Below are 57,671 nucleotides of genomic sequence, written 5' to 3'. Positions count from 1 at the left end.
TCTCTTCAACAACAACATAAGGAGCCCCTTCTTCCATTACAACCGGGGCACGGGGAGTTGTCAGAAAATCATAGTTGGTCATCCACAGGAATCTTACAGACTTACCTTTCTCCATTCCGGGCTGCCATTTGGGCATCATTTTGGTTACTCTGATTGCTTCTGCATCTAGAGTCGGAGATACTCCATTCATTACTTTAATATTGGTTACAGAACCATCCTTTTCAACAATGAACCGGACCATCACCATCCCTTCTATCCCAAGGCTTTTTATTTCCGGCGGGAATTTTACATTGTCTTCTTTAAATTTCTTAAGAGCTTCGTTTCCTCCTGTAAATGAGGGCATTGATTTCGTACTTGTATAAATAGTATCTGTTCCAGTCACTTCGAAGCGCGATGGCCGTGTAACAGGATCTCCGCTTAGGGTGAATGTAATTGGTACCATATACCATACCGGTACAGCTTCTCCGTTAAGTTTTCCCGGTGTGAATTTTGGTATTGTGCTCACAACCTTCAAAGCTTCTGCATCGAGGTATGTATTGACACCTTTGAGAATAGAAGCATCAGATACCGTTCCGTCAGCATTAACTTTAAACCTGGTGATAACCCGTCCCTGAATATTCTGATCCTTCGCTTCTTTTGGGTACCTTGTATTTGTAGCTATAAATCTCAGTAATTCAGCATCTCCGCCAGGGAACACTGGCATCTCATCTACGCTTATATAGGCATCTCCTTCCTTTTGTCCGACTGCAGGTTTCTGCACAGGAGGCGGCGGTGGAGGAGGGGGAGGAGGAGGTGCCACCTCAGTAGCGCTTTTTGAGGCCTTCCTTCCTGCCGAGCAGGAAATGACTCCGTACATTATAAATACAAGCAGAGGAATAGATACTAAAATCTTCAGGTTGATAGGTTTTTTTGTTTTCATGTCAGTTGGTTTAAATTCAATACCAAATATACAACGAAATAATTAGTTATACAACTAATTATTTAATTATTTGATAAAATCTGTGAATTATGTAGACCTGATATTGTATATTTTGTAAGGAAGGGTCGCGACCCTTCCTTACATAACATACAATTATTTTAATGTGAACGTAATCGGCACCATATACCAAACCGGAACGGGTTTGCCGCCCTGTTTTCCGGGTTCGAATGTGGGGAGTGTAGATACTACCCTTAATGCTTCCTCATCGAGTTCAGGCGATACTCCTTTGAGGATACTGGCCTGACTAACACCGCCTTTTGCAGTTACACAAAACCTGACTATAACCCGTCCCTGTATATTTGATTCCTTGGCTGCCTGGGGATAATTTGTATTTTCTCCGATGAATTTCAGGAGATTAACATCGCCCCCCGGGAACATAGGCATCTCTTCAACAACAACGAAGGGGACTTCTGCTGCTTCCTCAGCTTCTTTTTTTGGATCCTCGTTTACTTTCTCTTTATCAGCAGGTGGAGGAGGAGGTGGCGGGGGTGGTGCAATATTCTCCTGACTGATTATTTGTTTGATCACTTTTGCAGAAGAAGATGCATTTGTTTCTTTAACAGATGTTTTAGCTGGTTCAGAAAGAGAAGCAGACTGTGATTCTGCCACCGGAAGAGATGAAGTGAGAACGAATGACTCATTATCTGTTTGTTTCAATAATTCATTTTCAGGTATCTCTTTATATGCTGAAATAGCAAGAAAAACAATTGCAATTACAGGCAGTACCAGCAGTAGTTTCATGTTGGCCAGGGCAGATGTGGGTTTCTTTGTCATCATTATCATTCTCCTCTTGATAAGCGAAGGATTTGAGAAACTGTTTGTAAGATTGAATGCCCTTGATTTAAATACCTGGCTTAATAAAAGGCTCTGATAACTGACAACAGGTACCCCTGAACTGATACATTCGTGGTCGGCCTGAAATTCATGAACAGCTCTCAATGCCCTGTTTATCAGATATATTACAGGATTAAACCACTGAAATGCCATAACAGTTTCCATGAAGATAATATCCAGAAAGTGATTCTGTTTCAGGTGGTTTTGTTCATGTCTTATTATTTCCCCTGCTTCTTCCGGACTGAGCCTGGCATTCACAAAGACATAGCCCATTGCAGAAAATCCTGCTGTATTGAAACCATGGAACCTGATTATCCTGCTTCCGGAGCTTCTTTCCCTGAGAATCAGAAAAGCAAGGTTGAGAAGATCGATTATTAGTTTGAACAGGAATGCAACTACACCTATAATATATATGGTATATATAATTTGAATTGTTCCGGGCAGGGTAAAGCCTGATGCCTGATTCCCTAATCCTTCCGGTGAGGCTGTAATGAAGACTTCCGACAGGAATTTACCAAAGAACTGTATATCCATTGGTTTAACTGTCTGGAAAGTTATAAGCGGAAAAACAATTGCTGATACAAGTGAGATCAGGATAAATGCCCTGTTCCGTCCATATGCTGTATCCCTGCTCAGCATTAATGAATATACCAGATAAAATGCAGTCAGATAAACTGCAACCTTTACCATATATATTAATAGTATGTTCATTTATTTGTTTTTTGCTTTTTTTACTTCGCCCTCCATTATTTTCATAATTTCTTCCATCTCCTTTACCGAGATACTCTTTTCCTTGGCAAAGAAACTTACCATTTTCTCAAACGAATTTGAGAAATAGTCGTTTACGAATGTGCTGAGATGTTTTTTCGAATACTCACTTTTTGAAACAACCGGATAGTACTCATGTGTTCGGCCATAGGCCTTATGGGTAACAAAACCTTTATCCTGCAAGATCCTTACTATAGTGCTTACAGTATTATAGGCAGGTTTGGGTTCCTCAAAGTGTTCGAGAATATCTTTTACGAATCCCTTTTTTAGCTTCCACAAGATCTGCATCACTTCTTCTTCTGCTCTCGTTAACTCTCTCATAATTTTCTCGTTTGGTTAAAATTCTTAATTCTTTCCTCTTCTGTTGTTCATTAGCGATTTGCAGCTGTTACAAAATATTCCACAACCAAATATACAACGAAATAATTAGTTATGCAACTAAAATTGTAAAATTTTTATTCTAAAAAGAGCATTCTCCAAAAGGAAAAAAAGTGTACTTTTATTTTTTAAATGAAATGGCGGGTGCAGTTATCTGCAATTGATTAAAGGAATAATGAAGATAAGTATATTCAAGGAAAATTTAAAAATTTCTTTCAGGGCAATCAAGTCCAACAGGGTCAGAGCGATCCTTACTATTTGTATAATTGCTTTTGGTATTATGGCGCTGGTAGGTATTCTTACTGCGATTGATGCAATCAAGTCATCACTCACAAACCAGTTTACCATGATGGGGGCCAATTCGTTTACAATAACCTCGCGGGGGATGAATATTCAGATAGGCAACAGCAGAACACGTGCGAAGAATTTCTCCCGTATCTCCTACAGGGAAGCCGAAGAGTTCAAGAACAGGTTCACCGAAGCTGCATGGGTTTCAATTTCCTTTAATGCTTCAGGACTTGCAACAGTCAAGTATGCTTCTGAGGAGACTAATCCAAACGTAAGCCTTACCGGAGTTGATGAAAATCACCTGACAGTTTCAGGATACGAAATTGAAACCGGAAGGAATTTCAGTGCAGAGGAGGTTCAGATGACCCGTCACTATGTTCTTGTCGGGGCAGATATTGTAAAAGATATTTTTCCTGCAGGAGTTGATCCGCTGGGCAAAGTAATTACTGTGGCCGGACTAAAACTTCAGATTATCGGAATACTTAAAAGTAAGGGGGCAAGTGCTGTGAATGGCGACCGGGTCTGCTTTATGCCTGTAACAACTGCGCGTCAGTATTTTTCCAGGCCAAATATGACTTTCAGTATTACTATAATGCCGATCAATCCTGTAAATCTCGATATGATGACAGGAGAGGCTGAGGCTATCTTCAGGATAATAAGAAATCTGAATCCCAGAGATGAGTCTGATTTCAACATTAATAAGAGCGATAACATTGTTAAGATGCTTCTTGAAAATCTTAAATATGTGACTCTTGCGGCAACCATAATCGGAATAGTGACATTATTTGGTGCCGCAGTCGGTCTTATGAATATTATGCTTGTATCTGTAACCGAACGTACACGTGAGATTGGTATCAGAAAGGCAATAGGCGCCAAGACAGCGACAATTAAATATCAGTTCCTCTTTGAATCAATAATGATTGGTCAGCTTGGTGGCGTTTTTGGCATTATACTAGGTATACTTATCGGAAATGGTGTCTCAGCTGCTCTCGGTTCAAATTTTGTTATCCCATGGGTATGGGTTTTTACCGGAGTGGTGGTATGTTTTATTGTTGGTGTAGTATCAGGCTATGCCCCTGCCGTAAAAGCTGCAAATATTGATCCTATTGAAGCTTTAAGATATGAATAAATTTTAAGAATATGGAAAAACATGTGATACAGGAAGAGTTAAAAAATTGTCCGGGAATAGTTTATTACCCCGATACCAATAAACTTGAACTGGTCGGACGTTCTATCCCGGAAAATCCTGAACTGATTTTCAGGCGCCTTGAAGAATGGATTACTTCCCACTTTGAAAAAAACAAAGGACTGGATGTTTACATTCAGCTGGAGTATATTAACAGCGGTTCATCAAAATATCTGTATGAGGTACTTAAACGGCTTACAGGTTATGGCCGTTCAGGGAAAGCTGTTAAAATCAAATGGCTTTATGAGGAAGACGATGAGGCTATGCTGGAATTGGGTGAACATTATCGCGACACAGCAGGAATTCCTCTCGAAATCGAAATGATTGTATAATTATTATTGGGACGTTGCATTCAACGTCCATCTTAAAATAAAAAGGGACGTTGCATGCAACGTCCCTTTTTTATTTAAATCAGTTGAAATTATTATTTCACAGTGTTCATGTGAGCAATAAGATCGAGGAGTTTGCATGAATAACCCCACTCATTATCATACCATGAAACTACTTTAACAAAATTGTCGTTGAGGGAGATACCTGCTTCTGCATCGAAGATAGAAGTACGTGAATCGCCAATAAAATCGCTTGAAACAACAGCATCTTCTGTATAACCAAGGATCCCTTTTAGCGGACCATCAGCAGCAGCTTTCATAGCTTTCTTAATAGCATCGTAGCTGGCTGGTTTCTCGAGACGGCAGGTAAGGTCAACAACTGATACGTTGAGTGTAGGAACCCTGAAAGCCATACCTGTAAGTTTACCCTTCAGTTCAGGGATAACTTTGGTAACAGCTTTTGCAGCGCCGGTTGATGATGGAATAATGTTTCCTGCAGCTGCGCGTCCGCCTCTCCAGTCCTTTTTGGATGGACCATCGACAGTTTTCTGTGTTGCAGTGGTAGCATGAACAGTTGTCATAAGACCTTCAACAATTCCGAAATTGTCGTGAAGAACCTTTGTTATCGGAGCAAGACAGTTGGTTGTGCATGATGCATTCGATACAACCTGCATGTCAGCTGTATATTTTTTGTTGTTTACACCCATAACAAACATTGGGGTATCATCTTTTGATGGAGCTGACATGACAACACGTTTTGCTCCTGCTGTGATGTGGCCCAGTGCAGTTTCTTTTGTAAGGAAAAGGCCAGTGCACTCAAGTACATATTCTGCACCTACTTCATTCCATTTCAGAGTTGAAGGATCTTTCTCAGATGTTATACGGATACTCTGTCCGTTTACAATAAGCTTACCATCCTTAACTTCAACTTTTCCATCGAATTTACCATGAACTGTGTCGTAGTTAAGCATATATGCAATATAATCCACTTCGAGGAGGTCGTTGATCCCGACTATTTCTATATCGTTCCTCTTCATAGCAGCCCTGAAGGCCAGTCGGCCGATCCTGCCAAAACCGTTGATACCTACTTTAATTTTAGACATTTCTATATCATTAAATTGTTAATAATTGTGATCTACAAAAATAATATTTTCCCTGTAAAAGCCAACTTGTTAAGGATTATCATTTTTCTTTTTTCTTTTCAGGAGATTTGAAAGTTTATTCGAATCGGGATTGAGAGGATCTATAATCATTCCAAATCTGTAACTTACAAATAATGAAAAGAATATGGATTTATTGTCTTTAATCGCCATAATTGGTACCTTCTTTGGAAAAGCATTTATCTGAGCTCCGAATTCAATGGCATGGATTATTTTATCCTCCTTGCTATACTCAAAATTAAAACCTCCTTTTGCAAAAACTCCGGGTATCAGTTTGGTTTCATCAAGTCCCTTTGTGAATGATGCACGACTGTAGATATCACCTGGTATTGCTATTGATACATCAAATTTTTCTTCTTTTATTTCATACTCATTTCTTCCGGCTGCCGGGTATAAAACTCTGTAATATATTGGCTTGTATATTGCAAATACCGGTCCGGCAGAATAGAAATACCTGACTGCAATCCCTCCCAGGTCGGCTTTCTTGAAGATCTCGTGCTGGTGCCCGATACCGCCTCTCAGATAAAATGTGGAATTCATCTTACCAAAAATAAATGATCCTCCCTGTGAATAGGCAGATTGTTTAAACTCTTTAGGATGCTTGAGAACGCCTGCTTCGACTTCAATCAGGCGTTTGTTCAGATAGTCAATTCTTTTTGCAGCTCTGTAGCTAAGACCGTATCCATCTGTATTAAGAAGAATAGCATATGATCTTTCATTCCTGAAAAATACCCTTTGTTGCTCATTTAGTTCACCCTGTGCAAAAAGTGTAAATGTGCCAAATAATAAAACAACCGCTATTATAAGCAGCTTTTTCATCTTTTGCTAACTTATAAAATTGGAGGAACCGGGGTATCTACACCGGAATCAGACATTTTTGCCAGTCTGCTCAGAAGGGACTTTGGAATAAGCAGGGCATTCCTTCTGGTTGCAGGAACTAACTACCAAAGCCGTAACGAATACAACTAAAAGGATAACAGCAAATCTTTTCATAAAAATGTAATATTAATTAGTACAAAAATAAACTTTTCATTCTAAAAACAATCTTTGTGCCAAAAATAAAATGTTAACATTCTATTTGAGAAATATATTTGTGGTTTATTTCACACTATAAATAACAATCAAATATTGAAAAAGGTTCTTAGTCTTCAACATTTTTATTCAGTAATTGTTAATTATATGAAAAAAGACACCATATGGACCATAAACACATACTTCTGATATTTTTAATATACTTTACTGCTATGAGCGATCAATCTTTTTCTCAGGAAAAACTTAAATATTACGATCTTACAAAAACTGAATCGTCAGTTATAAATGAAAAAGGAACTGAAAGACCTTTTACGGGAAAGTTTTACAAACATTCTGAGAAGGGAACCTATATCTGCAAAAAGTGCGGTTCTGCCCTCTATCATTCAACCGACAAATTTGCATCCGACTGCGGGTGGCCAAGTTTTGACGATGAGATTGCGGGTGCAGTTGATAAGTATCCTGATGCTGACGGTATGAGAACTGAGATTGTATGTGCAAGCTGTAAAGCGCATCTCGGACATGTTTTTACCGGAGAACGCCTGACACCAAAAAATGTGCGTCATTGTGTTAATTCTGTTTCTCTCGATTTTATTCCTTCTGTCCTTCCTGCCGGAAGATACGGTATTGCAATTTTCGCAGGAGGATGCTTCTGGGGAGTTGAATACTTTTTACAAAAAGAGCCGGGTGTAATTTCTGTTACTTCAGGATATATTGGCGGAACAGTTAAAAACCCGACCTATAAAGAGGTTTGTACAGGAAACACCGGTCACGCCGAAGCAGTAAAAGTGATTTACAATCCCGACAAAACTACATATGAAAAAGTCCTTAAACTTTTTCTTGAGATCCACGATCCCACTCAGGTTGGAAGGCAGGGACCTGATATAGGCGATCAGTACCGATCTGAAATATTTTATCTTAATGAAGATCAGAAGGTTATTGCTGAGAAAAACCTAAATATCCTGAGAGCAAAAGGATTGAAGATTGCAACCGCAGTAACAAAAGGATCAGAATTCTATGAGGCTGAGAAGTATCATCAGGACTACTACTTCAACAACGGGAAAGTGCCTTATTGTCACGGATATACAAAGAGATTTTAAAAGTTGAAGACAGGTAGACAGAAAGGCCGCTTGGCTATCACATTATGGGCATAATGCACTAAGAAGGTGGTTTTTACTTAGTGTCCTTTGTGTGTACTTAGTGTCCTTTGTGGTTAAAAATATTTAAAATAGATATTTTTCATCTAAAAAGTCCATCCTTTTTTATCGGGAAATGCTGCAATCAATTAACTTTAACGAGTTTTAATTGATTCTTTCCGATTTATGAATTTTAATAATATCCGTTCAAGGACTTCTGTTAAGGGGAAAACAAAGGTCTGGCTGGTTATTTTGGGTTTTATTCTGGCGATAGTCATTCTCTTCTCAGGAAATAAAGTAGTTCATTACACATCCTCAGATGAGTATTGCCAATCGTGCCACATCCACCCCATGGCAGATAAGAGCTGGAGGTTCTCCTCTCATTTCAACAACTCCTCTGGTGTCATTACTCATTGCGCCGATTGTCATCTTCCTCCGGAGGGAGAGGGATATCTTTTTGCAAAAGCCAAACATGGTGCCGTTGATATCTATGGATATCTGTTTAAGGACTCTGCAGAGATAAACTGGGAGAAGAAGAAACTTCTTGAAAACGCCAAGAAGTTCGTGTACGAAAAGTCTTGTCTCAAATGCCATCAGAATCTCTTTCCGGTAACTCTGTCGGTTAATGGGGGCAATGCACACCTTTTCTATACAACAAGCAAAGATCCTTTGAATTGTATCAACTGCCATCTCAATGTTGGTCATTACGATAAGAACGCAATACATGCTCACGATACGAGTTTTGGCGTTACAGTTACTGCCGATCAGACCATCTTCACCGAACCGGCAAAAGTTGAAGGTTTTGAGAGTTTCACGGAAAAAATACCGGGAACAAACGTTTCATTTGACATGGTTGCATTGCCGGGAGGGACATTTAACATGGGATCTCCTGAGACTGAACCCCTTAGAAAACCTGATGAAGGACCGGTCAGAAAGGTTACTCTCTCAAAATTCTGGATTGCCAAAACCGAAGTGACCTGGGATGAATACCTTGCTTTTTTCAGGGCAACAGGTTCGCAGGGAAGAACTGAAGGTCAGGTAGTTGCAAACAAGAAGGTTGATGCCATCAGCGGAGCCACTCCTCCGTGGGGAGCACCCGACCAGGGATGGGGTAAAGGGTCTCGTCCTGCAATTACAATGTCATGGCACGCAGCAAATGTCTATTGTCAGTGGTTGTCAAAAGTTACCGGTAAAAAATACAGGTTGCCCACAGAAGCCGAATGGGAATATGCATGCCGCGGAGGTACAGAAACACCCTACTTCTTTGAGGGTAGTCCTAAAGACTTTACATCATCGGGATTCCTGAAGAAGTTTTTTGGTCCTGATACAGCGAAAATAGCATCAAGTGTAGTTTATACACTTAATAGTGCCTCAAAAACGAAAGAGCCTTCATCGGTAAAAGCCAATCCGTTCGGATTAAAGAATATGTCTGGTAACGTTGCTGAGTTCTGTCTTGATTACTATTCGGCCGATACCTATAAAACTGATACAGTTGCAGCTGTAAATCCACGTGGTCCGCTAAGAGGACCGGAACATGTAATCCGTGGCGGATCTTTCAAAAGCGATGCAAAGGATGTTAGAAGTGCTGCACGCGACTTTACCAAAACGAAGGCATGGCTTGTTACTGATCCTCAGATGCCAAAAAGTATCTGGTGGTACTCAGATTGCATCGATGTGGGTTTCAGGGTAGTGCTGGAGGCTGATACCACAATTGTGAAATAGTGTAAGAAAGTTGAATATTTAAAATCCACCTTCGCTAAAGCTAAAGTGGACAAAGGTTGAATAAGGTTGAAACAGATTGAATAAATAAGGAAATGAAGAATATTGACAGAAGAAAATTCATTGGAAAAACAGCATTGGCCGGAATCGGATTAGCAGGTGCAGGAGCACTGATTGCCTCATGTAAACGTAAACCGGAAGTTGATCTCTCTGGATTGCCTCCGATTCTAAGCGGAGCTCCAAAGGGTAAAAAGTTAAGAGCAGGTCTTGTCGGTGCCGGAGCAAGAGGAACAGGTGCTGCGATTAATTTTATCAGCTCAGGTCCCGATCTTGAGATCATCGCTCTGGCGGATGTTTTTCAGGACAAGATTGATGCCTGCAGGGAGAGATTTGCTTCATTCAACCTTCCTATCCCTGCTGAAAACTGTTTCGCAGGATTTGACGGTTACAAGAAACTGATGGCACTTCCCGATTTGGATGTTGTTATTCTTGCAACTCCTCCACAGTTCAGACCTGAACATTTTCTCGAAGCAGTGACAATGAATAAGCACGCTTTTCTTGAGAAGCCTGTTGCTGTCGATCCTGTTGGAATCAGATCGGTAATAACTTCAGCCAAAAAAGCAGCTGCAATAGGCCTGAATGTTGTTACCGGTACACAGAGGCGGCATCAGGAGGACTATATTGAAACATATAAGCAGGTTATGAATGGCGCAATCGGGACTATTACTTCTGCACGGGCTTACTGGAACCAGGATCATGTCTGGTTCCGCGAAAGGGAGGCCGGTTGGAACGATATGGAATATATGATCCGTAACTGGAACAATTTCTGCTGGTTATGCGGCGATCATATTCTCGATACACATGTTCATAATATAGATGTCATAAACTGGTTCATGGGTAAGTATCCGGAGAAAGCGATTGGTTATGGCGGACGTCACAGAAGGGTTACCGGCGATCAGTATGATTTCTTCAGCATTGATTTCGATTATGGAAATGGTGTGTTTTCACATAGCATGTGCCGTCAGATCGACAGCTGTGCAAATGGAACAGGTGAGTTTATTATGGGTACCGAGGGTTATACAAATTGTGCTAATACAATCTGGGACCTGAAAGGAAATGTGAAATGGCAGTTTGAATACCCGAAAGATGAAAACGGGAATGCAATGAATGCAGTTAAGATTCCTCCGTATGTTCAGGAACATATGCATCTTGTGCATGCTATACGTACCGGTAACTATGTAAATGAAGCTGAAACAACTGCTCTCTCAACACTTACAGCTATTATGGGAAGAACAGCAGCCTATACGGGAAGGTTAGTAACATGGGATGACATATTTAAGTCGGACATGGATCTTGGTCCTGCAAAAATTGAAATGGGTCCGGTGAACATGGTTTTTGAAACACCGGTACCGGGAACTCCAATTAGTATTTAGAAATCAGTATCTTTAAAAGATAAATCAATTTTTTTAGGATTAACAATGGATATCTGAAAGTAATGTTGTCGTTGGTAATACCGATATTTAATGAAGAGAACCTGATCGATGAGCTGGTTAAAAGGACTATTGCTTCCATCGAATCATTTACTGAAGACTATGAGGTGATCTTTGTTGATGACGGAAGCACCGACAGCAGTCTGAACAAAATCTTATCGTACCAGCAAAAGAATAAGACAGTAAAAGTACTGTCTCTCTCTAAAAATTTTGGCCATCAGGCTGCATATACTGCAGGTCTGGAATATGCAAAGGGTGACATTGTTGCCATGATGGATGGTGATCTCCAGGACCCTCCCGAACTGTTAGGGGAAATGTATTCTAAACTGCAGAATGATGAATTTGATATCATCAGCGGAAAGAAATCAGGAAGAAAAGGCAACCGGGGACGCAATCTGTATGCTGTATTATTTCATCTTTTTTTCAGGCACATAGGTGAGATCAAAGACATGGAGAACTCAGGAAATTATTCCATGATGACCAGGAAAGCTCTGGATGCCCTGCTTTCGATGAAAGAAAAAGTGAGGTATCTGCCTGGCCTCAGGACATTTATTGGCTTCCGGCAGGGATACATTGAATTTGTGCGAGAAGACCGCTTTAAGGGTAACCCCAAAATGAGCCTTCGCAAACTATCTATCCTGGCAGCAGATGCAATTTTTTCCTTTTCCAGGTTCCCGATTCGTTTGTGCCTGATCCTTGGTGCTTTAGGTACAACAGTATTTCTCGGAGCAGGAATTTATGTCATAATAGCAAAGATTTATGGCTTTGCTGTTATAGGCTGGTCATCCACTTTACTGAGCATATATTTTCTTGGCTCCATTCAGCTTGTATTCCTTGGAATACTGGGCGAATATGTATACAGAAGCTATAAGGAATCCCAAAACCGTCCGGTCTATTTCGTCAGGAAATATTATGACGATCCTGAAAAATAATGAAAGAGTCAAGGCTAAAACATATCTTCTGGTCATCATCTGCAGTTCTGTTAATAGTGATGCTTCTAACAAGCAGGCATGCCGGTATCAGCTGCGATGAGGTACTGCACTACGATCATTCAGTTGCAGTTTATAAGTATTTTGCATCTCATGGAGAGGATAAATCTGCCCTTAATACACCTGTTACTTATCTTAAATACTACGGGCAGTCGTACGATAATGTTGTAACGATTATTTCCGAATGGTTTGATATTGATGATGTTTACTTATTCCGGCATGTTATGAGTACTCTGGCCGGCTGGATTACAATCATAATTACTTCATTGTTTGCAATATGGCTAACCGGATACCGGGCCGGAATTCTTGTTCTGATCCTGTTTGCAGTTTCTCCGACTTTTTTAGGACATTCACAGAATAATCTTAAGGATGTACCCTTTGCCCTGGGATATATTGCAAGTATTTTTTTTACATTGAAACTGTTGCTTTCAGGAAAGAAAGCACCTTTGAGTATAATTATTCTGCTTACTGCAAGTATTGCTTTTGCCTTGAGTATCCGGGCAGGCGGATTACTGATGATCTGTTACCTTTTTCTTTTCTTCTTTATATATTATTTCTCAGTTTTCATCAGAGAAAGAAAGATTGATTTTGTTGAGATCAGAACAAAATTACTCTGGATAACAGGCATCTCTGTTACCGCCTTTTTTCTGAGTATTTTGTTATGGCCTTATGCACTCCAGAATCCCTTGAAGAATGTATTTGAGTCTTACAAGGTAATGGCTCATTATCCTCTTACTTTCCGCCAGATCTTTGAAGGAAAAGTTGAGTGGTCCGACTTTATGCCATGGTATTATATTCCCAAATCGATGGCAATTACAATACCATTTCTTGTTATGGCTGGACTGGCCCTTTTTGCAGGATTTTGCCGGGCAATTATCAGACAGGGAAAAACCTTACAATTTGGACTGATAGTTTTTACAGTGCTTTTCCCTCTAATATTTGTAATTTACGAAAAGTCAAATCTTTACAGCTCCTGGAGGCAGTTCCTTTTTCTATACCCTCCTATAGTCTTGCTGGCGGCTACAGGATTTCATTATTTTTTTGAAAAAGCAAAGACGAAATTCTATTTCGGGGGAGCTATTGTATTGATTGCTGTACTTTCAGTTCATCCTGTAAAATTCATGATAAAAAATCATCCATACTATTACCTGTACTATAATCAGTTTGCAGGTGGATTGAAGGGCGCATTCTCAGAATATGAAACAGATTATTATTATGTAAGCCAGACAGAGGCTTCTGATTGGCTGATCAATTATCTCAAAGAAAAGGACATTCAGGGTCCGGTAAAAGTGAAAGCCACTTATTCAGTAAAATGGCAATTCAGAAATAGTCCGGAGGTTGAAACCTCTTATTTCAGAAATGAGGAAAGAAGTCTTACCGACTGGGATTATGCCATTGTAGTAAACAGGTATATATCGCCATATCAGCTTGATAAGAAGATCTGGCCGCCCGATAATGCTAAACATATTATTTATAAGGATGAAGTTCCAATTTGTGCAGTGCTCGAAAGAAAGTCGAAAGATGATTTTTTGGGTTACATAGCGTTATCAGAAGGCAGATATAAGGAGGCTGTCAATTTCTACAAAAACGTTATTTCTGTTAATAGTGGTGATGAAATGATTTTTTATAATTTTGCAGCTGCTTTGTATAATGATGGACAGTTTCTGAAAGCAGACTCAGTATTGAAAAAGGGGCTGGAACTCAATCCTGATTTTGAACCTATCCTTATGTATCTGGGAAATATTGCCAGGGTAAACAGCAGGAATGAAGAGGCTATCAGATTCTATGAAAGAGTTATCGAAGTTAACAGGAAGTACTTTGAAGCATATGTAAGTTTGGCAGAATTGATTAGTACAAGTGATATAATGAGAGCAAGGTCACTGCTAAGAACCTGTCTGACTCTGAGTCCGAGGTTTAAACCTGCAATTTCAGCCCTTGCTGATACTTACAGAAAAACCAATCCGGAAATTGCCAGGAAGTATGATGATCAGGCTAACTCAATTAATTAATATAAATAGTTAAAAATGAAAAAATCAGTTTTAGTATTCTCGATGTTATCTCTTCTCGTTATTGGTGGTTTGAATACAGCAAATGCTCAGGAGCAGCCTGCTCCCAAGAAAGATACTGTTAACATGGATACAGAGGCCAAACCGACATTTTATTATGCTACCGAAGACGATAAGGCAAGCGATAAAAAAGGTAGCGGGGCAACAATTGCTATTATTGCAGGTGCAGTTATTGTTGTAGCAGGAGCTGGATTCTTCCTTCTGAAAAAGAAAAAATAGTTAATTGTGCACTACAGCCATTGGAGAGGCTGATACAATGAATAATCTTCAGATTTCGACTGCTCAGTTTGAGAACAGGAGTGGTGATAAGGTATACAACCTGTCAAGAATTGAAAAGCTTTCTGCACAGGCTGCTGATAGTGGCTCTGCTGTGATAGCTTTTCATGAATGCTCGGTGACCGGTTATACGTTTGCCAGAAATCTTTCACGTGAGGAGATGCTGGACCTGGCTGAATTTGTCCCTGACGGACCAAGTATTGCCAGATTAATTCAGATCGCTTCGAAATACAACATAATTGTTCTGGCCGGACTGTTTGAAAAGGACAGTGATGACAAAATCTATAAAACTTATGTTTGCGTCGGGAAGGAAGGCCTGATAGCTAAGTATCATAAGCTTCATCCGTTTATTAATCCATATCTCACACCGGGCGATAGTTATTGTGTATTCGAAATCTCTGGCTGGAAGTGCGGTATCCTTATTTGCTACGACAATAATATAATTGAAAATGTGAGGGCTACATCACTATTAGGTGCACAGATAATTTTCATGCCACATGTTACAATGTGTACTCCATCAACAAGGCCTGGTGCAGGATTCGTAGATCCTGAATTATGGAAAAACAGAGATAAAGATCGTGAAGCATTAAGGTCAGAGTTTGATGGACCGAAAGGGCGGGAGTGGCTTATGAAGTGGCTGCCTTCAAGGGCTTATGATAACGGTATTTATGTGGTTTTCTCCAATCCCATAGGTATGGATGATGATCAGCTTAAGAATGGATGTTCTATGATAATCGATCCTTTTGGTGATATAGTTGCCGAATGCCGGGATCTTGGCGATGAATATGTATCAGCAGTGCTTACTCCTGAAAAACTTATGCTATCAGGTGGTTACAGATACACAAAAGCCAGACGTCCTGATCTCTACAAGGATATTATTGGACAGCCGCATAATCCGGAACAGAAGGTAATCTGGCTTAATCCTGATAAAAAATAATTTCCTCGCTAAGTCGCAGAGACGCTAAGAAAAAATCTAATTATTATTTAATTCGATCGAATTTTAGTAAATTTGATTTTCGCTGCTTCTATTATTTGTGATATAGACTTTATCTCTCACTAAGTTGCAGAGCCGCAAAATCGTCTCTTTGCGTCTTGGCGCCTTTGCGAGCAATTATATTACCGATGACTGAAAATGAATTATCAAAAATTTTAGTTGATCTTGCCTACCAAATCCATATTAAGCTCGGACCTGGTTTGTTGGAATCAGTCTATGAGGAAATTTTGTTTTTGAGCTCAGAAAAAAAGGTTTTTTTGTTGAACGGCAGAAAGGAATACCGGTTTTTTGGGAAGATAATATGATGGAATTAGGTTTTAGGGCTGATTTGATTGTTGAAAACAAGGTAATTATTGAGATTAAATCAGTTGAGTCAATAGCTCCGGTTCATCCCAAACAATTACTTACCTATTTAAAAATTACGGGCATTAAGCTTGGATTATTAATCAATTTCAATGTTGTTTTTATAAAGGTGGCAGGATTGTTGACAATGTATAAAGTTCTTTATCTCCCAGAGGGGCAAAGTCGCAAAGGGTTTCCCTTTCGTCTTTGCGCCCTTTCGAGGAAAAATATAAATCTTATACCTTCAACCAGATATTTCCATCCTTATTTGACTTGACAACTGAATGAATAAACTTCATTCCTCTCACTCCGTCGTGAACAGTCGGGAATTCACCGGGATTGAATTTCTCGCCTCTGATAGATTTGGCTGCACCCTTGTATATGTTTGCCAGTGCTTCGTAAATACCTTCCGGATGACCCGAAGGCATTGTGTGGCTTGCCTCAGCCAGCTGCTCGTTGTATCCATGTGCAGGTTTAAAAACCTTTGTTGGTTCAGAGTCACTCAGCATATAGAGGTAGTTCGGGTTTTCCTGTGCCCATTTAAGGCTGGCTTTTGATCCGTATACCGCAATAGTTATACAATTCTCTTCCCCGCCGCAAACCTGGCTGGCTCTTATCACACCTTTCAATTTATCACCGAAACGTAAAAGAACAGTCCCATCAAGGTCAAGAGCTATTCCTTCTTTAACCGGACTAAGATCGGAGAGGACTTCCTTAATTTCAAGTCCGGTAGTATATTCAATAAGGTTGAAGGCATGCACACCAATATCTCCCATACAGCTGCTTGCGCCTGCATGTTTAGGATCAAGTCTCCAGACACCGGTAATCCTGCTTCCTGTTCCATGTATTATTGAGTTGATCCAGCCCTGATAATACTGAGCATCAATTCGCTGGATTGTTCCAAGAACCCCTTTTGCTATAAGATCCCTCATCTGTCTTACCATAGGATAACCTGTGTAAGTGTGAGTAAGGGCAAAAGTGAGTTTAGTTTTCTTTACAAGTTCTTCCAGTTCCACTGCCTCTTCAACAGTCATAGTCATCGGTTTTTCGCAAACCAGATGAAATCCGGCATTAAGAAGGCTTTTAGCAAAAGGAAAATGAAGCGCATTCGGAGTAACAATTGAAACAACTTCCATGCGCTTATCTGCAGGCAAAGCTTTTTCAGCCTTTATGAGTGCGTCAACGCTTTCGTAGCATCTCTCAGGCGCTATCCCCTCGGCTTTGGCAAACTGTTTGCTCTTTTCATAATCGACATCAAATACTCCGCCAACGAGTTCATAATCATTACATATCCTGGATGCCCGGCGGTGTGCATCACCAATAAATGCACCGATTCCACCGCCTATCATTCCCATTTTTATCTTCTTCATGATTTTAATTTTTATTTTTTAAATCCGTCAGTTAAAACTGACGGCAATTGAGACAAATATTAATAGTACGCCCTTTATTTTTTGCCCCCAACCCCCTAAAGGGGGCTTAAATTCGTATTTTTAATTAGCCCCCCTTCAGGGGGGATGGGGGGCTAATAGGTTTTATACATGCTTCCTCTTCCAGATATGCAGGAAAGTAAATGAAACAATCAGAACTGCAGGAACAAATGCCACAAGCCTGAGTGTATGAGATCCGCCTGTGAGCTGTGCTGCAGCCCAGGTTGCAGCTTCCTGTGTTCCTGCAGCTGCAGCTTTCAATGTTTCAACAGCCTCACCTGCTGGTATAGCTGCTAATGTCTGAGCGTCAAATATTGCTCCAAGAACGGGTTGTGCAATTGCTCCTCCGAGAAATCCGATACCACCCATAATTGCAAGTCCTAATGCACCGCTCTGAGGTATGTTCTCTGAAACAAAACCGAGCATGGAGGGCCAGAAAAATGCCACTCCAAGTGCAAAAATACCTGCTGAAGCAAATACCATTGCTCCGCTGGTATATCCCATTAATATACAGCCAATGAATGCCAATACTGATGATGTCAATAACACAACAGTCGATTTCATATTATGAATTAATGTCCCTCCAAACTGACGGGCCAGTGCCATGATACCTGAGATCCATACAAGAAGCAGGATAGGGTTGCTCGATACATTTGCAAGAAGGGCAGCAATCCATTGATTTGTTCCAAGTTCGGTACCTGCTGTTAGGATCATGCTTAATGCCATGAATATAAACAGCGGACTAACACATGCCTTCAGCATATCCTTATATGAAAATCCTGATACAACACGCTCTGTCTGCGGAAACTTCTTATTCAGGAACATATAACCGTATGCAAAAGTTGGAAGAAGCATAATTCCCATAGCATATCTCCAGTCTGCAAGTCCCGCTTTATTAAAGATATATACAGCAAGTCCTCCTATTACAATACCTGTGGGGAACCATGCATGAAAACGGTTTAACCGGCGGGTTTTTTCCTCAGTGTACATGCTTGTTATCAGCGGGTTACATGCAGCTTCAACACTTCCGTTGGCAATGCCGATTAATAGGGTCGAAATAAACAGCGACCAGAATCCGGTTGCTATAATTGTAAGCACAATGCCTGCAACATGACAGAAAAATGCTATTGCGATAATCCTTCCGATGCCTATAATATCAACGAGCGGTCCGCCAAAAACCATCGCAAGTGTAAAGCCCCAGAAGGCAGTACCAACAATCCATCCCACCTCAACATGTGTAAGGTTAAATTCGGTTGCCCATGCTTCCACGAATGATCCTCTTGTGGCAAAGGCCAGTGCTGTAACAACCAATGCAACACAACTTGCATTGAATAGCTGGGTTTTCTTGACAGTCTCCATTTTGCTTTTTAAGGTTATGGTTAGTAAAGGGAATTGGTCTTCAGATTTATTTTCACCTATTTTTTCTCAAAAGCTGCATCAAATGCAATATTTGAAGATGGGAAATCTACTTTGCGAACAAATTCGCATGCCTCCTTAGCTCCAAACTCCCTGTCCATTCCGCTGTCTTCCCACTCAACAGATAAAGGACCTTTATAGCCTATCCTGTTAAGTTCCCTTATGATCTCCTCAAAATTTACATTGCCGTGTCCAAGGCTTCTGAAATCCCAGTAGCGGCCCCTTGTTCCGAATTCTGTATGTCCGCCGAAAACACCCGCTTCAACAGGTACCTTTGACCAGCCTGCATCCTTCATATGAACATGGAAAATCTTATCTGCAAACGTTCTGATAAACGCTACATAGTCAACTCCCTGATAACCAAGGTGTGAGGGGTCGAAATTAAATCCGAAATTGGGATGATTGTTTACTGCCTTCAGCGTCCTGTGTGCTGATGCGATATCGAATGCAATCTCAGTTGGATGAACTTCAAGTCCAAAATGAATGCCCAGTTCATGGTATTTGTCAAGAATAGGAATCCAGCGTGAAGCAAAGTCAGCATATCCTTTATCTAGCATTGCCTGGGTAACAGGTGGAAAAGAATATATCAGGTGCCAGATCGGACTACCTGTGAAACCATTAACAGTATCAACTCCAAGCCTTTTGGCAGCTTCAGCAGTGCTGATCATTTCCTTTGCTGCTCTCTGACGAACACCTTCAGGATTGCCATCACCCCAGATATAAGCAGGAAGAATGCTCTTGTGACGCTCATCTATCAGGTCACATACAGCTTGCCCAACAAGGTGGTTGGAAATTGCGAATACTTTCAGGCCATATTTCGCAAGTGTCTCTTTTTTCTTGCGGCAATAAGCTTCATCAGCTTTGTTAACTTCGAAATGATCGCCCCAGCAGGCGATCTCCAAACCGTCATAACCAAATGATTTGGCTTTCTGACAAACAGTTTCAAATGGCAGATCTGCCCATTGTCCTGTAAAAAGTGTTACTGGTCTACTCATAGTTCAATATTTTAACGTTTCTAATATGAATGTATTTTAATCGGTTAGAAGACCGAAGACCGGAGACCGGAGACAGAAGAAACTGGTTTTTTACTTCCGTCTTCTGTCTTCCGTCTTCCGACTTTTATTTCCTTAACAAGTATAAAAAAGTTTATTCAAAAAAGCAAGATTACTTATTCCTGCTTTTCAACTAAAGAGCAGGTACTCTGCCTGGTGTCCATGGTGCTTTAACAGCGTCAAGCTCTTTGTCAAGTTTCAGCAGGTCATCACCGGCCTTTTTCACCCTGGCCAGAATTGGCGGAAATTCAGCCTTTAGTATGTCGAGCTGTTCTTTTGCAATGATACTGATATCACCACTTGTTCCATAGCTGGCATTTGCCATTTCACTCAGCCTGTCAGAAAGCGCCATATCAACAGGTGGAATCTCTTCCTGGCTTGCCTTAGCCTGAGGACCACTGAAGATGAACTGAATATCGTTTAACTCCTTATTTATTCTCTCTGCCTCTTTCATCAAACCTGCAGGTGCAGAAGGTGTCTGATGAATTGCCTGCATCATTGCATTTACTTTGTTTGTAAGTTCCCCGGTATAGCTGATTGTGCCGTACATGGTTCTCGAAAATTCAGATGCTTCCTTAATCCATGCATACTTTCCTTTCAGGTCCGTTGCAGTGAATGTAGCAAGGTTTAGGGGTTTGCATACAAAGGGAACTGGTCCTGAGAGTTCTTTTGTTTCCCCCTTGGCCACCAGTGACATAGAAACTTTATATGTTCCCGGCATTGCCTGAATGCCTCCGCCGCCCCTTCTTCCTCCACCTGTTGGAACAGGCTCGAATTTAGTTGTTGTAACGGGTGAATTACTCTCATACGTAAAGTTCCATGTTGTTCTGCTGACTCCTTTTGAAGCTGATTTGTAGATGCGTTTTACAATGTTATTGCTCTCATCCGTTATGGTAAATATGAGATAGGGTTTTGTCTCTTTTGATTCAGCATCAAGTTCTGCGATTGAAGGTTGCGGAATAGGCTCCCCTTTTTCAAACAGAGCTTTCTCTTTTTCCTGTCTGATGGCTTTGGCAGTTTTTGGAACTTCCTTTACGAAATATGTAAAAGTTGCACCGAATTCAGGATTTGGAGACTTGAAATAGGTAGATCCCTGATTGTCAAAACCACTTGATTGTATATACATTTTGGCATCACTTACAGGGAAGATATATCCGTCTTTATCAAGGATCTCTTTTTTGTAATTGCGAATCGGTGTATAATCATCCAGTACATAAAATCCTCTGCCAAAAGTGCCGAGAACCAGGTCACTTTCACGTTCCTGAAGTGCTATATCTCTAACGGCTATTGTTGGCAATCCTGATTTGAATTCAATCCATTCATTTCCGCCATCTACAGAGAAATAGAATCCAAATTCAGATCCTGCAAAGAGCAGGTTAGGATTAACATTGTCCTGTTCTATTGCATGAATTGTTCCATTTGCAGGAAGCTTATTTGTAATGGCTGTCCATGTTTTTCCTTTGTCGGAACTCTTGAGTATATAAGGTTTAAAATCGTCACTCATCATGTTATTGAATGAAGCATAGACAATATTTTCGTTGAATTTATCGGGCAGGATATCGCTCACAAAAGTATATTCCGGAATTCCGGGGAACGTAGTCACTCTTGTCCAGTTCTTTCCTCCATCTTCAGTAACAGCAATTACACCATCATCAGTTCCTGCATAGAGTAGATCTTTTTTAACCTTTGATTCCGCCAGGGCTACCACTAATCCCCATAATGACGTTGAAACATCTTTAGCTACTGCATCAACGCTCCAGTATTTACCCATTACCTTAAACTGGTTTCTGTCTTCATTCCTTGTTATATCTTCTGAAATTACTTCCCAGCTTCTTCCGCGGTTGTCGCTTCTGAATACCTTGTTGGCAGCCATGTAGATTCTTTCTCTCTGGTGAGGACTTATTACGATAGGGGTATCCCAGAACCAGCGGTAAGTTTTTTCTCCTTTACGCGGAACAGGTCTGATGCTGACCGATTCTTCACTTTTCTTATCCCATAGAGCAGCGTTTCCGTACTGAGATTCAGTGTATACAATGTTTTCATCAACAGGATCGATTGCTACCCAGAATCCATCACCTCCTACAGTCACTTTCCAGTCAGCATTCACAACTCCGTCTCTGTTTATATTTCTTGATGGACCGCCCATTGAGTTATTATCCTGGGTGCCGCCATAAACATTATAGAAAGGGAAGGCGTTGTCAACTGCAACCCTGTAGAATTGTGTTACAGGAAGGTTCGATTTGAATATGAAATTCTTGCCTTCATCAAAGGTCTCGTAAACACCACCATCGCCGCCTATATATAGATGTTTTGTGTCGGAAGGATCTATCCATAATGCGTGATCATCAACATGCCGTCCGTTGTTGCCAACATTATTCCATGTCTTTCCTCCATCAAGTGTAACCTTCGAAGTTGTCTCCATGCTATAAACTTTGTCGACATCCTTTGGATCACAATAGATCTCATTATAATATTGTCCGCTCGATGCGTATGAACTCATCTTTTCCCACGAAGCTCCACGGTTTGTTGTTCTGTAAAATCCGCTTGATTCGCCGGCTGCTTCCATGATCAGGTAAATCACGTCAGGATTGACAGGTGAAATTGCAATTCCCATTCCGCCTATATGACCCGATGGCAAACCACTCATAATTTTGTCCCATGTTTTTCCCGCATCCTTTGATTTATAGACAGCAGATTCCGGCCCGCCGCCTATTTTGGTATATATATGGCGTCTTCTCTGTTCGGAAGTTGCATAGAGTATATCCGGATTTCTTGGATCCATTACAACATTGTTTATACCTGTATTTTCACTTACATCAAGTACTTTGGTCCAGGTTTTTCCGCCATCAGTTGTTTTATAAAGACCACGTTCACCACCAGGTGCCCAGATGGAACCTTCAGCTGCAACATATACAATATCGGTGTTTCGCGGATCAATCTCAATCATGCCGATCTGTCTTGATTCCTTGAGACCCATATTTTTCCAGCTGGCACCTCCGTCTTCAGATTTGTAAATACCGTCACCATAACCTAGCTGGCGCTGATGTGTGTTTTCACCAGTGCCGGCCCAGATCACAGACGGATTTTCCGGATCCATCTTGAGGCATCCTATTGCATATGCGCCGTATTTGTCAAAAATTGGCGACCATGTTGTGCCGTTGTTTGTGGTCTTCCATATATTACCGGCTGAAACTCCAACATATATTTCTGAATGATTTAAAGGATTCACGGCAAAGTCAGAGATTCTTCCCGAGCACCAGGCCGGCCCTATACTTCTGAAAGATAAGCCTCCAAAAGTAGAAGAAGTTAATCCAGCTTCTTTTTTCTCAGGCTCTTTGGTTGTCTCCTTTTTTTTCTGAGCCATTCCCGGACATGTAATCAGCAGGAATCCTAGAATAAACGTAACGAAAAGGTTTTTTTTCATAGTTATATTTGTTTATAGTTTTGATTTTTAAGAGTCAGGCTAAGGTAAGAAAAACCTTCTCATATAATCTTCAGATTCCTTCTGAATTTGCTTACTTTGTGACATATTATACAACATATCAAAATGAAAGAAATTTCAGACTTATTACTCAACCGCCGTACAATAAGAAAATATTCATCAGAAATTGTAAGTGATGCGCTTCTGAATGAAATACTTGCCATGGGTTGCAGGTCCTCTACCACCGGAAATATGCAGCTATACAGCATAATCGTAACAAGAGATATTGAACGGAAGAAGGATCTCTCTCCGCTCCATTTTAATCAGAAGATGATTATTGAGGCACCGGTTGTACTTACATTCTGTGCAGATTTTAACAGGTTTAATAAATGGTGTAAACTGAGGAAAGCTGAGCCGGGCTATGATAATTTCCTGTCATTTATTACAGCTGCTATAGATGCCCTTCTCGTTGCACAGACTGTCTCAATTGCAGCTGAATCGAAAGGATTGGGTATTTGTTACCTTGGTACAACAACTTATATGGCGCATAAGCTGATTGAAGTGCTTAAGCTGCCAAAAGGAGTTGTTCCGGTCACAACACTTACACTTGGCTGGCCTTCGGAGATCCCTGAACAAGTTGACAGATTGCCTCTGGAAGCTGTAATCCATAACGAGGTTTACAGCGATTATTCAGAAAGTGATATTGTGAGGTTCTACAAGGAGAAGGAGAACAGACCGGATTCGCAACAGTTTGTAAATGAGAACAATAAAGAGACTCTGGCTCAGGTATTTGCCGATGTCAGGTATAAAAAAGCCGATAATATCCATTTCTCAAAGGTCCTGTTGCAGGTATTGAAGGATCAGGGGTTTATGGAGCAAGAAATTTAGTTAGTAGAAACATAGGAGGGGTAGAGCGTAGAGCGTAAAGCGTAAAGCGTATAGCGTAGAGCGTATAGCGTATAGCGCAAAGAATACTACATACACCACTTGTAATGATTATTGATCATGGATACAAGAATTTTCTTTACTTCAAGATATTCCTTAATAAGTTCTTCATGGATATCTTTCTGGAGATATCCACAGTCTTTACAATAATCAATCCAAACCTCTGTTTCAAATTCCTCACCAAGTGAATCAGTAAGCTTGCTGATAAAAGATTTCTCATAACGACGCTTTGCCCATGCTTCTGCAATATTCGATGTAACGGATCTGGAAGATCTTCTTATCTGATCCGTCAATGAAAACTTTTCCTCTTTTGGAAATCCCTTTGAAAATTCAAATATTTCCATAGCCAGCTTATATGCTTTCTGATAGACTATTAAATCCTTGTAACTTTCAATCTTACTCATCTCTATGTTCTTTACGCTCTACGCTCTACGCTTTACGCTCTACGCTTTACGCTCTATAGTTCTTCGCTCTACGCTTTACGCTCTACGCTCTTCGCTTTACGCTCAACGCTTTTAGTTATCGTCTGTTATTATGCATAACACTTGCCTGCTGCGTTGGAGTAATGACAAGTTCATTAATACAAACATGAGCAGGCAGAGTTGCACAATAATATATTACATCAGCTATATCATCAGCTGTAAGGGCGTCAATACCTGTATAGACTGCGTCTGCTTTTTCTTTGTCGCCTTTGAAGCGAACAATAGAAAACTCAGTGTCAGCCATTCCCGGAGCAATATTTGTTACCTTAATATTATGTTTTAACAGGTCAATCCTCATTGATCTCGACAGTGCAGTTACTGCAGCTTTTGTAGCACAGTAAACATTACCGTTTTCATAGGCCTCAAGTCCGGCAATAGAACCGATATTGAAAATATGTCCGGTGTTCCGTTCAACCATTAGCGGAGAAACAGCCCTGGTTACATAAAGAAGCCCTTTTATATTTGTATCGATCATCCTCTCCCAGTCGTCGATAGTACCTTTATCTATATGTGACATTCCAACTGCCAGGCCGGCATTGTTTACAAGAATGTCAATGTTCTTCCACTCAGCAGGTAAAGTGTCAATAACTGTTGAAACATCAGTCTGCTTCCTTACATCAAAGTTCAGAGAGAGTACTTTGATATTGCCTGCTGAGAGAAGTTCTTTTTCAAGCTCATCGAGTCGCTCTTTCCGTCGCCCTGTAATTATAATGTTATATCCGTGTCTGGCAAATCTGAGTGCAATGGCTTTACCAAAGCCGGCGGTTGCACCTGTGACCATAATTATGCTGTTCATCTTATTAAGCTTGAAAAATGTGAGTATAAAAGTAGAAATTAATTTTAATCCTATCTTTGCGCTTTATTTTATTTATGGAAGATAAGAAAGCTGCGGTTGAAACCATGTTTAATTCCATTGCATGGAGATATGATTTTCTGAATCACTTTCTGTCTTTCAACATTGACCGGTTATGGAGAAAAAGAGCCATCAGGGTAATCTCAAAACATCAGAAAAATCCTGTGATTCTCGATGTTGCTACAGGAACAGCAGATCTTGCAATTGCTTCAGTCAGACTTAATCCGGTTAAAATTACAGGTATTGATATATCTGCCAATATGCTTGAGATTGGCCGGCAGAAGGTCGCACGGAAAGGACTATCAGAAAGAATAGAACTTATTCATGCTGATTCAGAAAAGATACCGTTCGAAGACAATAAATTTGATGTTGCCATGGTTGCTTTTGGTGTAAGGAACTTCTCGCATCCGATTATTGGGCTTTCAGAAATGAAGAGAGTACTCAGGAATAACGGATTAATAATGGTTTTGGAGTTTTCGAAACCTTCAGGATTTCCATTCAGATCTGTTTATAGTTTTTACTTCAGGAATATCCTGCCATTTTTTGGCAGGATATTTTCAAAAGATAAAGCTGCATATAACTACCTTCCGGATTCAGTTATGAAATTTCCCGATAATGAGGCCTTCCTAAGTTTGCTGTCTCAGGCAGGTTTTTCTGAGACGAAGCAGATTAAGCTTACAGGAGGTATTGCAAGTATTTATACCGGAATCAAAAAATCGATACAATAATTGTAATTTGAAGCAGTTTACTATCTTGTATTCATTGAAAAAGTGGTTGAAAAGTTGAAGAAGTTGAAGCGTTGAAAAAAATATACTTATATAGCGTATTAGTCAGTGGTCTTATGCTGTTATGTCTTAATTCTTACGGACAGAAGCAGAAACCTAAGAACGAATCGTGGTATGATGAAAAAGTCCTTCATTTTGGATTCTGCCTTGGATTTAATGCAATGGATCTTAACATAACTCCTTCAAAAGCTTTTATAGATGCCACCAACATTTATCCTGAGGTAAGTATTTTAAATCCTGGTATAAATATCCAGATAGTAACAGATCTCAGGCCTGCAAAATATCTGGATTTAAGGTTTCTTCCCGGTGTCTCATTCGGACAAAGGGTAATCAGGTATTACAAAGATGGAGAACTGATTCTCACTCCGCAGAAACTTGAATCATCATTCCTTGAATTTCCTCTTCTGCTAAAATTTAAAGGCGACCGGATGAATAATGTCAGGCCATATGTTATCACCGGACTGAATTATCGTTATGATCTTGCCGGCAAGAAGGAATTTGAGGATGATCCGAAAAAGGAGGTCTATCTCAGATTAAAACGGCCTGATCTATACTATGAACTGGGCGCCGGAATGGATTTCTATCTTACCTACTTCAAACTTTCAATTGAATTAAAAATGTCAAACGGATTCGGCGATGTCCTGGTAAAAGAAGCTGCTCCCGGACATGAGGAATACTATTATGCTATTGAAAAGATGAAGTCACAGATTTGGGTTCTTTCATTTCATTTTGAATAATAATAATGATAAAACAGGTTCAGATAAATCTGGTTCCATCTGCTGCTGCGGATGAAGCAGCAGTAAAGAAAATTGCAGCATCCCTTGCAGGATTAGATCAGAAAGAGATTTCAGCTCTGAGAATTATCAAGAGATCTGTTGATGCCAGAAAAAAAAATATTCGAGTTAACCTTACAGTTGAACTGATTTCAGGCAATGATACTGTCAGCCCGTTTTTAGTCCCTTTTCTTCCAAAGAATGTAACTTCTGCAAAAGAAGTAATAATTGTCGGAGCTGGTCCCGCAGGACTATTTGCTGCTCTCCGCCTGATTGAACTGGGACTTCGTCCGGTAATACTTGAAAGAGGCCGCGATGTCTCCTCACGTAAGATAGATATAGCCAAAATCAGCCGTGAACAGCTGGTGAATCCTGATAGTAATTATTGTTTCGGTGAGGGTGGTGCAGGAACATATTCCGACGGCAAGCTCTATACACGCTCCAAAAAAAGAGGTGATAATACAAGAGTCCAGGAACTGCTGTGTTTTCATGGCGCAAACGAAAACATAATGTATGAGGCTCATCCTCATCTTGGTACAGATAAACTTCCCGGTATTATTTCTAATATACGAAAGTCAATAGTTGAAGCCGGCGGACAGTTCATTCTTGAAAAAAAGGTAACTGATTTCATTCTGGAAGGTGATAAGATCAAGGGTGTTATAACATCTGATAACGCGAAATATACATCCGATTTTGTTATACTCGCCACCGGTCACTCGGCCAGGGACATTTATGAGATTTGCCGCAACAGGGGAATAGACCTGGAGATGAAACCCTTTGCAATGGGGGTAAGGGTTGAGCATCCTCAGGAGCTAATCGACAAAATTCAGTACCATGGTAACAGCAGAGGGGAGTTTCTTCCGGCTGCTTCGTATAATCTTGCCAAACAGGTAGACGGAAGGGGAGTCTATTCATTCTGTATGTGTCCTGGTGGTTTTATTGTCCCATCCGCTACCTCGCAGGAAGAGGTTGTTGTTAACGGAATGTCTCCATCCGGAAGAAATTCCCCATATGCCAATTCAGGAATAGTTGTCGAAATAAAAACTGAGGATTTTGCCAAATACAGCAGTTCAGGAGTTCTGGCCGGCATTGAGTTTCAGAAAGAACTTGAACGCGATGCATGGCAGAATGGAGGGCATACACAGCATGCTCCGGCTCAGCGGCTCGCAGATTTTGTTGCAGGTGAGTCTTCCGGTACTTTGCCAAAGGTTTCCTATTTCCCAGGCATCACATCTTCACCACTGCACAGCTGGCTGCCCAAGTCTATAGGCCGCAGGCTGCGTGACGGATTCCGGTTGTTCGGACATATGATGAACGGTTACCTTACCAATGAAGCTGTTGTTCTGGGTGTGGAATCGAGGACCTCTTCTCCTGTCAGAATTCCCAGAGATCCGGAGAAAATGAATCATATAAGAATTTCAGGATTATACCCCTGCGGAGAAGGATCAGGCTACGCCGGTGGAATTGTATCTTCTGCTATAGATGGTATGAGAGCTGCTGAGGCTATTGCTGTCTTAGCTCAAACCACCTGACCTGCGGGCAAATTCAGAGAATACTACCGAAGCAGCCATACCTACATTCAGTGAATCAATCCCGTGTTTTCCCATACTGAATTTGGGAATCATTATTTTTTCTGTAATGTATGGCAAAAGATCTGCAGAAATACCTTTTGATTCGTTTCCAAGAAGGATAATGCCTTTATTTGCAAGCCTATGACTGTAAATAGATTCTCCCTCAAGTAGTGTCCCGAATACAGAAATATTCTCTTTTTCAAAAGCCGCCAGAAATATTTTCAGATCAGAATAGAAAACATTTACATGTAACAGGGCACCCATGCTTGCCTGTATAACCTTTGGGTTATAAACATCCACACAATCTGGCGAACAAATAATATTTTTTATCCCAAACCACGCTGCCGCTCTGATAATTGTACCAAGATTTCCCGGATCCTGCACAAAATCGAGAGCAACACAAATATCATTAAAGACCTCATTTACATTCAGGACCTTGTCAGGCATTGGTATAATTGCCAGAGCATTGTGAGGTGTCTTGAGAGTACTGACTGACTTAAGTTCCTCATAACTCACATCATCAACCTCTGCAACATTACTCAGATGTTCACCAGAAATGGAGCTTATAAATTCAGGTTTGGCTATCAGCGAATGCATACGAATTCCTGAGGCCATAAACTCCCTTACTAGCTTATCGCCTTCAATAATAAACAACCTCTCATCATCTCTTACTTTCTTTTTCTGAAGAGAAACAATGAATTTTGCTCTGTTTTTACTTATCATACCCGACAAAAATAACTTTTTTTTTGCAACAGGGTGATAAAGGATCAGGGATGAGCTTATTATTATTGATATATTTGCGTAACATACCGCTATACAGATTTTGGGAAAATATCAAAAATATAATCTTTATTCACTGTTAAGATCATTTCTTCCGTATATACTTATTTTATTGGCTGTAACATCATGTAATCCAACAAAATATGTTCCGGAAGGAGATACTCTTCTTGATAAAAACACAATTGTTGTAAATAATGACGGAGTAAAGAAGGCAAATCTGGAACCATACATCAGGCAGAAACCAAATAAGAGGATTTTTGGTTCAAGGTTTTACCTGGGATTATATAACCTTTCAAACATAAATAAGGAAAAGTGGCCTCATTCCTGGTTAAGGGAAATAGGGGAGGAACCTGCAATTTTTGATATCAGTGCAACAGAAAGGACAAAAAATCAGATTCAGTCATATGTCGCCTCCAAAGGCTTTTTCGATGGAAAGGTAACGGACACCATAGAAACCAGTGACCGAAGATCAGAAGTCACTTACAATGTTGAGCTTACAACACCCTATACTATTCGTAACCTCATCTACGAGATAGCTGATAGCAATATTCAGAAATTCTGTTACTTCGATTCAGTAAACTGTCTGATAGAACGGGGTAAACCCTATGATGTTGATGTTCTCCAGGCTGAGCAGAAGCGCTTTGAACGGTTTATAAGAGAGAGGGGGTTTTACGGTTTTTCAGGAGATCACATAGTCTTCAGAGTCGATAGTACTATCGGAAACAGACAGGTTGATATTCATTATGTAGTAAGGAATGCAACAAGGGTTGATAATTTGAACAGAATCACAACAACTCCTCATGCAATTTACGCGGTTAAGAATATTTATATATATCCCGATTATGTTCCGAAAGAAGCACTTGAGAGGGGTGATGAATATCTGAGCACTGTTGATACAACTGAATACAAAGGTTATTACTTTGTTACATCAGGTTTGAAGCAGGAAATAAAGTACGATCTGATCCTTCAGGCATTGTACCTGAAACCCGGAGAACTTTACAATCTGACAAATGCTGAACAAAGCCAGTCGCACCTTTTGTCGCTAAATGTCTACAGGCTCGTAAATATAAATTATAATGAGATAGAAGGAGGTGCGGATCAACAGGCAAGCCCTGTAATGCTTAACTGTTCTATTCTGCTGACTCTGCTTACCCAGCAATCATATAAGATTGAACTTGAAGGTACAAACTCGCAGGGATATTTCGGAGGTGCCGTAAACTTAATTTATCAGCATAAGAATCTGTTTCATGGTGCTGAGTTGTTCAGTATGAAGCTCAAAGGAGCATATGAAGCACTCAGACCTGATAGCGGAAAACTTCAGAGTATTCAGGAATATGGTGTTGAGACAAGTCTCCAGTTCCCCAAATTTCTTCTGCCATTCATCAAAACTGATGGATTTATAAAGAAAAATAATCCATCAACAAAATTACTTGCTGCATATAATTACCAGTCGATGCCCTGGTACACACGTACAATTGCTACTGCTACATTTGGTTATAACTGGAAGGCAGGCAGATATCAACAACATATTGTAAACCCACTGCAATTTAATCTTGTAAATGCCCTTGACTCGATTGATCCAGTTTTTGAGGCAGGATTATCCGCAATTCAGCTAAAAAGTTATGAAGATGTAATGATTATTGGAGGAAGTTATTCATTTATCTTTAACAATCAACAGATTCAGAAAAAGCGTGATTACTGGTTCCTCAGAATAAATGCCGAGACAGCCGGAAATATGACGTCTATTCTAGGAAAAATTTCGGGCGGAACTAAGACAAATGGAGCCTATAATATTTTAGGATTACCCTTTGCCCAGTATGTAAGAACTGATATAGATCTAAGATATAATTATAAACTGAACGATGCCAGTTCGGTAGCTTACCGTGGATTTGTTGGTGTCGGAATGCCTTATGGTAATTCTTCAGCCATGCCATTTGAAAAACAGTATTTTGGTGGAGGGGCAAACGGAATAAGGGCATGGCAGGCCAGAACACTTGGTCCGGGATCATATATCTCAAATACTTCCCTCCGCAACCAGACCTCTGACATAAAAATTGAGGCTAATGCCGAATACCGTTTTAAACTCTTCTGGATCCTTGAAGGAGCAGTGTTTATTGATGCAGGTAATATCTGGTCGATCAATGAGGACAAGGAACAAATGGGGACACAATTTCTATTGAAAAGTTTTTATAAGGATATTGCTGTCGGCACTGGTACCGGATTCAGGTTTGATCTGAAATTTGTTATTGCCAGAATAGATGTAGGTATGAAGCTGAGAGATCCGACTATTACAGATGGTTCAAAATGGATACTTTTTAACAGGCCTTATACTCTGAAACCTAATGATATAACTAATCTCAGGGACTTCACGGTTGTATTTGGAATTGGTTATCCGTTCTGATAATTGCCACATTCCAGTTTTTTATTCCACACTAATATATATTATCACAGAATTTCATACCTTGCAATAGTCTCATTGCATTTTTGTAAAAAATGAAGTTAAACATTGAACCAATCAGGAACTGGTTTGGCTATACCCGGAGGGAAAGAAGGTCAACCTTTATTTTGATGATAATTGCGTTTCTGATACTGGGACTCAGATATACTGTCCCTGAAAAGAATCTTGAGATTAAGGATCTTTCAGATAGTATATTATATAATGAAGAAAGAAAAGCTGCCGCCAGTTTAAAGGAAGAGAAGTCAAAAACATCAGGCAGACCTGAATATGTTGCTCCAAATAATGCATATAGAAAACCTGTTTACCAGAAGAGACCTGTTGTTAATCTGAACTCCTGCGATACCTCACAACTTATATCTCTCCCGGGCATTGGTCCGGTTTTATCCGTCAGAATAATCAAATACAGAAATCTTTTAGGCGGATTTGCTTCTGTGGATCAGCTAAAAGAAGTATACGGATTGTCAGCAGAGACGTTTGAGCTTATTCAGGGAAGGGTATATGCTGATTCATCGGATGTTAACAAAATAAATATTAATGAAGCAACATACAAAGATCTTTCAAGATTGCCATATTTTGAGAAATACGAAGTAACTGCCATATTGAAGTACAGGGAACTAAATGGCAGGATAAATGGTATTAACAACCTTACTGATAATAAATTAATCCCAGTTGAGAAAGTGTCTAAAGTCAGGCCATATCTGATCTTCTAGCATGTCCTCCCCCTTCCCAAGGGGGGCAGGGGGGATGTTGAGTATGATGATGAATAGTGATTTATGTTAGTATGGGGGATGTCAGACATGCTGATGATCAGCAATTGTTAAAGGACAGGCTAGTGTTTCATTTGACGGAATAACTGTATTAAATAAAACATCAGGATATGCGAAACAAACTCATCAGATACAATCCGGAATTAAGAAGGAGAGCCAGAAAATTGAGAAATAACGCTACTTATTCTGAAGTTTTATTATGGAGCAAGATTCGGCGCAAATCTCTTGGATATGAATTTCATCGCCAGGTACCTATTGATGGCTATATAGTTGATTTTTATTGCCATGAACTAAATTTAGCAATCGAAGTTGATGGAAGTAGTCATGAAAATAAAATTGAATATGACATTAGCAGGCAGAGGGTACTCGAACGTTTAGGTGTAAGATTCATTAGGTTTAAGAATATTGATATAAATAGGAATATGAATGATGTGTTAAGGGCTCTGGAAGGAGTAATTATTGAAATTGAGGAGAGTAAACTGAGGAATAATAATATGGATTAAGTTTTGTATTATTCCGGGACATCCCCCCAGCCCCCTTGTAAGGGGGAGCAGTTTCTGCAATTGATTGGCATTTCACTCGTAACAACTCCGATTTTACAAGTTTTATTTGGTTTCAGTCATAAAATTTCGTATTTTTAAGTTATTCTTAAATGATTAAACTGATCACAAAGTAGTTTCCAAATATTAAAAACTAACCATCATGATTAATTTTAATCCATAATTGTTTTGAAAAGAGTTTTTCTATTTCTAACTTTGCGCCTCGTTTAAAAACTGAATTTTCAATTATGATCATTGTACCATTAAAAGAAGGCGAAAACATCGAAAGAGCTTTAAAGAAGTTCAAAAGAAAATTTGAAAAGACGGGAGTGATCCGCGAATTACGTTCACGTCAGGCTTTTGTTAAGCCCTCAGTACGCCGGAGAGAAGAAATCAAGAAGGCAATGTACGTTCAGAAGATGCAGGAAAGCGAAGAATAGTTCGTTTCCCGGTATCTCTTTATTTAACATAATATGTATGGAGGTTCCTTCATGAGCCTTAAGGAATCGTTCTTACAATATTTACAGACTGAAAAGCGGTACTCGCCGCATACTGTCAGGTCATATATGAATGATCTGGATCAGTTTCATTCCTTCCTGTCGGAGAATGGGCTTCCTGAAGATCCGGTAACAGTTACCTCACACGACATAAGGGCATGGATAGTCAGCATGCTCGATAATAACTACACCACTGTAAGCGTTCACAGAAAAATATCCTGTTTAAGGGTATTTTATCGTTATCTGAGAAAAGAAGGTGTCCTGAAAACTGATCCCCTCGAAAAAGTAGTTCTTCCGAAACGGAAAAAAACTCTTCCCGTATTTGTTGAGGAGGCTGCCATGGGTGATCTGCTTGATGTCAAGGCATTCGGTGATGGTTTTGCCGGTGTAAGAAACCGGACAATAATTGAGATGCTGTATATGACCGGAATGAGAAGGGCAGAACTGATTGGACTGAGGAATAGCGATATTGATCTTTCAGAAGGAACTGTTAAGGTAACGGGGAAAAGGAATAAGCAAAGGATCATACCTCTTGTCAAATCATTTAATGTGCGGCTGCAAGAATATATTAAATTAAGGGATGAAAAAACAGTTGATCCTGAGGGAGATTGGTTTTTTGTCACGGATAAGGGAAACAAGTTGTATGATAAATATGTTTATACTATAGTAAATACATATCTTGCAATGGTGACTACGATTGAAAAGAAGAGTCCTCATATTTTGCGTCATACCTTTGCGACCCACATGCTAAACCGCGGAGCTGATCTGAATTCTATAAAAGAACTGCTTGGACATGCCAATTTATCGGCGACGCAGATATATACCCACAATACATTTGAAAAATTAAAAAAAATATACAAACAGGCTCACCCCCGAGCCTAAATATTAACCAATCAATAAGGAGGTACTACTATGAACATTCAGATTCATTCAGTTCGGTTTGATGCCGACAAAAAGCTAACCGACTTTGTTCATCAGAAACTGGATAAACTCACCCAGTTTAGTGACGATATTGTTAATGCCGAGGTTTTTCTCAGGCTTGATAAAGATCAGGAGAGGGAGAACAAAATTAGCGAAATAAAGCTGGAGTTACCGGGTGGGCCCTTATTTGCAAAGAAGCAAACCAAGACTTTTGAAGAATCAACAGATGAAGCTATAGAGGCTCTCAAAAAGCAGATTACCAAGCATAAGCAGAAGAAGAGAGGTGTCTGAAAATTCTATTTATAAAAATATACATATTTATTTTGATAAATAAAATTTAAATTCATACATTTGCAAACCGTTTTTTAAGGGTGGATTATGCACTCGCGGGGCGTTCTTTAAATTGCCGATGTAGCTCAGTTGGTCAGAGCAGCTGATTTGTAATCTGCAGGTCGGGGGTTCGAATCCCTTCATCGGCTCTTGAAAGATTTGTAAATGTGTGTCTTAGGAGTAAGACTCTGTTTATATAGGGGGGAGATACCAAAGCGGCCAACTGGGGCAGACTGTAAATCTGCTGGCGAATGCCTTCGTAGGTTCGAATCCTGCTCTCCCCACTTAAAACAGATTTTTACCGTATACTTTAATATAATGGAAGAAGTTACGGGGCTCTTTGGACGATATAAGCGGGAGTAGCTCAGTTGGTAGAGCATTAGCCTTCCAAGCTAAGGGTCGCGGTTTCGAGTACCGTCTCCCGCTCATTTTTTGAGGCCAGAGTAGCTCAGGGGTAGAGCACTTCCTTGGTAAGGAAGGGGTCGGGGGTTCAATTCCCCCCTCCGGCTCAACAGAAGAAAATGATTTTGAAACAGATATAATTGACTATAGAATAAACTTAATTTAATACGCTTGGAGTTATGGCAAAAGAAAAATTTGACAGGTCGAAACCGCACGTAAATATTGGTACAATTGGTCACGTAGACCATGGTAAGACCACTTTGACGGCAGCGATCACTATGGTCCTTGCCAAAAAGGGTCTCTCTGCTATCAGAGATTTTGACTCAATTGATAATGCCCCTGAAGAAAAAGAAAGAGGTATAACTATTAACACCGCTCACGTTGAGTATCAGACAGCCAACCGTCACTATGCACACGTTGACTGCCCTGGCCACGCTGACTATATCAAGAACATGGTTACAGGTGCTGCCCAGATGGACGGTGCTATTCTTGTTGTTGCTGCTGATGATGGTCCGATGCCTCAGACACGTGAACACATCCTGCTTGCACACCAGGTTAACGTACCTACTGTGTTGGTATTTATGAATAAAGTAGATATGGTTGACGACCTCGAACTTCTTGATCTCGTTGAGATGGAAGTACGTGAACTCCTCAGCTTCTACAAATTTGATGGCGACAATGCACCGGTTATCCGTGGTTCAGCTCTTGGCGCTATGAACGGTGAAGCAAAATGGGAAGAAAAAGTAATGGAACTGATGGATGCAGTAGATTCATTTATTCCAATTCCTCCACGTGAAAACGAAAAACCATTCCTTATGCCGGTTGAAGACGTGTTCTCAATCACAGGACGTGGTACCGTTGCAACTGGTCGTATCGAGACTGGTGTCGTTCTTACAGGTGATGAGCTTGAACTGATCGGCCTTGGCGCAACAAAACGTAAATCAGTATGTACCGGAGTTGAAATGTTCCGTAAGATCCTCGACAGGGGTGAAGCTGGTGATAACGTTGGTCTTCTGCTTCGTGGTGTTGATAAGAAAGAGATCAAAAGAGGTATGGTTCTTGCTAAACCAGGTTCAATCACTCCTCATACAAAAATCAAGGCAGAGGTTTATGTTCTTAAGAAAGAAGAAGGTGGACGTCACACTCCATTCCACAATAAATATCGTCCTCAGTTCTATGTAAGAACTCTTGACATTACCGGTGAGATTACTCTTCCTGAAGGAACTGAAATGGTTATGCCTGGTGATAATGTTACAATCACTGTTGACCTTATCTATCCTGTTGCTATTAACGTAGGATTACGTTTCGCTATCCGTGAAGGTGGCAGAACCGTAGGTGCAGGACAGGTGACACAGATTTTGGAATAATCGGTTTTGGATATAAGGTTTTTGCTGTAGGGAAGGGTCGCGACCCTTCCTTACACAACAAAAACCAAATACGGGTGTAGCTCAGTTGGTAGAGCACTGGTCTCCAAAACCAGGTGTCGGGAGTTCGAGTCTCTCCTCCCGTGCAATTTATTATTAGTACTATGAATATAAAAGGATATTTTCAGGAATCATACACGGAACTCATGCACAAGGTGACCTGGCCTACATGGAGTGAACTACAGAACAGCGCAGTTTTAGTCATGGTGGCTTCTCTAATATTTGCACTTATTGTTGCAGGTATGGATTTTGCCTTTAGCAGGTCAATGGAATTCATTTACAGTTTGTTATACTAAACAGGAGACGGTTCCAATGAGTGAGAATGTAAAAAAGTGGTATGTGCTCCGGGCTATCGGGGGAAAAGAAAAAAAGGTTAAAGAGTATATCGATAGCGAAGTTGCACGACTTAAACTTGAGGATTATGTCTCACAGGTTCTTATCCCAACTGAAAAGGTATACCAGATAAGATCAGGGAAAAAAATCAGCAAAGAAAGAACATTCTTTCCGGGATACGTTCTCGTCGAAGCTGTACTCGTTGGTGAAATACCTCACCTTCTGCGTAATATCCCTAACGTAATAGGATTCCTTGGATCTCAGGACGGAGAACCGGTTCCGCTCAGAAAAGCTGAAATAAACAGAATACTGGGTAAAGTAGATGAACTAAATGCCAGCGATGAAGAGCTGAATGTGCCATTCTTCGTAGGAGAATCAGTAAAAGTAATAGACGGACCATTCAATAGTTTCACTGGAATTATTGAAGAGGTGAATGATGAAAAGAAAAAGCTTAAAGTGATGGTTAAGATCTTCGGAAGAAAAACCCCGCTCGAGCTTAGTTTTATGCAAGTGGAAAAAGAGAATTAACAGAAGATATTGATAGTTGTAATATTCATAATGCTTCCTGAATAACTATCAAGGTCTCGCAATTAAATACGCAAATTTAAAATTATGGCAAAAGAAGTTGCTGGACTTATCAAGTTACAGATTCGTGGCGGAGGCGCTAATCCATCACCACCGGTTGGACCTGCTTTAGGTTCGAAAGGTGTTAATATAATGGATTTCTGTAAACAATTTAATGCGAGGACTCAGGACAAAGCTGGAAAAGTAATCCCGGTAGTTATAACTGTGTTTGCTGACAAATCATTTGAGTTTGTTACAAAAACACCACCGGTTGCCGTACAGCTTTTAGAAGTTGCTAAAGCAAAGAAAGGTTCTCAGGAACCTAACCGCGAGAAGATAGCATCTGTTTCCTGGGACCAGGTTAAAACAATTGCTGCAGATAAAATGGAGGACTTAAACTGTTTCACATTAGAGTCCGCTATGCGAATGGTAGCTGGTACAGCCAGAAGTATGGGAATCACCGTTAAAGGAGAGTTCCCCGTAAAATAATTAATTAGGAGAAAAAATGACTAAACTTACCAAAAACCAAAAGTTTGCTCTTGAAAAACTCGATAAGGACAAACTTTATACTTTGAAAGAAGCTTCTGCTTTGGTTAAGGAAATGACCAAGACCAAGTTTGACGCTTCAATCGATTTAGATGTAAGGTTAGGTATAGATCCAAGGAAATCCAATCAGATGGTCCGCGGCGTTGTTTCACTCCCTCACGGAACCGGTAGAGAAACACGAGTACTCGTGCTTTGTACCCCCGATAAGGAAGCTGAAGCAAGAGAAGCAGGTGCTGATTTTGTTGGTCTCGACGACTTCGTTGAAAAGATCAAAGGTGGTTGGACAGATATGGATGTTATAATAACCATGCCATCTGTAATGGGAAAGGTCGGTCAGTTAGGTCGAATACTCGGTCCACGCGGACTGATGCCGAACCCAAAGAGTGGTACTGTTACTATGGAAATTGGTAAGGCTGTTAAAGAAGTGAAGCAGGGTAAGATTGATTTCAAGGTTGATAAAACCGGTATCATTCATGCCTCAATCGGAAAAGTCTCATTCGAACCAAATAAGATCGTCGACAATGCAAGAGAGTTTATCTCTATGGTAAACAAACTGAAACCGGCAGCTGCAAAAGGTACCTACATCCGTAGCGTATTCATTTCCAGCACAATGAGCCCGGGTGTTAAGATTGATCCTAAAGGTCTTGATGATTAATTTATTAAGTTAAAACTTGAAGAAATAATGAGACGGGAAGAAAAAAATGCTATCATAGACAGCCTTGCTGAGAAACTAAAAGAGTACAGCCACTTTTATCTGACTGATACTGCTCAGCTTAATGCCGCTGATACAAGTGACCTTAGAAGAAAATGTTTTGAAAACGATATCAAACTGATAGTTGTTAAAAATACACTTCTTAAAAGAGCACTCGAGCAGTCTAATGGAAACTTTGAAGAACTATATCCGGTTCTGAAAGGTACTTCGTCCATCATGTTTACACAATCCGGAAACGTTCCTGCTAAACTTATTAAGGAATTCCGTAAGAAACATGATAAACCTGTGCTTAAAGGCGCATACGTTCAGGAATCTGTTTATGTCGGAGATAATCAGCTCGATGCTCTTATCTCAGTCAAAACAAAAGAAGAACTGATCGGCGATGTTATAATGCTTCTGCAGTCACCTGCAAAACGCGTTATCGGTGCCCTTCAATCAGGTGGAACTAAAATTCATGGTGTTCTTGAAACACTATCAAAAAGAGAAGAATAATTAAAGTATAATCAAATTAAAAATCGATAAAAATGGCAGATCTTAAGAAGTTTGCAGAAGAACTGGTTAACTTATCTGTAAAAGAAGTAAACGAACTCGCTAAAATACTTAAAGATGAGTATGGCATTGAACCTGCAGCAGCAGCTGTAGCAGTTGCCGGTCCGGCAGTAAGCGAAGCAGCAGCAGTTGAAGAGAAATCAACTTTTGATGTTATCCTCAAAAATGCAGGCGGACAGAAATTGCAGATTGTTAAACTTGTTAAAGACATCACTGGTCTTGGACTGAAAGAAGCTAAAGCTGTTGTTGACGCTGCTCCAGGTCCGATAAAAGAAGGTGTATCAAAAGAAGAAGCTGAAGCTATTAAAGGTCAATTAGTTGAAGCAGGAGCTGAAGTTGAACTTAAATAAGTTATACCTGAATACAAGGTTATAGGTTTAGTCCCGATTTTTCGGGACTAGGCCTTTTTGTTCTTTAAATTATAAGTTCACTTAATCTTTTAATAAATGTCCTCAAAAAATACCGAAAGAATAAGTTTCGCATCCAGAAAAAATCAGCTCGAATACCCTGATTTTCTGGAGATTCAGTTGAAATCCTTCGGTGAGTTTTTTCAACTAGGAACTACTCCCGAAAACAGGAAAAGAGAAGGACTTTTTAAAGTCTTTACCGAAAACTTCCCGATAACTGATACTAGGAACAATTTCGTTCTTGAATTTCTGGATTATTATATTGACCCTCCACGTTATACAATAGAAGAATGTATCGAACGCGGTCTTACTTTCAGCGTTCCTCTTAAAGCTAAACTGAAACTTTACTGTACCGATCCTGAACATGAGGATTTTGATACAGTTATCCAGGATGTATATCTTGGAACAGTACCATATATGACCGATCGTGCTACGTTCGTTATTAACGGTGCTGAAAGAGTTGTTGTTTCCCAGTTGCACAGATCACCCGGGGTATTCTTCGGTCAGAGTATACATGCAAACGGTACCAAGCTTTATTCAGCCAGGATTATCCCTTTCAAAGGTTCCTGGATTGAGTTTGCTACCGACATCAATAATGTGATGTATGCATATATCGACAGAAAGAAAAAACTACCGGTAACAACTCTTCTCCGCGCTATCGGTTTCGAGAGCGATAAGGAGATACTCGAGATTTTTAACCTTGCTGAAGAACATAAGGTCTCTAAAACAAATATCAAGAAACTCGTCGGACGTAAACTGGCTGCCAGGGTACTTAAGACATGGGTCGAAGACTTTGTTGATGAAGATACAGGCGAGGTGGTATCAATTGAAAGAAATGAAGTAATCCTCGACAGGGAAACCGTAATCGAATCGGAACATGTCGATATGATAGTAGACTCTGGTGCAAAAGCAATCCTTCTGCATAAAGATGATACTACTCTCTCAGATTACGCAATCATATATAATACCTTACAGAAAGATCCCTGTAACTCTGAAAAAGAGGCAGTTATCTATATCTACCGTCAGCTCCGTAACGCAGAGCCACCCGACGAGGCAACAGCTCGCGATGTTATCGACAAGCTGTTCTTCTCCGATAAGAGATACGACCTTGGCGAGGTAGGACGTTACAGGATCAACAAAAAGCTTGGACTTAACACAGAGATGAATGTTAAGATCCTTACCCGTGAAGATATTATCAAGATTATCGGTTACCTTATTGAGCTTATTAACTCAAAAACCGATATCGACGATATCGACCACCTGAGTAACAGAAGGGTACGTACCGTTGGCGAACAGCTCTATGCCCAGTTTGGTGTAGGTCTGGCACGTATGGCCCGTACAATCCGCGAAAGAATGAATGTCAGGGATAACGAGGTGTTTACACCTGTCGACCTGATCAATTCAAAAACTCTTTCATCTGTAATTAACTCGTTCTTTGGAACAAACCAGCTGTCGCAGTTCATGGATCAGACCAACCCGCTTGCTGAAATGACTCACAAACGTCGTTTATCAGCTCTCGGACCAGGCGGTCTTTCGCGCGAAAGAGCAGGTTTCGAAGTAAGGGACGTTCACTATACTCACTATGGCCGCCTTTGCCCGATCGAGACTCCTGAAGGACCTAATATCGGTCTTATCTCATCGCTTTGCGTCTTCGCAAAAATAAATACTCTTGGTTTCATTGAGACACCTTATCTTAAAGTAAATCATACTTCAACAGGTTCTGTTGTTGATTTTTCAGATGAGGGAGTTATATGGTTAAGCGCTGAAGAGGAAGAAGAGAAAATGATTGCCCAGGCAAATGCTCCGCTTTTGAAAGACGGACATTTTGAAAATGCAAGGGCAAAATGCAGATACGAAGCTGATTATCCATTTGAAGAGGTAGGTAAGGTTGACCTTATGGACGTTGCTCCAAACCAGATCGCTTCAATAGCTGCTTCACTCATTCCGTTCCTCGAGCACGACGATGCCAACAGGGCTCTCATGGGATCTAACATGATGCGCCAGGCCGTTCCTCTTATTAATCCTGAAGCTCCAATTGTAGGCACAGGACTTGAAGGACAGGTTATTACCGACAGCAGGATTCTTTTTATGGCTGATGGTGACGGTGTTGTTGAATTCGTTGATTCAAATGAAATTGTAATCAGATATACCCGTACTGACGAGGAGAAATTTGTAAGCTTTGATGATGATATCAAACGTTACACTCTTCCTAAATACAGGAAAACAAACCAGAATACCTGTATCAACCTTATCCCTGTTGTCAGAAAAGGTGAGAAAGTTGTTAAAGGTCAGGTACTGACAGAAGGTTACGGTACCAAACATGGTGAACTGGCACTCGGAAGAAACCTCAAAGTGGCATTCATGCCATGGAAAGGATATAACTTCGAGGATGCTATCGTAATATCTGAGAAAGTTGTTCAGGAAGATTACTTTACATCAGTTCATATTGATGAGTACCAGCTCGAAGTACGCGATACAAAACGCGGACTTGAGGAACTGACATCAGATATTCCAAACGTTAGCGAGGAAGCTACCAAAAACCTCGACGAGAATGGTCTTATCAGAATTGGTGCACACATCAGACCAGGTGATATTCTTATTGGTAAAATAACACCAAAAGGTGAATCAGATCCTTCTCCGGAAGAAAAACTGCTTCGCGCAATCTTTGGTGATAAAGCCGGTGACGTTAAAGACGCTTCTCTTAAAGCAGGTCCTTCACTCGAGGGTGTTGTAATTGACAAAAAACTGTTTACTAGAGCTATTAAAGACAGGAAAGCCAAAGCGGTTGAAAAACCTCTTCTCGACAAAATCGAAACAGAATTCAACAGAAGTGTTGATGAACTTAAGGCCAGATTAGTTGATAAGCTTTTCATTCTTGTTAACGGAAAAACATCACAGGGTGTTAAGGATTATCTTAACGTTGACGTTATTCCTAAAGGAAGTAAATTCACCCTGAAACAGCTTCAGGAAGTTGATTTCCTTAACGTTAATCCTAACAAATGGACTACCGACAAGAAGAAAAACGATAGTATCAAACAGCTTCTTCATAACTATATTATCAAGTATAAAGAAGTTGATGGTGTTTATAAGCGTAAAAAATACAATATCACTATCGGCGACGAGCTGCCAGCAGGTATTGTACGTCTGGCAAAAGTATACATTGCCAAGAAGCGTAAGGTTAAGGTGGGAGATAAGATGGCAGGTCGCCATGGTAACAAAGGTATCGTTGCCAGGATCGTACGTGCTGAGGATATGCCTTTCCTTGAGGATGGCACTCCTGTTGATATCGTTCTTAACCCGCTTGGTGTACCTTCGAGGATGAACCTTGGACAGATCTACGAGACTGTTCTCGGATGGGCCGGACAAAAACTCGGACTTACATTCTCAACACCAATCTTCGATGGAGCCACAATAAGTCAGATCAACGACTATACCGAAGAGGCTAAACTTCCGAAATTCGGAAAGACATACCTCTACGATGGTGGTACCGGTGAAAGATTCGATCAGCCTGCAACCGTAGGTGTAATATACATGCTCAAACTAGGCCATATGGTTGATGATAAGATGCATGCCCGTTCAATTGGGCCATACTCCCTTATCACTCAGCAGCCATTAGGCGGTAAAGCTCAGTTTGGAGGTCAGCGTTTTGGTGAAATGGAAGTGTGGGCTCTGGAAGCATTCGGAGCTGCTCATATCCTGCAGGAGATACTCACAATTAAATCTGATGATGTTGTTGGCCGTGCCAAAGCATACGAGGCAATTGTGAAAGGCGAACCTATGCCACTGCCGGGTATTCCTGAATCACTGAATGTTCTCTTACACGAGCTGAGAGGTCTCGGACTAAGCGTGATACTTGATTAAGTATTACGCTGCGTTTTGAATTTTTAGTTTTAGAATAAAATAATATTCAGCATATGTCATTCAGAAGAGATAACAAAACAAAGACCAGTTACTCAAAAATCTCAATAGGTCTGGCTTCACCTGAAGAAATACTTGATCGTTCAAGTGGTGAAGTGCTAAAGCCTGAAACAATTAATTACCGTACCTATAAGCCTGAGCGCGATGGTTTATTCTGCGAAAGGATTTTCGGACCGGTAAAAGATTACGAGTGCCATTGCGGAAAATACAAACGTATCCGTTATAAAGGAATCGTTTGCGACCGTTGCGGTGTTGAGGTTACAGAGAAGAAGGTACGTCGCGAAAGAATGGGACACATTTCCCTAGTGGTTCCTGTTGCTCACATCTGGTATTTCCGTTCATTGCCTAATAAAATAGGTTACCTTCTGGGTCTTCCGACCAAGAAGCTCGATTCAATTATTTACTATGAGAGATATGTTGTTATCAATCCGGGTATTAAAGCCGTGGATGGTGTCAAATATCTTGATTTCCTTACAGAAGAAGAATATCTTGAGATATCCGAATCTCTTCCAAAAGAGAACCAGTATCTTGAAGATAATCATCCCGATAAATTTGTTGCTGACATGGGTGCAGAGGCTCTTTATAAGCTTCTGAGCCGCGTTGATCTCGACGAGATGTCTTATTCACTTCGTCACAGGGCAAACACAGAAACATCGCAACAGCGTAAAAACGAGGCTCTTAAGCGTCTTCAGGTTGTTGAGGCTTTCAGAGATTCAAAAGCGGTTAATAAACCGGAATGGATGATAATTAAAGTTGTTCCTGTTATTCCACCTGAACTGAGGCCTCTAGTTCCTCTCGATGGCGGACGTTTCGCCACAAGCGACCTGAACGACCTTTACAGAAGGGTTATTATCAGAAACAACCGTCTGAAAAGACTTATTGAGATCAAAGCTCCCGAAGTGATCCTGCGTAACGAAAAACGTATGCTCCAGGAAGCTGTCGATTCTCTTTTCGATAACTCAAGAAAAGCCAATGCTGTTAAGACAGATGCAAACCGTCCGCTTAAATCACTCAGCGACAGTTTGAAAGGTAAGCAGGGAAGGTTCCGTCAGAACTTACTTGGTAAGAGGGTTGACTACTCTGCACGTTCCGTTATTGTCGTTGGCCCGGAACTCGGATTACACGAATGCGGTCTGCCTAAAGATATGGCAGCTGAACTCTATAAGCCATTTATTATCAGGAAGCTTATTGAAAGAGGTATCGTTAAAACAGTAAAATCAGCCAAGAAAATTGTTGACAGGAAAGACCCTGTTGTCTGGGATATCCTTGAAAACGTTCTTAAAGGTCACCCTGTTCTGCTTAACCGAGCTCCTACATTGCACAGGCTTGGTATTCAGGCATTCCAGCCAAAACTTATTGAAGGAAAGGCTATCCAGCTTCACCCTCTCGTTTGTACAGCTTTCAACGCTGACTTCGACGGTGACCAGATGGCTGTTCACCTTCCTCTTGGCAACGGTGCAGTACTTGAAGCTCAGATGCTTATGCTTGCTTCTCACAATATTCTTAACCCTGCTAATGGTGCACCTATTACTGTTCCTTCACAGGACATGGTTCTTGGTCTCTATTATATAACAAAAGGGAAGAAGAGTACCGAAACCGAGAAGGTAAGGGGCGAAGGACTGACTTTCTATTCACCTGAAGAAGTTAATATAGCATATAATGAGGGTCAGATCGATCTTCACGCTGTTATTAAGGTTAAAGTTAATGACAGGGTTGATGGCGAATTTGTGAACCACCTTATTGAAACAACTGTTGGTAGAGTTATTTTTAACCAATATGTTCCGCGTGAGGTTGGTTACATTAACGAGATCCTTACTAAAAAATCATTAAGGGATATTATCGGACGGGTACTTAAGATGGCCGGTACTGCTAAAACTGCCGATTTCCTCGATGCAATTAAAAATCTTGGATTCTATGCAGCTTTCAAAGGAGGCTTGTCATTCAACCTCGACGATGTTATTATACCTGAAGAGAAGACAAAATTTGTTAACGAAGGGTATGAGCAGGTTGAAGAGGTATTGAATAACTACAGCATGGGATTCATTACCAATAACGAAAGATACAATCAGATTATCGATATATGGACACACGTAAATGCAAGACTTACCCAGACACTGATGAAACAGCTGTCGAACGATAAGCAGGGTTTCAACTCTGTTTACATGATGCTCGACTCAGGTGCAAGGGGATCAAAAGAGCAGATACGTCAGCTCTCTGGTATGAGGGGTCTTATGGCCAAGCCTCAGAAATCAGGATCAACAGGTTCTGAGATCATCGAAAACCCGATTCTTTCTAACTTTAAAGAAGGTCTTTCGGTTCTTGAGTACTTCATTTCAACTCACGGTGCACGTAAAGGTCTTGCCGATACAGCTCTTAAGACAGCTGACGCCGGTTACCTTACACGTCGTCTGGTTGACGTTTCTCAGGACGTTATTATTAACGAAGAAGACTGCGGAACACTCAGAGGTCTTATTGCAACTGCAATCAAGAAGAATGAGGAAGTTGTTGAATCACTGTACGAAAGGGTTCTCGGACGTACAACTGTTCACAATGTTTATCATCCGCTTACAGGTGATCTTATTGTTGAATCCGGTCAGGAACTTACTGAAGATCTTGCAAGAAAAATTGAAGATTCACCAATTGAGCAGGTTGAGATCCGTTCAGTGCTTACATGCGAATCGAAAAAAGGAGTATGCGCCAAATGTTATGGCCGTAACCTGGCAAACGGACGTATGGTACAGAAAGGTGAGGCAGTTGGTGTAATTGCCGCACAGAGTATCGGTGAGCCTGGTACACAGCTTACTCTGCGTACATTCCACGTTGGAGGTACCGCATCGAACATTACTACCGAATCGAGACTTGTTGCCCGTTATGGCGGTATTGCTGAGATTGAAGAGATAAGAACAGTACCTAAGAAAGATGTTGAAAAAGGTGATATAGATATAGTTATCGGTCGTCTGGCAGAACTAAGAATTGTCGACAAGAAGACCGGTATTGCTCTTACAACACATACAATTCCTTACGGTTCCAAGCTTTATATCAAGCCTGGACAGGAAATTGAAAAGGGTAAACTAATATGCGAATGGGATCCGTTTAACGCTGTAATCATTTCAGAACTCAGCGGTAAGATCGGCTATGACTACCTCATAGAAGGTATTACTTTCCGTGAAGAATCAGATGAGCAGACAGGATTTAAGGAAAAAGTAATCATTGAAAGCAGGGACAAGACTAAGAACCCGGCTATCAAGATCTTAGGACCGAAGGGCGATGAGCTAAGGGTTTACAACCTTCCTGTAGGATCTCACCTTGTTGTTGATACTGACAAGATGGTTGAGGCCGGAGAAGTTCTTGCCAAGATCCCGCGTGCTGTTGGTAAATCAGGTGACATCACCGGTGGTCTGCCGCGTGTTACTGAATTATTTGAAGCACGTAACCCGTCCAACCCCGCAATCGTTTCAGAGATTGATGGTGAGGTAACATTCGGTAAAATAAAGAGAGGTAACAGGGAAATCACAATCAAATCAAAAACTGAGGAGACAAAGAAATACCTTGTTCCGCTTTCAAAACAGATACTTGTACAGGAGAACGATTATGTTAAGGCAGGTATTCCGCTTTCAGACGGTGCCATAACTCCATCGGATATCCTTGCTATCAAAGGACCAACAAAAGTACAGGAATATATTGTAAATGAAATACAGGAAGTGTATCGTTTACAGGGTGTTAAGATCAACGATAAACATTTTGAGATTATTGTCCGTCAGATGATGCGCAAGGTCGAGATAGTTGATCCGGGTGATACAAAATTCCTTGAGCGTCAGGTTGTTGACAAGCTTGAGTTCATGGATGAGAATGACTGGATCTACGGTAAGAAAGTAATCATCGATTCAGGTGATTCACAGACACTGCGTCCTGGTATGATCATCTCAGCCCGTAAACTTAGAGACGACAATTCTGTACTGAAACGCCGCGACCTTAAGACTGTTGAAGCGAGGGATGCAATTCCTGCAACTTCGAGCCAGGTTCTTCAGGGTATTACAAGGGCTTCTCTGCAGACAAAGAGTTTCTTCTCTGCAGCTTCATTCCAGGAGACAACAAAAGTACTTAACGAGGCAGCAATCCTTGGTAAGATCGACAGACTTGAAGGTCTCAAGGAGAACGTAATCGTTGGTCACCTTATACCTGCAGGAACAGGACAGCGCCAGTATAATGGCATAATAGTCGGTTCACTCGAGGAGTATGAGAACCTTGTTGGTGTAGATCAGGAAGCTGAGGCTCAAGCAAAGTAAGTTAAATATTTTTGCCATGACAGATCCAAAGAATCCAAACCAGATCAGTATTGAGCTGAATGAGGAAGTAGCACAGGGAACATATTCAAACCTGGCTGTGATTACTCATTCTGCTTCTGAATTTGTAATTGATTTTGTCAGGATTATGCCTGGTATTCCTAAAGCACAGGTTAAATCAAGAATAATTCTGACACCGGAACATGCAAAAAGACTTGTTGCGGCACTTCAGGATAATATTGGTAAGTATGAATCTGTTCATGGAATCATCAAGGAAGTAAAAGGTTCCGGGCCGGCCATGCCATTAACTTTTGGCGGCCCTACAGCCCAGGCATGAAATAAAAGTTTGCTTTGTGCGTTTAATACTGGAAAATGAATAAGAAATAATTGTGATGATAGGACGCCTGATAAGAAAATTCTTTGTTGTACTGATAATTTTAACTCCTGTTGTTTCATACCAGGGATGCAAAAAGCAGGCTAAATGCGGTTGTGACGGAGATGTTCTTTACACTCTGGATAGGGCTCAGGCAACCGTTTATTGGACTGATGGGGGGGGGAGTATTACATTTTCCACTTCCGACAACCCTTATGCAACATACAACTTCTGCAATCCCGCTGAGATGTTCCCCAGGCTTGCTGAATCGAAGTCAGGCGACCAATTGATGGTAACTGGAAATGTTTACTGGGAATGCAGCTATCTTTACCAGCAGAGTAATTATTCATATCAGTCGTATTATAAGGTATATATGATAAAGGTTACGGATGTTTATTCTGATCTTTATGGTAAGAAGTAATACTGTAAACTGTTAAAAAATATAAAGGGAGTACTTGTAAAAGGCTCCCTTTTCTTATTTCTTAGGGCAATTTTGTATATTTCTGAAAAATTTATTGATGTATCATCAGCGCATATCTTTTGCAGGTGCAGGGAAAGTTGCATCAGCTTTATGTAAAGAGTTTTATAAGGCGGGCCATACCATAGATCTTATTGTATCGGAATCTGAAAAAAGCAGTAGTTCCCTTGCTGAAAAGTGTAATGCATCGTGGTCTGCAGAACTTGTATATCCTGATACTACCGACATAATTATTGTCGCTGTTCCCGATCAGAGAATTAAAAGTGTATTAAATACACTTAAATGCAGTCCCGACACCATTGTTGTCCACACAGGAGGCAGTACAGGACTTGATATATTTCCCGGACATATTAAAAGGACAGGTATCTTTTATCCTTTGCAGACATTTACCAGGGAAAGAGATGTGGTTTTCAAAAAACTTCCGTTCCTGCTTGAGTCTGCTGATGAGAATATCTTACAGAATTTGAAAAGTCTTGCAGAATCATTAGGAGGAGAAGTGCATTATGTTGACAGTGAGCACAGAAGGATGATCCATCTGGCAGCTGTTTTCATTTGTAATTTTACAAACTATATGCTCACCCAGGGTGAAGAGGTAGCTGTAAAGGCAGGCTATTCGCTTGATTTATTTAAACCTCTGCTGGCTGAAACAATTGCCAAAGCTATGGAGGTTGGTCCTAAAAATTCACAGACAGGACCTGCATCACGAAATGATATTAGTACTATCGAAAAACATTTGGAATTACTATCTTTCTCACCTGAACTTCAGAGATTATATGGTGAGGTTACGGATTCAATAATTGGTTATTATAAAGATAAAAGACAAAAGTAAAAATGAAAAAGTTGCTGGGTACTGGTTACTAGGTGCTAGGTAAATCCAATGTCCCAGAACCCAGCACCAAGCACCCAGAACCCAGCACCCAGCACCCAGAGCCATGGCAAATTTTAAAGAGGACCTAGTAAGAGTAAAAGCGTTTGTTTTTGATATTGACGGAGTCCTGTCACTTCAGACGATTACATTGAATTCATTTGGAGTTCCAAACCGGACAGTTAACCTTCGGGACGGATATGCCCTTCAGTTAGCTGTTAAGAAAGGTTATAAAATCGGAGTGATCTCCGGCAGCAGTTCAAAAGAGTACCAGAAGAGACTCAAAATACTGGGGGTTAAGGACATTTATCTTAACAGCCGGTCAAAACTTGATCATTTCAACAATTTTCTTGAAAAGCATAATCTGGACAAATCTGATGTTTTGTTCATGGGTGATGATATCCCCGATTTTGAGGTGATGAAAGTGGCTGGTGTGCCTGTTTGTCCTGCAGATGCCGACAGCGAGATTAAACAGGTAGCCTCATATATATCAGATAAGAAAGGCGGTGAAGGATGTGTAAGGGACGTCATCGAACAGGTTCTCAGATTAAACAACAACTGGATGGATTCAGATGCATTTACCTGGTAAGTTATGAAAGAGTTTCTTAGACTGATAAGATGGCAGAACCTGCTTATAGTTGTACTTACTATGGTACTTATGAGGTATGCCGTTATTGCTCCCCTGCTTGGAAAAATAGGAGTTGTACTGGCACAGGGAAGCGGAGAGGAGGTACCCGTTACACTTAAGTTCCCCTGGTATGACTTTTTACTTCTTGTTGCAGCTACTCTCTTTATTACCGCCGGAGGATATGTTATAAATGATTATTTTGATATAAAAACCGACCTTATAAATAAAGGTAAAGTAATTGTAGGGACAAAGATCCCTCGCCGCATGGCGATGATGTATCATAACATTTTTAATATAATAGGCGTAGCTGCAGGCTTTTATATCTCCTGGAAAGCAGGTTATATAATGATGGGAGCCTTATTCCTGATTGTTTCAGGACTTCTTTACTTTTATTCGGCAAGTTATAAACGGCAATTCCTTATAGGGAACATAATAGTAGCAATTTTAACAGCAATGGTTCCCCTTCTCGTTGTGTTCTACGAATGGCCTGCTTTATATCGCTATTATGCTGTTCATGCTAACAGCGTTCCTGAGATAAACATAATTTTTTATTGGGTGGGAGGATTTGCTCTATTCGCATTTCTTACAACACTTACACGCGAAATAATTAAGGATATCGAGGATTTTGAAGGTGATATTGCTTATGGCAGGAATACTGTACCGGTTGTTCTCGGTATTCTGACATCAAAAATTGTTTCAATAGGTCTTATTGTGCTGACTATCATACTGCTGTACCTTACCTGGTTTTTCTTTATTAATGACAAAATAACACTTATCTACCTCAATGCCGGCATAGTTGTACCATTGTTTTTTGTAATTTACAAGGTGCTTAAAAGTCAGAACAGGAAACAGCTTCACAGTGCCAGCAGTTTCATGAAAATAGTAATGCTGACCGGGATACTTTACTCAGTTGTTGTTAAAGTAATCCTTACCTGGAATCTCGTTTAATTATGCTTACTGATCTCCTTAAACCATACAGAATAATACTTGCTTCTCGATCTCCGCGAAGGCAACAGCTTTTAAAGGAACTGGGACTTAAGTTTGATACTGTTATAAGGGAATACGAGGAGACTTTTCCGGAAGGTCTTAACGGAGAGGAAATTGCGAGGTTTGTGGCACATTCAAAAGCAGTCTCTTTCAGGAGTGAAATAGCTGATAATGAGATTGTAATTACTGCAGATACAATTGTGTGGTGCAATAATATGGTCCTTGGAAAGCCAGTTGATAAGCAGGATGCTGTAAGAATTCTGAAGGAAATTTCAGGCAATACACATGAGGTAATAACAGGGGTATCTTTATTTTCGAAGAATAAGGAAGTGACTTTTTCTGATTCCACTAAAGTTACTTTTGAAATACTAACTGATGAGGATATTAACTATTATATCGAAAAATGTAAACCATACGATAAGGCAGGAGCCTATGGCATTCAGGAATGGATTGGAATAACAGCATGCAGCAGGATCGAAGGATCTTATTTCAATGTTGTGGGACTGCCGGTACAAAGACTATATACAGAATTAAAAAATTTCTTAAGATAATTGAATGAAAATCTTACACAGAGTTACACAGAGGATACACAGAGTTACACAGAGGCATTTGACTTTTCTCAGTGTCGCTCTGTGGCTTCTCTGTGTCTCTCTGTGACAGTTCTTAAAGCAAATGTAAACAAAAATAAAAGTAGAAAATATGAGAAACAGACTTGTGGTTGCCCTGTTATTTTTTGGTGTATTTATAAATGCAGGCTTGAGAGCCGATGAAGGAATGTGGATCCCTATCCTGATCGAAAAGTACAATATAAAACTCATGCAGGAAAAGGGATTTAAACTATCGGCAGAGGATATTTACAGTGTGAACAAAGCCTGTATGAAAGATGCTGTACTGATTTTCGGCGGTGGCTGTACAGGCGAGATAATATCGGGAGAAGGGCTTCTTATTACTAATCATCATTGCGGTTATGGGCAGATCCAGGAACACTCCAGTCTTGAAAATGATTATCTCAGGAACGGCTTCTGGGCTATGTCGCGGAAAGAAGAACTTACCAATCCCGGATTAACTGTGACTATTCTGAAGAGAATGGAGGATGTAACAACTTCAGTATTAAACGGTGTGACTGATGCTATGGACCAGACTGAGCGCGAAAACCTGATAAACAAAAACATATCGGAGATCCAGAAGAAAGCAGTGGAAGGTACCGGTTACAGGGCCAGAATAACGCCATTTTATATGGGAAACCAGTATTTTTTGTTCGTAAATGAGACATTTAGAGATATCCGGCTTGTTGGTGCTCCACCATCTGCAATAGGTAAATTCGGAGGGGAGACAGATAACTGGATCTGGCCGCGTCATACCGGTGACTTTTCAATTTTCAGAATATATGCCAACAAGAATAACCAGCCAGCTGATTATTCAAATGAAAACGTGCCATATAAACCAGCATATTTTTTCCCCATTTCAATAAAAGGTGTTAAGGAAGGTGACTTTACAATGGTCTTTGGATATCCGGGTTCAACTTCTCAATATGTGCCTTCGTATCATATTGATATGGTGAAGAACTTTATTAATCCAAAAATTATTGACATAAGAACCAAAAAGATTGAGATTATGGAAGCAGCCATGAATACAGATCCGCTAATCAGGATTCAGTATTCTGCTAAGAAATCGGGTATTGCCAATTCATGGAAGAAATGGCAGGGGGAAATTATGGGGCTTGATAAAATGAATACTATTGAAACAAAGAAAGATTACGAGACAAAATTTGCCAAATGGGTTGAAGAAGATGCTTCCAGAAGTGCAAAATATGGTATGATACTTCCATCGTATAAGGATCTTTATGATGCGATGAAGGAATATACTCTTGTGAACAATTATACTAATGAGGTTTTTAGCGGGGCTGAAGTTATCAGCATGGCGCGGAGTATAAAAGTATTATCTGATATCATTGAGAATAACTCTTCTGAAGAAATTGTAAATGCAGCTAAAACTAACCTGTTGACTTCAGCTAAAGACTTCTTCAAGGATTACAATATGAATACCGACAAAAAAATATTTGTTGCAGTAATGAAGATGTACGGTGAAACCCTTGGCCAGAAATGGCTTATTCCTGAATATGTCAAACTCAGAAATTCATGCAAAGGCGATTTTGAGGCTGCAACTGAAGAGCTTTATTCAAAATCAGTTTTTGCTGATGAGGCAAAATTCATCTCATTCGTTAAAGCTTTCAATAAATCATCTGTAGCTAAGGTGAAAAAGGATCAGTTTTATGTTCTGGCGATGGGAGTAACTGATTTTATGTCAAAGAATGTCAGAGGTGAACTGGCCCGGCTTAATGCTGAAATTCAGAAGCTTAATAAGCTTTATATGACTGCTCAGATGGAATTTGATAAGGAAAGAATTTTTTATCCTGACGCAAACTTTACCCTGAGAGTTACATTTGGACAGGTGGGTGGTTATAAGTCAAAAGATGCAGTTTACTATACTCATTACACAACACTCAAAGGTATTATTGAAAAAGATAACCCTGAAATATTCGACTATGATGTCCCTGATAAGCTGAAGGAGCTTTATGCAAAGAAAGATTTTGGCCGTTATACCCAGGATGGAGAGGTGCCTGTATGCTTTATTGCAAATAATCATACTACCGGTGGAAACTCAGGCAGTCCTGTGCTGAATGCCGATGGTCAGCTTATAGGCGTCAACTTCGACAGGGCATGGGAAGGCGTTGCAAGCGACATGGCTTTCAATCCCGATCAGAGTCGTAATATAAGTCTAGATATAAGATATGCCCTTTTTATAATCGACAAATTCGCCGGTGCCGGGTATTTACTGAACGAAATGAAGATTGTGGAATAGTATCCATCTTCTCAGTGTAACTCTGTGTCTCCTCAGGATTTCCTCTGTGTTATGTTCTTGAAGAACTTACACAGAGATACACAGAGTTGTCACAGAGTTACACAGAGAAGAACTAGAACCGGATAGTGTATTTCGCTTTGATCCTGGCCTCATATACTTCCGGTTTGAAGCGTTCCAGTGGGTCAATTAGCGGTGAGTTGAAGGTCAGGAAGATCTCTTTACCAGGTTTTATTATCCATTGAAGTCTTGATTGCCATCCTATTGTTTCAGTCTGGTTCTCGTACTGTGCAAAATTATACCACGACAGATTCGGACTGAACAGGAAGTTCAGGTTCAGCCTGTAGATCTGTGTCACAAAGCTTCCATCAGGAAGGTCAACCCATTTACGATCAGATTCCATCCCGATATAAACAGGAACAATCACCTTGTAACCCGCCTGTATCATCCAATCGGTCCTCTTTCCTGAATAGAAAGAACCGGTTCCGACTTTCGTTGCAGCCCATAAGTTTCTTCTTTTTGCTGAGGTAAGTGTCACACTCTTCCTCCAGAAAGTGTATTTTTCCGCAGGTATCACAAAGTTTTCGAAAATATGAAAGTCAGAGGTCAGCAATTCATGCTGATACTGTGCTGATAATGAGATAATGTCCCCACTCAGGAAAATAATATCCGACAGATTGAAATCCATTTGCGATGTAAGAAGACCTCCGTTTTTGAGATCGGATATGAAAACATATTTTACGCCTGATTTGATCTGCATTACCGGTGAATTTTTTGGTCGCGGGCCAATTCCGATTCCTCCATAAAAATCACGGATATTCTTGCGCGGTATGAAGCCAAGTCCGGGGGTAAAATCTTCTCCTATCTGAAGATATCCGAGTCTGAAATTCAACTTATCGTTTGGGTAATTAATTTCTGTTCCGAATGAGATATCATTTCCTGTCAGTCCATGGGTGAATGACTTCAATCCGTAAAGATTATAGCTTATGTTTTTATTACCTGCAAGGAGCGAACTCGCCAGGCGTAAATCGATTCCGACGAGGGTATTCTTCAGGTCGGAGAAGGCATTTCCGTTAGTTCCAATTAGTCCGATTGATGACTGTTTTCCTAGATTTCTTGATATTCTTCCCACTGAATAACCCGGATTATCCCACTGATTATCATCCTTTATATGCATGGCACCAAGGTTCCAGTTCCCGACTTTCCCGGTGAATTTTCCTCCATATTTAATTGACACCGGATTGCCTCCTGCATCAAGCCCTATTCTTCTGGAGAAGAAGGGTATCATCTGCGTACTCTGAGGGTTTTCGCTGTCTCCGTTTATTCCAAAAGTAAAATAGTTTGCTCCATCGAGGAAGAAATCCCGTTTTTCAGGAAAGAACAGGCTGAACCTGGTAAGGTTAATCTGCTTTTCATCTACCTCAGTCTGAGCGAAATCAGTATTTACTGTCAAAGAAGCTTTCAGGGAAGGTGTTATGTGGTAAAAAGCATCGAGTCCTCCATCCAGAACACCTTTGGGATCGGTATTCTGCTTTTTGCTTACTCCGCTTGTCAGATATGGTGTAATGTCTAATCCTATTCCCTGTGTAATATCTGTTATGCCTGTAATTCTGCCGGCATCAGATACCTGGAATTTATTTGCATTCAGCGAAGTTTCAGGCCAGTAGGAGGCTTCCGACTTTCTTTTTATATATCTGATGAGTTTAAGTCCCCATGTACTGTTCCCTTCTTTGAATCCGAGAGTTTTAAAGGGGATAATCAATTCTCCGTCCCATCCTTCTGTAGTAATTTTTGCTTTACCGTCCCAGAGGCCATCCCAGGATTTATTAAAATCTTTTCCGTTTTCATTTACAAGGGCATCACCAATACTTCCTCTGGGACCAATCTGAAACCAGTAGCCGCTGCGGCCATCGAGATAGGTGTCGAGGATTATCTGCACCCTGTCGTCATCACCGAGACTTACATCTCTGGCAAGCTCCTTTGCAGTGATGCCTTCAGGATCATCAAAGCACCGGATTCCGATATAGATGTTGTTATGGTCGTAAAGAAAATAGAATTCAGTCTTTTCCGAGACAGGTTTTCCCGGGTTCGGTTCTCTCTGGAAGAGCTCATTAATCACGGAGGCATCCTTCCAGACATCGTCATTCAGAGAGCCATCAATGGCTGGAGGTGTTGCTGTAAAAACAGCCCTGATCTCAGGCTGAGCAAAAAGGTTTATTGATCCGATCAGAAAAATTGAAATCGAGATTATGGAAAATCGTAGCATCTGGTTTGGAAATATTTAATAATCAGGCAGACAGGACTTCATTAATAACCCTGAAAAGCTCTTCTTTTTTTATTGGTTTGGAGATGTATCCATTACAACCGGAAGAGAGGCATCTCTCCTTCTCATCGGGCATGGCATATGCAGTCTGTGCAATAATTTTTGTATTCAGGCCCCTTTTTTTCATTTCGTCAAGCACCTCAAACCCATTCATAACTGGCATATTAATATCCAGCAGAATAAGGTCAGGCAGGCGGGCTTCTATCATATTTAACAGAATTTCACCGTTTTCTGCATGTGATAACTCAGCATTTTGTCTCTTCAGAATAAGCTCAAGGAACCGGTACGAGTTGTAGTCATCTTCTGCAATAAGGACTCTTTTTCCTTTTATATTAGGTAAGAATGTACCGGATCTGGGAACGGTTTCAGTGGTTTCCTTTGCAATAATATAGGGTAATGTGAAATAAAAAGTTGATCCAATATTGGCCTCAGATGTAAACCATATTTTACCTCCCAGCAATTCCACGATGCCTTTTGATATGCTTAATCCGAGTCCGGCTCCTTCATGATACCTGCCTTCCTCTACCTGCCTGAATCTTTCAAAAACTATTTCCTGCATTTCGGACGAAATTCCGATGCCGGTATCTTTAACATGGATCTCAATGACTTCATTTCCTTTGCTGCCGGTAATCGCACATCCGACATTTATTATGCCCCGGTTGGAATATTTTATTGCATTGCTGACAAGGTTATCCAGAACCTGTTGAACTCTGACTCCATCTGATAAAAACTTGATCTTATCAATCTCTTCCGGCAGGTTGAGTACAAGTTTGACTTCAGGTTTTTTTAGTAATAGCTCACTTCTTCTGAATGATTCAATACTGTTCGAAAGTAACTCTGAAAGGTTGCATTCTGAAACATTAACTGAAAGTTGTTTCGCTTCTATTTTAGAAAGATCAATTATATCATTGATAAGCTGAAGAAGCCGGTTGCTGGAACTTTTAATAATGTCAATATATTGAGTCCTAAAATCTTGCGACAGGTCATTTTCCCCGAGCAACTCTGAAAAACCCATAATGGAATTCATGGGAGTACGTATT

General features: G+C 40.5%; 49 protein-coding genes, 5 tRNA genes and 1 pseudogene (2 of these 55 only partly in view). 41 read left to right on the top strand and 14 right to left on the bottom strand.

Going from position 1 to position 57,671, the window contains the following annotated elements:
• The 3 genes from IPJ16_03470 to IPJ16_03460 form a co-directional block, all read right to left on the bottom strand.
• Nucleotides 1–919, bottom strand: the 5' portion of a protein-coding gene (locus tag IPJ16_03470; GenBank protein ID MBK7626249.1) for an energy transducer TonB. 644 nt of this gene lie to the left of the window's left edge; 919 of the gene's 1,563 nt are visible here — the first part of the coding sequence; it begins with the start codon at nucleotides 917–919; its stop codon lies beyond the left edge, outside the window.
• A 153-nt stretch (nucleotides 920–1,072) separates the two neighbouring features.
• The gene (locus tag IPJ16_03465) at nucleotides 1,073–2,524 is read right to left on the bottom strand and encodes a TonB family protein (protein ID MBK7626248.1); all 1,452 of its coding nucleotides are present in this window, start codon (nucleotides 2,522–2,524) and stop codon (nucleotides 1,073–1,075) included.
• Entirely contained in the window at nucleotides 2,525–2,902 is a 378-nt protein-coding gene (locus IPJ16_03460; GenBank protein MBK7626247.1) for a BlaI/MecI/CopY family transcriptional regulator, read from the bottom strand.
• A gap of 232 nt (nucleotides 2,903–3,134) precedes the next feature.
• Between IPJ16_03460 and IPJ16_03455 the strand changes: the two genes are divergently transcribed.
• Both IPJ16_03455 and IPJ16_03450 read left to right on the top strand, forming a co-directional pair.
• Nucleotides 3,135–4,376 (top strand): ABC transporter permease, encoded by a 1,242-nt coding sequence (locus IPJ16_03455; protein ID MBK7626246.1) that lies wholly within the window; start codon nucleotides 3,135–3,137, stop codon nucleotides 4,374–4,376.
• A gap of 11 nt (nucleotides 4,377–4,387) precedes the next feature.
• The gene (locus tag IPJ16_03450) at nucleotides 4,388–4,765 is read left to right on the top strand and encodes a DUF1987 domain-containing protein (GenBank protein MBK7626245.1); all 378 of its coding nucleotides are present in this window, start codon (nucleotides 4,388–4,390) and stop codon (nucleotides 4,763–4,765) included.
• A 92-nt stretch (nucleotides 4,766–4,857) separates the two neighbouring features.
• Here IPJ16_03450 and gap read toward each other — a convergent pair whose 3' ends face one another.
• Nucleotides 4,858–5,865, bottom strand: coding sequence for a type I glyceraldehyde-3-phosphate dehydrogenase (gap, locus tag IPJ16_03445; protein MBK7626244.1), 1,008 nt, complete (start codon nucleotides 5,863–5,865; stop codon nucleotides 4,858–4,860).
• Between the two features lie 69 nt (nucleotides 5,866–5,934).
• On the bottom strand, nucleotides 5,935–6,741 hold the full coding sequence (locus tag IPJ16_03440) for a hypothetical protein (protein ID MBK7626243.1): 807 nt from the start codon (nucleotides 6,739–6,741) through the stop codon (nucleotides 5,935–5,937).
• 425 nt (nucleotides 6,742–7,166) lie between these two features.
• On the opposite strand from IPJ16_03440, the gene IPJ16_03435 reads away from it, so the two are divergent.
• The 8 genes and pseudogenes from IPJ16_03435 to IPJ16_03400 all read left to right on the top strand — a co-directional run bounded on the left by IPJ16_03435 (nucleotide 7,167) and on the right by IPJ16_03400 (nucleotide 16,240).
• On the top strand, nucleotides 7,167–8,051 hold the full coding sequence (locus IPJ16_03435) for a bifunctional methionine sulfoxide reductase B/A protein (GenBank protein MBK7626242.1): 885 nt from the start codon (nucleotides 7,167–7,169) through the stop codon (nucleotides 8,049–8,051).
• A 222-nt stretch (nucleotides 8,052–8,273) separates the two neighbouring features.
• Nucleotides 8,274–9,809: an SUMF1/EgtB/PvdO family nonheme iron enzyme gene (locus tag IPJ16_03430; GenBank protein MBK7626241.1), complete on the top strand. Its 1,536-nt coding sequence runs from the start codon at nucleotides 8,274–8,276 to the stop codon at nucleotides 9,807–9,809.
• 92 nt (nucleotides 9,810–9,901) lie between these two features.
• On the top strand, nucleotides 9,902–11,239 hold the full coding sequence (locus IPJ16_03425) for a Gfo/Idh/MocA family oxidoreductase (GenBank protein MBK7626240.1): 1,338 nt from the start codon (nucleotides 9,902–9,904) through the stop codon (nucleotides 11,237–11,239).
• 62 nt (nucleotides 11,240–11,301) lie between these two features.
• Nucleotides 11,302–12,228 (top strand): glycosyltransferase family 2 protein, encoded by a 927-nt coding sequence (locus tag IPJ16_03420; GenBank protein ID MBK7626239.1) that lies wholly within the window; start codon nucleotides 11,302–11,304, stop codon nucleotides 12,226–12,228.
• Entirely contained in the window at nucleotides 12,228–14,294 is a 2,067-nt protein-coding gene (locus IPJ16_03415; protein MBK7626238.1) for a tetratricopeptide repeat protein, read from the top strand. Before IPJ16_03420 ends, IPJ16_03415 begins: the two co-directional genes overlap by 1 nt.
• 15 nt (nucleotides 14,295–14,309) lie before the next feature.
• Nucleotides 14,310–14,570: an LPXTG cell wall anchor domain-containing protein gene (locus IPJ16_03410; GenBank protein ID MBK7626237.1), complete on the top strand. Its 261-nt coding sequence runs from the start codon at nucleotides 14,310–14,312 to the stop codon at nucleotides 14,568–14,570.
• Between the two features lie 37 nt (nucleotides 14,571–14,607).
• The gene (locus tag IPJ16_03405) at nucleotides 14,608–15,564 is read left to right on the top strand and encodes a nitrilase family protein (protein ID MBK7626236.1); all 957 of its coding nucleotides are present in this window, start codon (nucleotides 14,608–14,610) and stop codon (nucleotides 15,562–15,564) included.
• Between the two features lie 185 nt (nucleotides 15,565–15,749).
• Nucleotides 15,750–16,240: pseudogene (locus IPJ16_03400) on the top strand (GxxExxY protein).
• Here IPJ16_03400 and IPJ16_03395 read toward each other — a convergent pair.
• The 4 genes from IPJ16_03395 to IPJ16_03380 form a co-directional block, all read right to left on the bottom strand.
• On the bottom strand, nucleotides 16,200–17,336 hold the full coding sequence (locus IPJ16_03395) for a Gfo/Idh/MocA family oxidoreductase (GenBank protein MBK7626235.1): 1,137 nt from the start codon (nucleotides 17,334–17,336) through the stop codon (nucleotides 16,200–16,202). The pseudogene IPJ16_03400 and the gene IPJ16_03395 sit on opposite strands and share 41 nt — an antisense overlap.
• Before the next feature lie 159 nt (nucleotides 17,337–17,495).
• Nucleotides 17,496–18,749: an MFS transporter gene (locus tag IPJ16_03390; protein MBK7626234.1), complete on the bottom strand. Its 1,254-nt coding sequence runs from the start codon at nucleotides 18,747–18,749 to the stop codon at nucleotides 17,496–17,498.
• 56 nt (nucleotides 18,750–18,805) lie between these two features.
• The gene (locus IPJ16_03385; protein MBK7626233.1) at nucleotides 18,806–19,801 is read right to left on the bottom strand and encodes a sugar phosphate isomerase/epimerase; all 996 of its coding nucleotides are present in this window, start codon (nucleotides 19,799–19,801) and stop codon (nucleotides 18,806–18,808) included.
• 190 nt (nucleotides 19,802–19,991) lie between these two features.
• Nucleotides 19,992–23,282, bottom strand: a complete 3,291-nt coding sequence (locus tag IPJ16_03380; GenBank protein ID MBK7626232.1) for a glycosyl hydrolase — start codon at nucleotides 23,280–23,282, stop codon at nucleotides 19,992–19,994.
• Between the two features lie 123 nt (nucleotides 23,283–23,405).
• Between IPJ16_03380 and IPJ16_03375 the strand changes: the two genes are divergently transcribed.
• Entirely contained in the window at nucleotides 23,406–24,167 is a 762-nt protein-coding gene (locus IPJ16_03375; protein ID MBK7626231.1) for a nitroreductase family protein, read from the top strand.
• An 86-nt stretch (nucleotides 24,168–24,253) separates the two neighbouring features.
• On the opposite strand, the gene IPJ16_03370 is transcribed toward IPJ16_03375, so the two are convergent.
• Together IPJ16_03370 and IPJ16_03365 are read right to left on the bottom strand one after the other, a co-directional pair.
• A complete protein-coding gene (locus IPJ16_03370) occupies nucleotides 24,254–24,628 on the bottom strand; it encodes a four helix bundle protein (protein MBK7626230.1) in 375 nt (124 codons plus the stop codon).
• A gap of 115 nt (nucleotides 24,629–24,743) precedes the next feature.
• A complete protein-coding gene (locus tag IPJ16_03365; GenBank protein MBK7626229.1) occupies nucleotides 24,744–25,502 on the bottom strand; it encodes an SDR family NAD(P)-dependent oxidoreductase in 759 nt (252 codons plus the stop codon).
• Between the two features lie 74 nt (nucleotides 25,503–25,576).
• Here IPJ16_03365 and ubiE point away from each other — a divergent pair, with 74 nt between their 5' ends.
• From ubiE to IPJ16_03350, 3 genes are all read left to right on the top strand, one after another.
• The gene (ubiE, locus tag IPJ16_03360; protein MBK7626228.1) at nucleotides 25,577–26,287 is read left to right on the top strand and encodes a bifunctional demethylmenaquinone methyltransferase/2-methoxy-6-polyprenyl-1,4-benzoquinol methylase UbiE; all 711 of its coding nucleotides are present in this window, start codon (nucleotides 25,577–25,579) and stop codon (nucleotides 26,285–26,287) included.
• A gap of 113 nt (nucleotides 26,288–26,400) precedes the next feature.
• Nucleotides 26,401–27,081 carry a PorT family protein gene (locus tag IPJ16_03355; protein ID MBK7626227.1) on the top strand — a complete coding sequence of 227 codons (681 nt, stop codon included), beginning with the start codon at nucleotides 26,401–26,403 and terminating at the stop codon, nucleotides 27,079–27,081.
• A gap of 5 nt (nucleotides 27,082–27,086) precedes the next feature.
• Entirely contained in the window at nucleotides 27,087–28,649 is a 1,563-nt protein-coding gene (locus tag IPJ16_03350; protein MBK7626226.1) for an NAD(P)/FAD-dependent oxidoreductase, read from the top strand.
• On the opposite strand, the gene IPJ16_03345 is transcribed toward IPJ16_03350, so the two are convergent.
• Complete coding sequence (locus IPJ16_03345; protein ID MBK7626225.1) at nucleotides 28,632–29,411, bottom strand: RNA methyltransferase; 780 nt, start codon at nucleotides 29,409–29,411, stop codon at nucleotides 28,632–28,634. The two genes, IPJ16_03350 and IPJ16_03345, sit on opposite strands and share 18 nt — an antisense overlap.
• Nucleotides 29,412–29,580: 169 nt before the next feature.
• Between IPJ16_03345 and IPJ16_03340 the strand changes: the two genes are divergently transcribed.
• From IPJ16_03340 to IPJ16_03210, 27 genes are all read left to right on the top strand, one after another.
• Nucleotides 29,581–31,869, top strand: a complete 2,289-nt coding sequence (locus tag IPJ16_03340) for a BamA/TamA family outer membrane protein (protein MBK7626224.1) — start codon at nucleotides 29,581–29,583, stop codon at nucleotides 31,867–31,869.
• A gap of 92 nt (nucleotides 31,870–31,961) precedes the next feature.
• Nucleotides 31,962–32,636 (top strand): helix-hairpin-helix domain-containing protein, encoded by a 675-nt coding sequence (locus tag IPJ16_03335; protein MBK7626223.1) that lies wholly within the window; start codon nucleotides 31,962–31,964, stop codon nucleotides 32,634–32,636.
• A gap of 167 nt (nucleotides 32,637–32,803) precedes the next feature.
• Complete coding sequence (locus tag IPJ16_03330; protein MBK7626222.1) at nucleotides 32,804–33,196, top strand: endonuclease domain-containing protein; 393 nt, start codon at nucleotides 32,804–32,806, stop codon at nucleotides 33,194–33,196.
• A gap of 284 nt (nucleotides 33,197–33,480) precedes the next feature.
• Entirely contained in the window at nucleotides 33,481–33,672 is a 192-nt protein-coding gene (locus IPJ16_03325) for a 30S ribosomal protein S21 (GenBank protein ID MBK7626221.1), read from the top strand.
• A 51-nt stretch (nucleotides 33,673–33,723) separates the two neighbouring features.
• Nucleotides 33,724–34,611, top strand: a complete 888-nt coding sequence (locus IPJ16_03320; protein MBK7626220.1) for a tyrosine-type recombinase/integrase — start codon at nucleotides 33,724–33,726, stop codon at nucleotides 34,609–34,611.
• A gap of 30 nt (nucleotides 34,612–34,641) precedes the next feature.
• Nucleotides 34,642–34,941, top strand: a complete 300-nt coding sequence (gene raiA / locus IPJ16_03315) for a ribosome-associated translation inhibitor RaiA (GenBank protein ID MBK7626219.1) — start codon at nucleotides 34,642–34,644, stop codon at nucleotides 34,939–34,941.
• A 114-nt stretch (nucleotides 34,942–35,055) separates the two neighbouring features.
• Nucleotides 35,056–35,129, top strand: a tRNA-Thr gene (locus IPJ16_03310).
• A 52-nt stretch (nucleotides 35,130–35,181) separates the two neighbouring features.
• A tRNA-Tyr gene (locus tag IPJ16_03305) sits at nucleotides 35,182–35,264 on the top strand.
• A 69-nt stretch (nucleotides 35,265–35,333) separates the two neighbouring features.
• A tRNA-Gly gene (locus tag IPJ16_03300) sits at nucleotides 35,334–35,406 on the top strand.
• A gap of 11 nt (nucleotides 35,407–35,417) precedes the next feature.
• Nucleotides 35,418–35,489 (top strand) — tRNA-Thr (locus IPJ16_03295).
• A gap of 72 nt (nucleotides 35,490–35,561) precedes the next feature.
• Complete coding sequence (gene tuf / locus IPJ16_03290) at nucleotides 35,562–36,749, top strand: elongation factor Tu (protein ID MBK7626218.1); 1,188 nt, start codon at nucleotides 35,562–35,564, stop codon at nucleotides 36,747–36,749.
• A gap of 70 nt (nucleotides 36,750–36,819) precedes the next feature.
• Nucleotides 36,820–36,892 (top strand) — tRNA-Trp (locus IPJ16_03285).
• Between the two features lie 18 nt (nucleotides 36,893–36,910).
• The gene (secE, locus tag IPJ16_03280; GenBank protein ID MBK7626217.1) at nucleotides 36,911–37,102 is read left to right on the top strand and encodes a preprotein translocase subunit SecE; all 192 of its coding nucleotides are present in this window, start codon (nucleotides 36,911–36,913) and stop codon (nucleotides 37,100–37,102) included.
• Nucleotides 37,103–37,118: 16 nt separating this feature from the next.
• Nucleotides 37,119–37,667: a transcription termination/antitermination factor NusG gene (gene nusG, locus IPJ16_03275; protein MBK7626216.1), complete on the top strand. Its 549-nt coding sequence runs from the start codon at nucleotides 37,119–37,121 to the stop codon at nucleotides 37,665–37,667.
• 84 nt (nucleotides 37,668–37,751) lie between these two features.
• Nucleotides 37,752–38,192 carry a 50S ribosomal protein L11 gene (rplK, locus tag IPJ16_03270; protein ID MBK7626215.1) on the top strand — a complete coding sequence of 147 codons (441 nt, stop codon included), beginning with the start codon at nucleotides 37,752–37,754 and terminating at the stop codon, nucleotides 38,190–38,192.
• A gap of 16 nt (nucleotides 38,193–38,208) precedes the next feature.
• Complete coding sequence (locus IPJ16_03265; GenBank protein ID MBK7626214.1) at nucleotides 38,209–38,904, top strand: 50S ribosomal protein L1; 696 nt, start codon at nucleotides 38,209–38,211, stop codon at nucleotides 38,902–38,904.
• Between the two features lie 27 nt (nucleotides 38,905–38,931).
• Nucleotides 38,932–39,453, top strand: coding sequence for a 50S ribosomal protein L10 (locus IPJ16_03260; protein MBK7626213.1), 522 nt, complete (start codon nucleotides 38,932–38,934; stop codon nucleotides 39,451–39,453).
• A 32-nt stretch (nucleotides 39,454–39,485) separates the two neighbouring features.
• Nucleotides 39,486–39,860 (top strand): 50S ribosomal protein L7/L12, encoded by a 375-nt coding sequence (rplL, locus tag IPJ16_03255; protein MBK7626212.1) that lies wholly within the window; start codon nucleotides 39,486–39,488, stop codon nucleotides 39,858–39,860.
• Nucleotides 39,861–39,956: 96 nt separating this feature from the next.
• The gene (rpoB, locus tag IPJ16_03250; GenBank protein ID MBK7626211.1) at nucleotides 39,957–43,778 is read left to right on the top strand and encodes a DNA-directed RNA polymerase subunit beta; all 3,822 of its coding nucleotides are present in this window, start codon (nucleotides 39,957–39,959) and stop codon (nucleotides 43,776–43,778) included.
• A 53-nt stretch (nucleotides 43,779–43,831) separates the two neighbouring features.
• Nucleotides 43,832–48,121, top strand: coding sequence for a DNA-directed RNA polymerase subunit beta' (gene rpoC / locus IPJ16_03245; GenBank protein MBK7626210.1), 4,290 nt, complete (start codon nucleotides 43,832–43,834; stop codon nucleotides 48,119–48,121).
• A gap of 16 nt (nucleotides 48,122–48,137) precedes the next feature.
• Nucleotides 48,138–48,455 carry a DUF3467 domain-containing protein gene (locus IPJ16_03240; GenBank protein MBK7626209.1) on the top strand — a complete coding sequence of 106 codons (318 nt, stop codon included), beginning with the start codon at nucleotides 48,138–48,140 and terminating at the stop codon, nucleotides 48,453–48,455.
• 55 nt (nucleotides 48,456–48,510) lie between these two features.
• A complete protein-coding gene (locus IPJ16_03235; protein ID MBK7626208.1) occupies nucleotides 48,511–48,912 on the top strand; it encodes a hypothetical protein in 402 nt (133 codons plus the stop codon).
• A 97-nt stretch (nucleotides 48,913–49,009) separates the two neighbouring features.
• Nucleotides 49,010–49,798 (top strand): DUF2520 domain-containing protein, encoded by a 789-nt coding sequence (locus IPJ16_03230; protein MBK7626207.1) that lies wholly within the window; start codon nucleotides 49,010–49,012, stop codon nucleotides 49,796–49,798.
• A gap of 103 nt (nucleotides 49,799–49,901) precedes the next feature.
• The gene (locus IPJ16_03225; protein MBK7626206.1) at nucleotides 49,902–50,423 is read left to right on the top strand and encodes an HAD hydrolase family protein; all 522 of its coding nucleotides are present in this window, start codon (nucleotides 49,902–49,904) and stop codon (nucleotides 50,421–50,423) included.
• A gap of 3 nt (nucleotides 50,424–50,426) precedes the next feature.
• Nucleotides 50,427–51,410, top strand: a complete 984-nt coding sequence (locus IPJ16_03220; GenBank protein ID MBK7626205.1) for a geranylgeranylglycerol-phosphate geranylgeranyltransferase — start codon at nucleotides 50,427–50,429, stop codon at nucleotides 51,408–51,410.
• Nucleotides 51,411–51,412: 2 nt separating this feature from the next.
• Nucleotides 51,413–52,000: a septum formation protein Maf gene (gene maf / locus IPJ16_03215; protein MBK7626204.1), complete on the top strand. Its 588-nt coding sequence runs from the start codon at nucleotides 51,413–51,415 to the stop codon at nucleotides 51,998–52,000.
• 148 nt (nucleotides 52,001–52,148) lie between these two features.
• Entirely contained in the window at nucleotides 52,149–54,311 is a 2,163-nt protein-coding gene (locus IPJ16_03210) for a S46 family peptidase (protein ID MBK7626203.1), read from the top strand.
• Nucleotides 54,312–54,423: 112 nt separating this feature from the next.
• Here IPJ16_03210 and IPJ16_03205 read toward each other — a convergent pair whose 3' ends face one another.
• Together IPJ16_03205 and IPJ16_03200 are read right to left on the bottom strand one after the other, a co-directional pair.
• The gene (locus IPJ16_03205) at nucleotides 54,424–56,574 is read right to left on the bottom strand and encodes a carbohydrate binding family 9 domain-containing protein (GenBank protein MBK7626202.1); all 2,151 of its coding nucleotides are present in this window, start codon (nucleotides 56,572–56,574) and stop codon (nucleotides 54,424–54,426) included.
• Nucleotides 56,575–56,596: 22 nt separating this feature from the next.
• A protein-coding gene (locus tag IPJ16_03200; protein ID MBK7626201.1) for a response regulator crosses the window boundary here: on the bottom strand, nucleotides 56,597–57,671 show its 3' portion. It continues 1,061 nt past the right edge of the window; the window shows 1,075 of its 2,136 coding nt (coding positions 1,062–2,136); its start codon lies off the right edge, out of view; it ends in the stop codon at nucleotides 56,597–56,599.

Source organism: Bacteroidales bacterium (genome assembly GCA_016709865.1).
In the GTDB taxonomy this organism is placed as follows: domain Bacteria; phylum Bacteroidota; class Bacteroidia; order Bacteroidales; family VadinHA17; genus LD21.
The sequence above is the reverse complement of the archived record's forward strand: the minus strand, read 5'-3'. Positions and strand labels throughout refer to the sequence as shown.

What these genes read in the sequence shown, in the direction of transcription:
- secE (MBK7626217.1), top strand. Translation starts at nt 36,911, where the DNA reads ATGAATATAAAAGGATATTTTCAGGAATCATACACGGAACTCATGCAC.
- IPJ16_03415 (MBK7626238.1), top strand. Translation starts at nt 12,228, where the DNA reads ATGAAAGAGTCAAGGCTAAAACATATCTTCTGGTCATCATCTGCAGTT.
- IPJ16_03320 (MBK7626220.1), top strand. Translation starts at nt 33,724, where the DNA reads ATGAGCCTTAAGGAATCGTTCTTACAATATTTACAGACTGAAAAGCGG.
- IPJ16_03455 (MBK7626246.1), top strand. Translation starts at nt 3,135, where the DNA reads ATGAAGATAAGTATATTCAAGGAAAATTTAAAAATTTCTTTCAGGGCA.
- IPJ16_03325 (MBK7626221.1), top strand. Translation starts at nt 33,481, where the DNA reads ATGATCATTGTACCATTAAAAGAAGGCGAAAACATCGAAAGAGCTTTA.
- IPJ16_03385 (MBK7626233.1), bottom strand. Translation starts at nt 19,801, where the DNA reads ATGAGTAGACCAGTAACACTTTTTACAGGACAATGGGCAGATCTGCCA.
- IPJ16_03380 (MBK7626232.1), bottom strand. Translation starts at nt 23,282, where the DNA reads ATGAAAAAAAACCTTTTCGTTACGTTTATTCTAGGATTCCTGCTGATT.
- IPJ16_03355 (MBK7626227.1), top strand. Translation starts at nt 26,401, where the DNA reads ATGCTGTTATGTCTTAATTCTTACGGACAGAAGCAGAAACCTAAGAAC.
- IPJ16_03210 (MBK7626203.1), top strand. Translation starts at nt 52,149, where the DNA reads ATGAGAAACAGACTTGTGGTTGCCCTGTTATTTTTTGGTGTATTTATA.
- maf (MBK7626204.1), top strand. Translation starts at nt 51,413, where the DNA reads ATGCTTACTGATCTCCTTAAACCATACAGAATAATACTTGCTTCTCGA.
- IPJ16_03425 (MBK7626240.1), top strand. Translation starts at nt 9,902, where the DNA reads ATGAAGAATATTGACAGAAGAAAATTCATTGGAAAAACAGCATTGGCC.
- IPJ16_03260 (MBK7626213.1), top strand. Translation starts at nt 38,932, where the DNA reads ATGAGACGGGAAGAAAAAAATGCTATCATAGACAGCCTTGCTGAGAAA.
- IPJ16_03365 (MBK7626229.1), bottom strand. Translation starts at nt 25,502, where the DNA reads ATGAACAGCATAATTATGGTCACAGGTGCAACCGCCGGCTTTGGTAAA.
- IPJ16_03240 (MBK7626209.1), top strand. Translation starts at nt 48,138, where the DNA reads ATGACAGATCCAAAGAATCCAAACCAGATCAGTATTGAGCTGAATGAG.
- IPJ16_03410 (MBK7626237.1), top strand. Translation starts at nt 14,310, where the DNA reads ATGAAAAAATCAGTTTTAGTATTCTCGATGTTATCTCTTCTCGTTATT.
- IPJ16_03350 (MBK7626226.1), top strand. Translation starts at nt 27,087, where the DNA reads ATGATAAAACAGGTTCAGATAAATCTGGTTCCATCTGCTGCTGCGGAT.
- IPJ16_03205 (MBK7626202.1), bottom strand. Translation starts at nt 56,574, where the DNA reads ATGCTACGATTTTCCATAATCTCGATTTCAATTTTTCTGATCGGATCA.
- IPJ16_03220 (MBK7626205.1), top strand. Translation starts at nt 50,427, where the DNA reads ATGAAAGAGTTTCTTAGACTGATAAGATGGCAGAACCTGCTTATAGTT.
- IPJ16_03460 (MBK7626247.1), bottom strand. Translation starts at nt 2,902, where the DNA reads ATGAGAGAGTTAACGAGAGCAGAAGAAGAAGTGATGCAGATCTTGTGG.
- IPJ16_03335 (MBK7626223.1), top strand. Translation starts at nt 31,962, where the DNA reads ATGAAGTTAAACATTGAACCAATCAGGAACTGGTTTGGCTATACCCGG.
- IPJ16_03465 (MBK7626248.1), bottom strand. Translation starts at nt 2,524, where the DNA reads ATGAACATACTATTAATATATATGGTAAAGGTTGCAGTTTATCTGACT.
- IPJ16_03420 (MBK7626239.1), top strand. Translation starts at nt 11,302, where the DNA reads ATGTTGTCGTTGGTAATACCGATATTTAATGAAGAGAACCTGATCGAT.
- IPJ16_03330 (MBK7626222.1), top strand. Translation starts at nt 32,804, where the DNA reads ATGCGAAACAAACTCATCAGATACAATCCGGAATTAAGAAGGAGAGCC.
- raiA (MBK7626219.1), top strand. Translation starts at nt 34,642, where the DNA reads ATGAACATTCAGATTCATTCAGTTCGGTTTGATGCCGACAAAAAGCTA.
- IPJ16_03390 (MBK7626234.1), bottom strand. Translation starts at nt 18,749, where the DNA reads ATGGAGACTGTCAAGAAAACCCAGCTATTCAATGCAAGTTGTGTTGCA.
- tuf (MBK7626218.1), top strand. Translation starts at nt 35,562, where the DNA reads ATGGCAAAAGAAAAATTTGACAGGTCGAAACCGCACGTAAATATTGGT.
- rplL (MBK7626212.1), top strand. Translation starts at nt 39,486, where the DNA reads ATGGCAGATCTTAAGAAGTTTGCAGAAGAACTGGTTAACTTATCTGTA.
- IPJ16_03450 (MBK7626245.1), top strand. Translation starts at nt 4,388, where the DNA reads ATGGAAAAACATGTGATACAGGAAGAGTTAAAAAATTGTCCGGGAATA.
- IPJ16_03370 (MBK7626230.1), bottom strand. Translation starts at nt 24,628, where the DNA reads ATGAGTAAGATTGAAAGTTACAAGGATTTAATAGTCTATCAGAAAGCA.
- rpoC (MBK7626210.1), top strand. Translation starts at nt 43,832, where the DNA reads ATGTCATTCAGAAGAGATAACAAAACAAAGACCAGTTACTCAAAAATC.
- IPJ16_03375 (MBK7626231.1), top strand. Translation starts at nt 23,406, where the DNA reads ATGAAAGAAATTTCAGACTTATTACTCAACCGCCGTACAATAAGAAAA.
- IPJ16_03440 (MBK7626243.1), bottom strand. Translation starts at nt 6,741, where the DNA reads ATGAAAAAGCTGCTTATAATAGCGGTTGTTTTATTATTTGGCACATTT.
- IPJ16_03345 (MBK7626225.1), bottom strand. Translation starts at nt 29,411, where the DNA reads ATGATAAGTAAAAACAGAGCAAAATTCATTGTTTCTCTTCAGAAAAAG.
- IPJ16_03235 (MBK7626208.1), top strand. Translation starts at nt 48,511, where the DNA reads ATGATAGGACGCCTGATAAGAAAATTCTTTGTTGTACTGATAATTTTA.
- IPJ16_03435 (MBK7626242.1), top strand. Translation starts at nt 7,167, where the DNA reads ATGAGCGATCAATCTTTTTCTCAGGAAAAACTTAAATATTACGATCTT.
- nusG (MBK7626216.1), top strand. Translation starts at nt 37,119, where the DNA reads ATGAGTGAGAATGTAAAAAAGTGGTATGTGCTCCGGGCTATCGGGGGA.
- IPJ16_03225 (MBK7626206.1), top strand. Translation starts at nt 49,902, where the DNA reads ATGGCAAATTTTAAAGAGGACCTAGTAAGAGTAAAAGCGTTTGTTTTT.
- IPJ16_03230 (MBK7626207.1), top strand. Translation starts at nt 49,010, where the DNA reads ATGTATCATCAGCGCATATCTTTTGCAGGTGCAGGGAAAGTTGCATCA.
- gap (MBK7626244.1), bottom strand. Translation starts at nt 5,865, where the DNA reads ATGTCTAAAATTAAAGTAGGTATCAACGGTTTTGGCAGGATCGGCCGA.
- IPJ16_03430 (MBK7626241.1), top strand. Translation starts at nt 8,274, where the DNA reads ATGAATTTTAATAATATCCGTTCAAGGACTTCTGTTAAGGGGAAAACA.
- ubiE (MBK7626228.1), top strand. Translation starts at nt 25,577, where the DNA reads ATGGAAGATAAGAAAGCTGCGGTTGAAACCATGTTTAATTCCATTGCA.
- IPJ16_03405 (MBK7626236.1), top strand. Translation starts at nt 14,608, where the DNA reads ATGAATAATCTTCAGATTTCGACTGCTCAGTTTGAGAACAGGAGTGGT.
- rpoB (MBK7626211.1), top strand. Translation starts at nt 39,957, where the DNA reads ATGTCCTCAAAAAATACCGAAAGAATAAGTTTCGCATCCAGAAAAAAT.
- IPJ16_03265 (MBK7626214.1), top strand. Translation starts at nt 38,209, where the DNA reads ATGACTAAACTTACCAAAAACCAAAAGTTTGCTCTTGAAAAACTCGAT.
- rplK (MBK7626215.1), top strand. Translation starts at nt 37,752, where the DNA reads ATGGCAAAAGAAGTTGCTGGACTTATCAAGTTACAGATTCGTGGCGGA.